Below are 57,671 nucleotides of genomic sequence, written 5' to 3' on the forward strand. Positions count from 1 at the left end.
CAACACCGCACTGCGCGGCATCCAGCTCAGCCATATCCTGCGAAACTCCACGCCGACGCTGCTGGTGATCGAGTCGTGCTTTATGCCCGCCATCGACACGCTGGAAGAGGATGTATCATCGCCGGAAATTGTCTGGACGATCGGGCAAGCCACCGCAGCTCCACTTGCGCCGGGATCGATCTCGCCGCTGCCGGCGCTCGGCGACGGAGCGCCGCCCGCGCCGGTGCAGCCGGGCGACACGGTCGCGATCCTCTACACGTCGGGCACCACAGGCCCCTCCAAGGGAGTTTGCTGCCCACAGGCGCAGATGTTCTGGTGGGGCATCTACTCCGCACGCGCGCTCGACATTCGCGAAGGCGACATCCTGTTCACGACGCTGCCGCTGTTCCACACCAACGCGCTGAACGCGTTCTATCAGGCGCTCCTCAACGGCTGCACCTACGTGCTCGAGCCGAAATTCTCCGCCTCCGGCTTCTGGGCCGCGGCGCGCCGACATCAGGCAACGGTCGGTTATCTCCTCGGCGCGATGGCCGTGATGCTGCTGGCACAGCCCCCGTCAGCGAACGACACCGCGCATTTCGTGCGTGTAGCGCTCGGTGGCGGCGTGCCCGGTCAATTTCACGGCCCCTTCCTCGAGCGTTTTGGTGTGCCGCTGCTCGACGGTTACGGTTCGACTGAGACGAATTTCGTATTCGCGGGCACGATCCCGTCCGATCGCCCCGGCACCATGGGCTATCTCGTCGAAGGCGTGGAGGCTTGTATCGTCAACTCCGAGGACGAACCCCTGCCTGACGGCGAGGCCGGCGAGCTGGTGCTGCGCGCGTGCGAGCCGCTCGCGTTTGCGACGGGATATTTCGCAATGCCGGACAAGACGGCCGAAGCCTGGCGGAATCGGTGGTTTCACACCGGAGACCGTGTCGTGCGCGATGCGGACGGCCACTACCGCTTCGTCGACCGAATGAAGGATTCGATCCGCCGGCGCGGCGAGAATGTTTCGTCCTGGGAGGTGGAGCAGGTGCTGCTCAGGCATCAGGCGATCGCTGCCTGCGCGATCTATCCGCTGCCGTCCGAACTCGGCGAAGACGAGGTTGCGGCTGCCGTCCAGCTCGAACCCGGCCAAGCGCTTGATCCTGTCGAGATCATCAGCCATTGCGAGGGCAAGATGGCCTATTTCGCGATTCCGCGCTTTATCCGGATCGTCACCGAGATGCCGTTGACCGAGAACGGCAAGATACGCAAGGTCGCGCTGCGCGAGGCTGGGAAGACTCCGGACACCTGGGACCGCGATACCGCCGGATACAAATTGCGTCGTTAAGATCGCGGGCTTGGTCCATACTTTGCGCAAGGCGTCAGGAAACCGCCCCGGCAGCGCGGCGTTTACTAGAGGTGGCATCGGCTTGCGTCGTAGACGTAACGCCCGACTTTGCCCAGGCCAACGCTTGCACCTATAATCCGGCGAAACCACCATTCTGTGAGGTCATGTGACTGCCCCCAATCCTGCTGCCGGCAAACCGGTCGATCCCGCTTCCCTCGTCAACGTACCGCGGTTGATAACGGCCTTTTTTGCGTCGAAGCCGGATCCGTCCGATCCCACCCAGCGCGTTGCGTTCGGCACATCAGGGCATCGCGGGACATCGCTGAAGAACTCGTTCAATGAAAATCATATCCTGGCAACGACGCAGGCGATCTGCGACTACCGCCGCGAGACGGGGCTGACCGGTCCGCTATTCATCGGCATCGATACCCATGCGCTGGCCGAGCCGGCGCTGGCGAGCGCGGTAGAGGTGTTTGCCGCCAACGGCGTCGACATCATGATTGACGAGCGCGGCGGCTATACGCCGACGCCCGTCATCTCGCATGCAATCCTGAGCTACAACAAGGGGCGAACGAGCGGACTTGCCGATGGCGTCGTCATCACGCCCTCGCACAATCCGCCCGAGGATGGCGGGTACAAATATAATCCGCCGCATGGCGGCCCGGCTGATACCGACGTAACGGCCAGGGTTGAGAAGGCGGCCAATACCTACATCGAAGCCGACATGAAGGGCGTTGCGCGGATGCCGTATGAGCGCGCCCGCAAGGCGCCATCGACGCATCTGCACGACTACATCCGTCCCTATGTCGCCGATCTCGGCAATGCCGTAGACATGGCGCTGATCAAATCATCCGGCGTAAGAATCGGGATTGATCCGCTGGGCGGCGCCGCCGTTCACTACTGGCAGCCGCTGATCGAGCATTACGGAATTAACGCAACTGTCGTGAACGACGCCGTCGACCCGACGTTTCGTTTCATGACGGCGGACTGGGATGGAAAGATCCGGATGGATTGTTCCTCTCCGTTCGCGATGGCAAGCCTGATCCAGATGCGCGACAGGTTTGACGTCGCCTTCGCCAACGACACCGACGCCGATCGGCACGGCATCGTGACCCGCACCGGCGGGCTGATGAATCCGAACCATTTTCTCGCGGCGGCGATCGCGTACCTGTTCGCGCATCGGCCGCAATGGGGCAGCAAGGCCGCGATCGGCAAGACCGTCGTCTCCAGTTCGATCATCGACCGTGTCGCGAAAAAGCTGAACCGCAAGCTGGTCGAAACCCCGGTCGGTTTCAAATGGTTCGTCGAAGGCCTTGGCACCGGCGGCTTCGGATTCGCGGGCGAGGAAAGCGCCGGCGCATCGTTCCTCAAGCGCGACGGCTCGGTCTGGACGACCGACAAGGACGGCATGGTGATGGGCCTGCTCGCCGCCGAAATCCTCGGTCGCACCGGCCGTGATCCGAGCCAGCAGTTTGCGGCCCTGACCGCCGAACTCGGCGTGCCCTTCTATGAGCGGATCGACGTGCCGGCGACGCCCAAACAGAAGAGCGCGCTAAAGGCACTCGGGCCGGAGCAGCTCAACATGCACCAGCTTGCCGGTGAACCGGTCAGCGCGATTCGGACCCGGGCTCCGGGTAACGATCAATCGTTCGGTGGTATCAAGGTGGAGTCCGAGGCGGGATGGTTCGCCGCGCGGCCATCGGGCACCGAAGATGTCTACAAGATCTATGCCGAGAGTTTTCGGGACCAGAATCACCTGAAGACGATTCAGCAGGATGCCCAGCGGGCCATCGCAAAGGCTTTCTGACTGCCGCACCGTGAGGCGGTTGGGAGATGTGTAACGGCCAAATGACGGACCGCCGCCGAACGGCGGCAGAATATTGCATATTGCGCCCGGCTGCCCAAGGCTGCACCAGTTCGGCACAGCCTGGAACCTGGCAATGGAATTCACCGTTGCGCTTGCGATCACGCTGAAATCACGAGAGCCCACGCAGTGTTAAGCTCGGGAGTTAGCTGCCAGAAAGCCGTACCGAACGGGCGGCCTGTAAGCTATCGCGAGGTACCGGGGGATGAAATGAGTGCGGAATCGGTTGTCTACTATCTGAATCGCGTGCCGGAGAGCGATCCGAACGACCAAACCGAATGGCTTGTAACGGCGTTGGGCCAGTATACCGGCGCGGAATTGCGCGAACTGCTCTATGTAGCGGAAGAACCTGGCTTCTTTGAATTGATGCGCGGGCTATTTGCGCTCTCGGATGAGAGCCGTGCCGCCCTGCAGCATTTCCTCGAAACCGGTCACCCGTCGGCCATGAAGGCGGCGATCGACCCGAAGGGCCGGTTGACCATCGAGCACGTCACCGAGGAGAAGCGGATAAAATTGCTTCCCAGGATCGCAAATTAGCACCTGCGTCTCCCTGAGGTTGTGCTAGAATCTCCCAGTGTGAATAGCTGGGGAGCCTGCCGATGGCGACGAGGAAGTCTGGCCCGCTCGATGCGATGGTGGGCGCCAGGATTCGCCTGTTTCGCGTCAACCGCGGCATCAGCCAAACCATGCTTGCGGAACGCATCGGCGTGACTTTTCAACAGATGCAGAAATACGAGCGGGGCGCCACCCGGGTTGGTGCCAGCCGGTTGGCGCAAATCGCTTCCGTGCTCGGCGTTTCGGTCGGTGAGTTGTTCGAATCTTCCCGGCCCGGATCTCCCGGCTTGAATTCACCGGTTCATTTGCTCGCAGAGCCAGGCGCGCTTTCCGCGTTCTCAAGGCCTATGCGCGAATGACCAGCCCGCGCGTCCGGCGTTGCGTCGCCAGGCTGGTTGAAAGCATCGGCGATCGAACGGCGGGGGCGAAGGCCACGGTTGCGCGGCTGAATACTGTCGATCGCGGTGATCGGCGGAGGTTTCCCTCGCAGGGATAGTCTTCCGTAGAAGACGTGCGGCAACCTCGTGCCGTCCCGGTCTGCCGCTAGTCCGATCGCGGCTTCAGCCGGTCGCGCGAATCGCAAACCGCTCCGGCGGTCTGCTGCCGGGAATGAACTCGCCGATCCAGTCACGGCGCGTTGCTTCGATATGCCAGGACATCGCCTCAGCCGAATAGGGTGCCGGATCGGGAATGTCCTTACGGATCTCCTTGCCGTCGAGCCAGCCGCAGCTATGCGAATAGCGCGTCTTGCAGACGAGATGGACATCGCCGTGATCCTGCAGCAGCACGTATCCGTCGGCCGGAAAAAACGTGCCGGCAAGCTCAATCGCAGCAGGCAACTGGCGCACCAGCAGGAATGTGCTGGTGGATTGCGTCTCCGATTCGGAAACCAGCACGCCGACCAGACTGTGGATTGGCGCGATCGCCTGCGGTGCAACCAGTGCGAGAGGCTCCGTGATCGGGCCGGCTGTCGCAATCGAAAGATATTCACCCTCCGGTCCCCAACGGCAGGCGATCAGCCACTCGCGGCTGCGGCTACGAATCAAGGTCGGCTTGGCGTAATCCGATCGAGCAATATCTGCTGCCATGGCTATGACGAAGGCTTTCGCGAGCATAAGTTCCTCCAGGGTGAGGGCGGACTGGCCTCACGTCCGGAGTCTGCACGTCAAGTCGTGAGGTCACCGTGAGCGGCACCGAAAATTCGATGCAGGAATTGTTTGTGCGCGCTGCATCGTTGCTTCTTGGCAACGATGTGGACGCGGCCGGCGATCACGATGCCAGACTCATCCTTCAGGCGCTGGAATATGCCGAAGAATCCAGCAACGGGATTGATTCGCAGCTCGCGAATCGCGCTCATTTGCTGATCGCTGCTTCCCGATTTGCGCGCGTGTTCGAACTGGCCTCGCCCGACGCGCCCGGCCTGATCAGCTTTGGCGCGCAATTCGATCCAGCGCTTGCCGATCCCTTGCACGAGGAAAGCCCGATGGTCGGCGTTTCCGGCGTCGGTCTGACGTTGCGGGAAGCGTTTCAGGGCTGCATCGGCGAGGGCATCGAGTACCTCTCTCAATTGCAGACCGGAACCGACCTGTTGCTCAAACCCGGCGTCGACGATTGGGCCGGAAAACTCGGTCCGAAGGCGCTGGAGTTGGTCGCTGCCCTTTCGGAACGCCGCATGCAACCGGAGCGAGCGCTTTCCTGGTGCCGCGCAACGCGACTGACCGACGGCGGCGAGGTGTTGCTTCCGGCGGACATCTGCCTGCGGCGGCCGCCAGCGCAACGCGAGTTTGTGCCGCCGTTCCCGCTGAGCATCGGATCGGCCGCTGGTCCGTCACGAGACGCCGCAGCGCTGCATGGTCTCTTGGAACTGATCGAGCGCGATGCAGCCAGCCTGTGGTGGAGAGGCGGTCAGTTGCCGCGATCGATTCCGGTGCAGCATGCAGCGGGTATCGCAGCGGAGGGCTTGTTGCGGCAGCTTCGGCATGGCGCACCGGTGCTGCGCCGGACTTGGCTGCTCGATATTACGACGGATATCGGCGTGCCCTGCGTCGTGGCGGTCTCCTGCCGGGCGGACGGTACCGGTTTCGCCTTCGGCCTCGCCGCGCGGCCATCCCTCGAGGCCGCGGTCCGCTCGGCGATTCTGGAAATGTGCCAGCTCGAACTGGCCGACAGCGTCGTCGCAACCAAACGCCGCGAACGCGGCGATGCCGCGCTCAACGCACAGGATCGCATCCACCTGCGGCGCGCAGCGATCAACACCGACGAGTGCAAATTGCTGCAGCCGGTCGCAGAGTGCGCGGCCCATCTGCCCTTTCCCGCAACTGAAGCGAGCGTCATATTTGGATTGATCGTACAGCGTTTGGAAAAGCTCGGAATCGAGGCGTTCTACCTCGAACTCACACGCCCGCGTTTCGCCATTCCAGTGGTCCGCGTGATCGCCCCAGGCCTGCAACTCGAGCCATCCGAAATCGTCACGGCCAGGCTGCAGGATGCGATGGCGCGGAGTGGAGGTGGCGCAACCTATACCGGGGGTGTTCCTTTGATGTAGAGTGGCAGAATTAACCAACCGGTTCCGGAAACCGTTTCATGCCGGCCAGTGCCAAGGCCATGACATCAGACAATGCCGCGGCGGCGCCCGAAAGCGCTCCGCGCCTGTCGGTATCGCTGGTCGGGCGGCTCGGCGTGCGGTTCAACGGCCGGCCGATAGAACTGCGAACCCGCAAGGCCGGCGCCGTCCTGAGTTATCTCGCGCTGTCGGAGACCAAGCAGGAGAGCCGCGAGCGGCTGGTCGGCCTGCTGTGGAGCCGTTCCGACGAGGAAAAGGCGCGTGCCTCGTTGCGGCAGGTCGTGCGCGAACTGCGGGCGATGTTCGAGGAGGCCGGCTATGACGGCTTTGTCGCGGAGCGGCTCCTGATCGGCCTCGACGTTGGACGAATCGAAGTCGATATCGAAAGCGTGATTCAACTCGCCGAAGGCGGACGCGTTCACCCGCTGCTGCTCGATACCCCGCAGCTCGACGGGCGTTTGCTCGAAGGAATGGACGATCTCGACCCGTCGTTCCGGGTCTGGGTGCTGGCGAAACGGCAGACCATCCATGAACGGCTGATGCGCAATCTCGACGAAGGCTTGACCTCCGCAAGCGTAGCTGCCGAGTCCAAAAAGAGGATTGCGGCCGCGATCGTCAATCTCGATCCGACCCACGAATACGCCTGCCGCTATCTGATGCGGGCGCATGCGGAAGAAGGCGATACTGCCGGCGCGCTGCGCATCTACAAGGCGCTGTGGGACCTGCTCGATCGCGACTACGCCATGGAGCCGTCGTCGGCCACCGAAGAACTCGTCGCGAACATCAAGCTCGGCATTCTGGAGCGCGCGCCGGCCGATCGGGCCGCCTCGGCAGCGAATGACGAATTCGCTGTCAGGATGGTCAGAGGGACCACTCTCCAGCCGGTAGTCCCGATGTCGCCACCGGTCAATGCGCCCGTCAAGACGCGCCTGGTGCTGCGGCCCTTTGCGATGCACGGAGTCGACGAGGACCACAGCCATCTGGTGCAGGGGTTCTCCCAGCATCTTGCGGCCTGTCTCGTGCGCTTCCGGGAATGGAGCGTCGTCGATCGTCCTCCGGCGGCCCTCGTGCTTCCGGCGGGTACGTCTCCGCAATACTGCATCGAGACCACCGCCTATCAGGCGGGTGCCGAAATCAACATCGTGATGGTGCTTCGGGACGATACCACCGGGATTTACGTCTGGAGCGAAAGCTTCCGACTTGGTCTCGGCAACTGGTTCGAAACACAGCAGCGCATCATCCGCCGGATCGCCACCTCGCTGAACGTGCAGCTCTCGACCGAACGGTTGATGCGGTTGGCCGGCGAGCCTGACGTATCGCTTGACCTGCATGACCGCTGGCTGCGCGGACAGAACCTCATGTCGAAGTTCGATCCTGAAAGCTGGCGGCGGGCGGTCGCCATCTTTCGCGATGCGATCCGCGACAATCCGGGTTTCTCGCCCTGCTACAGCAGCCTCGTGCAGATGAACAACATCGAGCATCTGGTGCACCCCGGGATCTTTCGCGATCTCGAAAAGGCCAGGGCCACTCTTGAACTGGCGAAGACCGCCGTTCAACTGGACCCGGTCGATTCAAGGGCGCATCTGTGCTGCGGCTGGTCCTATGTGATGGCGCTTCGGGAAGCCGAAGCTGCGCCGCACATGGCGCTTGCCTGCGAGCTCAATGACAACGACCCGTGGACGTTGTTGTCGAGCGCTCACTATGAGGTCTTTTGCGGATCAATCGAGCAGGCCCGGCTCAGGGCCGACCAAGCACTGACGCTCTCGCCTGCGCCTTCCTATCTTGAATGGGCTTATCATTGCACCATTCGCTTTCTGTGCGGCGACTACGCAGGCGCCGTCGAGGCCTGCGATCGCGCCAATGGCGTCGGGCGGACATTGCCCGCATGGCGGACCGCTGCGCTGTTCTATCTTGGGGAGTTGGGGAAGGCGCGCGAAGAAGCTCAGCGCTTCGTGAATGGACTACGTTCGTTTTGGGTCGGTACATTGACCCCGACCGACGAGGCTGTCGTGCGGTGGGTCATGCAGGCTCACCCGATTAGCGTGAGCGAGCGACAGGAAACCCTTCGTCGAGGTTTGCTCGGCGCAGGGCTTCCTGTCGGGGATATCGTCCAGCTCTGACTAGGCGCAGAAGCTGATCGTGTAATCGCCGATACGCTCGGCATGCACCTTGAACTTGTCGGCTTCCGGAATCACCGGATCCATCCCGTTGAACAGCCGCTTGTAGAACGGCGGAAGCGGGTAGGTTGCGCCTGGCTTGCTGAGCTTCTCTTCGGAATCCGCGATCGCCACGGCAGGCGGCAAGCGCACCACGATCGTGTCCATCTGCTGCTCAACGAACTTCACCTTCGTATAGCGATCCGGCACCGTCATGAACACCTGCGCCTTGGCGAGTTGCTCCTTGAATTCCTCGACGGTGGTCGGGATCGGATACTCGTTGTCGTCGTCAAGATAGTTCTTGCCCGTCGACCAGGTCTTTACGAGGTTGCCCCAGCGCTCATGGTTGGTCACTTGCATTCTTTCGAGGGCCATAATTTCTACTCCTCCGGGTTGCGCGAGACGGAACAATTCCGCTCACAGAAATGCAGGCACGGCCTGCTGCAGTTCGGCAATTTCGGTGGTGAATTTCACCAACCGCGCCATGTTTGAAATCTCTCGAATGTCCTGAAATACGTTCGTCAGGTAAAATTCGCGGGAAACGAGGTCCAGTTGATCGGTGAGCGAGCCGCCGCCGGCCGGTTGCGGGACGCTCGCGAGCGCCCCGAATATCACTTCCGATACGATGATCGAACCGAGCAGCCCGAGTTGCAGGCCCTCCGTCTGCTGCATCGCCTCGAACAGGATGAAAAACGGCAGCGGCGGATCGTTCGAAAGGGTTTCAATGTCCTCGTCCGTCAGCGAGCCGTAGGCTGGTGTCGAGACGAGCCATTCGCGAAGCTGATTGACACGGTAGGCGCGGTCGGCAAGCAGGCGCGACGTGGCAATGAAATGCGGGCGCCTGCAGCCGATCTCGGCAATCAGTGCATCTACCGACCACATGCCGGCGAGGCCGGCGCCGAGCAGGTCGCGATAGAGCAGGCCGACCCGTTCCGTTTCGTCGAACGCCGGAAAGATCTGGTCATTGCCGAGCCCATCGCTGAGATGTGGTCCGATGCGGCGGCTGAAATTCGGCGTCGAGCCGTTGATCTCGAAAAAGCGCGACCATTGCACCATCCAGGTCTCGTCGAGCGGCATGTTTGCCGGGTCGTTTGCCGAGCTCTTTTCAAGCGTATTGTTGAGGTCATGGAGCGACAGGTCGTTGATCTGGTATTCGGGTCGCACCATGGCGTGACCGAAGCGGAATGCGCCGTGCGAAAACTCGAACGGAATTTCCCAATCTCCGATCGCAGGACCGTCGGCTGATGCGGGACGGTCGATGAAGTGCGGGGCAGGTCCGCAGTAGCTCGCGTAGATCGCCGGATGAATCACCCTTCGCATCAGGTCGTTGCGGATGATGTTGTGATAGATGGCCGTCAATGCGCCGCGGGCGCACAGGAAGCGCTTGTAGGCGGCGCCGAACTGGCCGTTTGGCCCCGCATTGCCTTCGCGGCGGCGAATGATATCGACGAGGCCGTTGTGCAGCAGCGCAAACAGCGCGGTGAGCTGGGACATCACGGCGTGATCGTCATTGCGTGGATCGGCAACCAGCGCTTCGGTGAGGGCAACGCGGACACCCGCAATGCTGCGATCGATGCCCGTCACGTTCTCGGCGGGGGTCCGTGCGATGTCGCGAAATGGGCAGCCCGTCGCCGACTGCTTTTCCTTCCAGCGCATTCGCCCGAGCCGCAGCTTGGTGCGCCGGTCGTCGCTCGGTGCGTCGAGCGCATAGATGTGCGGCGATCCGACCGGGCCGCTGCCGTACAGCGTTTCCAGTCGAAGCGGAGTACGGCGGGCGTTGGTCGTCCCTCGGCCGAGCCCTCCCGCAACCGAAAGCGGAATGGCCGAGTGAACCAGATCATGCGCAATGAACTGCAGCAGATAGGTGTAGCCCGAGGGGATGAAGGGATTTTCCCAGTATTCCGCCGATCGAGCCTGGTGTGGCGGCCATTTTATGGCGGCATCCATTCGCCGTGACAGGCGATGCATCAATCCGCGAAGCTTTGCATGGTGCGACGTCGACTCGAGCGGATCGATACCGAAGGCGCGGAAGCGCTGCGAAGGAGCCGGTGTGCCGAGGAAGTGACGAAAGCCGGGAACTGTCGCCGGCGGTATAGGGCCGCGCGTATTGAGTTCGGAAGTTCGGAATGAGGATGCGTCAGCGACCTTCTGCACAGCCATCAAGACTATTCTCGCGATTGGTCAAGGCGGCGAGAGTGCGGAGAAAGTCGTGAAATTATCGTGAGTTAAATCGTTAGAACCTGTGAACATCTGTGGACATCTTTTAGCCATGTGGTGCAGCGCGCATACTGCGTGGCGCGGCCCCTCTCGGGCCTGCTTTCCGGCAGGCGGTGCGACGGTATGATACGGAACCTGCAGGGGCTTATTGGCGCGTGTGAAGCACATCGAGGCGGCATCCTTGGCACGATATTTCGGCGCAATGCTCGCGATGATGATTGTTGTTTCAGGCGCTGCGCAAGCCGAGCCGGCCGCCGACGACGGTCGGTCCGATCGACTGTTCAATCGAGCTGAGATGCCGATCTCGGAGTCGGCAGCCACGCGCGCGGCTGCCGCTCAACGCAGCCAACATAGCATTGCTTCGGTGTATGGGATCAGGTCATCACGTTTGCGAAATGTTGTCTTGCAGCGGTATTCCGGATAGCCATGGCGGTCCGGACTCTCCTGCCAAAGGCAAATTCCTTCCATGGCTGATTTTCACGGCGTCTTTCCCTACCTGGTCTCACCAGTCGATGGATCAGGCCAAATTCGCACCGAAGTGCTGGGCCGGCTCTGCGACGACCTCATCAAGGCAGGCGTGCATGGGCTGACGCCGCTGGGATCAACCGGCGAGTTCGCCTATCTCAACCAGGCGCAGCGTGCCAGCGTCGTGCAGACCACGATCGAAGCCGCTGATGGCCGCGTGCCGGTGATCGCCGGCGTTGCCTCGACATCGACGGCGGATGCGGTGGCGCAGGCGAAGGCGTATCAGAAGCTCGGCGCCGACGGCATTCTCGCGATCATGGAGGCTTACTTCCCGGTCGCCGACGCGCAGGTCGAATCCTATTTCCGCGCCATTGCCGACGCGGTCGACATTCCAGTCGTGATCTACACCAATCCGCAATTCCAGCGCTCCGATCTCACGCTCGACGTGATCGCGCGGCTCGCGACCCATCCGCGCATCGGCCACATCAAGGACGCCTCCACCAACACCGGCCGGCTGCTGTCGATCATGAATCGCTGTGGGGAAGCGATCCGCGTGTTCTCCGCATCTGCCCACATCCCGGCGGCGGTGATGCTGATCGGTGGGGTGGGCTGGATGGCCGGTCCTGCCTGCATCATCCCGCGGCAGAGCGTCGAGCTCTACAATCTCTGCAAGGCGGCGCGCTGGGATGAGGCGATGGCGCTGCAGCGCAAGCTGTGGCGCATCAACGAGGCTTTTGCGCGGTTCAACCTGGCCGCCTGCATCAAGGCCGGGCTCGAGATCCAGGGTTACGCGGTCGGCGATCCCATCCCGCCGCAGGTTGCGCTGACGGCCGAGCAGCGCAGGGTGGTCGAGGCGGCGCTGCGCGACCTCGGATGAACGCAGCTTGCGAGATTCCGTAGGGTGGGCAAAGGCGCATCGCGCCGTGCCCACCATCAAGCGTTCCGTTGGAAATGGTGGGCACGCTTGCGCTTTGCCCACCCTACGATTTCTCGGATAAGGCTAGATCGCGCGCAGCGCCTCCTTCGGCGTTTCGCGCATCAGCGCTTCGAGGTCGCTCTGCTCCAGGGTTTCCTTCTCCAGCAATTTTTTCGCTGCGCGATCCAGGATCGCACGGCGCGCCTTCAGGATGCCCTGCGCGCGGTCGAACACCCGATCGACGATCGCGCGAACCTCCTCGTCGACTGCTGCAGCAGTTTCGTCGGCATAATCGCGCTCGCGCATGGGGAAGGGCCGATCGGCGCCGGCCAGGAAATTGCCGGGATCGCGCTCGTAGGCGACGCCGCCGAGTTTTTCGGACATGCCGTAGCGCGTCACCATGCTGCGGGCGATGTCGGTGACGCGGCGAAGATCGTCGGCGGCGCCGGTGGACAGGTGGCTGAACACGATCAACTCCGCCGCCCGGCCGCCGAGCAGCACCGCCATCTTGTTCTCCAGTTCCTCCTTGGTCATCAGGAAGCGATCCTCGATGGGGCGCTGGATGGTATAGCCGAGCGCGCCGACGCCGCGCGGGATGATCGACACCTTGTGCACGGGATCGACGCCGGGTAGCGACAGCGCGATCAAGGCGTGACCCATCTCGTGATAGGCAACGATCTCGCGCTCCTTCGGATTGAGCAGCCGGTTTCGCTTCTCCAGCCCGGCGACCATGCGCTCGACCGCATTGTTGAAATCGGTCATTGCGACGGCAGTGGCGCCGCGCCGTGTCGCCAGCAGCGCGGCTTCGTTGACCAGATTGGCAAGGTCGGCGCCGGTGAAACCGGGCGTCAGCGCAGCGACCGCCTCGGCATCAACGCCGGAGTCGAGCTGCACCTTCTTCATATGAACTTTGAGAATTTCGGTGCGGCCCTTCTTGTCGGGGCGATCGACCAGCACCTGGCGGTCGAAGCGACCGGCGCGCAGAAGTGCCGGATCGAGGATTTCCGGTCGGTTGGTGGCGGCGAGGATGACAAGGCCGGAGCGCGAGTCAAAACCGTCGAGTTCGACCAGAAGCTGATTGAGCGTTTGCTCCTTCTCGTCGTGACCGCCCGCAAACGGCCCGATGCCGCGGGCGCGGCCGAGCGCATCGAGTTCGTCGATGAAGATGATGGCAGGCGCTTTCTGATGTGCCTGCTGAAACAGGTCGCGCACCCGCGCCGCGCCGACGCCGACGAACATCTCGACGAATTCCGAACCTGAGATCGAGAAGAACGGCACCTTGGCCTCGCCGGCCACTGCCTTGGCCAGCAGCGTCTTGCCGGTGCCGGGCGGACCGACCAGCAGCACGCCCTTGGGCATACGTCCCCCGAGCCGTCCGTAGTCGGTCGGATTTTTCAGGAAGTCGACGACTTCGCGCAGTTCGTCCTTGGCTTCGTCGACACCGGCGACATCGGAAAAATTCACGCCGGTATTGGACTCGACATAGATCTTGGCCTTGCTCTTGCCGATCGCCATCAGCCCGCCGCCAAGACCGCCGCCTTCAGCAGCGCGTCTGGCGATGTACCACCACAGGCCGAAGAACAGGAGTACCGGCATGACCCAAGACAGCAGGTCACGCAGGAAAGTGCTCTCGATCTGGCCGGTGAATTTTACGTTGTATTTCTCGAGCTCTTGTGCGGTCTCCTGATCGACGCGCGTGGTGACGAACTGCTTTTGCCCGCCGGACAGCGGCTCCTTCAAGGTGCCCTGCACGGTGCGGTCGGAGATGCCGACGGTCGCGACCTTTCCCTGCTTCAGCAATTGCTGATATTCGCTGTAGGGAATGATGGCGATCTGGCTCGCCGTGGAAACGAAATATTGGATGATGAAGACAGCAAAGATCGCGGCGATCGCATATCCAATATTGAAACGCGTCTTGTTGTTCATCTCGCAACTCCGGACGCCTTGTCGCAGGAAGCCGCATCGGGACCTTTGCCTGATGGCCATGCCAGGCGCCCGATCAGGACCGGCGGCGCAATGACGGACTGCGGCTTTAGAACAATTAGAATGGCAGGATTTGGTTTCAAGCGCAGGCCGCACTGCTTGCGCGACAAACCGCCATGCATAAATCACGTCAACCGGTCGATCTTGCCGGATGATTAAGTCTCTGAAAGTTCAGAAACTTTAGTCCGGCCAGGACGTTTGGTTGGTGATGATGCCCGGCCTGCTTACCTTCCGCATCGCGCTTTTGCGCGATATCCAGTGAGTGATCGATGAATCGTCGCTTCGCGCTTTCATTAGCCGCCATCGCAGCCGTACTGGTGGCGTTAACCCTCTCCAATATCCGCTACAGCCCGTGGACCAATACCACCGCCCGAACCGTCGACCAGCGGGGCCCACTGTCCGACGCCGAGCGCGCAAACATCGAGCTTTTCGAGCGGGTCTCGCCGTCTGTCGTCCAGGTTGCAGCACGATCCTCCATGGCCAATCCCTTCGCCGAAGACGAAAGCCCGGCAACCTCGGGCCCGGCAGCCTCCGGCACCGGCTTTGTCTGGGACAGTAGCGGTCATGTGGTCACCAACAATCACGTCGTGCAAAATGGCCGTGAGGTAGCCGTTCGCTTCGCCTCAGGCGAGGTGGCCCAAGCTTCAATCGTCGGCGTTGCACCGAACTACGATCTGGCGGTGCTGCGGATCAGGAATCCGCGCCAACTGCCGCCGCCGGTGGCGCTTGGCAGTTCCAACGACCTCAAGGTAGGCCAAATTGCATTTGCGATCGGCAACCCGTTCGGACTAGATCAATCGCTGACGAGCGGAATCATCAGCGCGCTCAAGCGGCGGCTGCCGACCAGCAGCGGTCGCGAGATCGCCAATGTGATCCAGACCGATACCGCGATCAATCCCGGCAATTCCGGTGGCCCCCTTTTGGACTCGGCGGGACGGTTGATCGGCGTCAACACGGCCATCATCTCGCCCTCCGGCTCCAGCGCCGGCATCGGCTTCGCCATTCCGGCCGATATCGTCAATCGTATCGTGCCCGAACTCATCAAGAATGGTCGGGTGCCGACCCCGGGAATCGGGATCGTCGCCGCCGGCGAAGCCGTTGCGACGCGCATGGGCGTTGAAGGGGTGATCGTCGTGCGCACCGCGCCCGGAAGTCCGGCCGACCGGGCTGGCATCCGTGGCGTCGATTTCAACTCGGGCGCGCTCGGCGACGTGATCGTTCAAGCCGATGGTAAGCCGGTTCACCGGCTCTCCGACCTGACCGACCAGATCGAGCAGGTCGGTGCAGGCAAAAGCGTCCGCATCACATTGAAACGCGGTTCGGAAACGCGCGATGTCAACGTCGATATCGTGGATATCAGCCGCGGCTAATAGTCCCCCTGAAGGCAGAATCGTGCCCCGCTGCGGTGCTTGCGTCTGCAGCGCTGGCGCTTTTGTTGCAGCGGGCTGAATGAGTTGTCTCGCGGTGAAAAATCGCTAAAACCCCGCCCAATCCGAACAAGCTAAGGACAAACTGATGAACATTCTTCCCGGCAATATGCGTTTCGGTGCGGGCCAGCCGGTCAAGCGTTTGGAAGACCAGCGACTGCTCACCGGGAAGGGGCAGTTCATCGACGACAAGCCCGACGAGGGCGCGCTGTGGCTTTACGTGCTGCGCTCGCCCCATGCCCACGCCAAAATCGTCTCGATCGATACGACTGATGCCGCCGGGATGCCGGGCGTCCACGCGATCTATACCGGCGCCGAGCTGATCAAGGACGATATCGGCACCATCCCGACGCTTGCGATCTTCAAGCGGCCGGATGGATCGCCGATGACGGTGCCGCCGCGGCGGCTGCTTGCGCATGAAGTCGTCCGTTATGCCGGTGAGGCGGTGGCGGCGGTGGTGGCGACATCGCGCGTGCTGGCCCAGACCGCGGCCGAAGCGATCGTTGTCGATTACGAGGTGCTGCCCTCGGTGGTCGACCCCGTCGAGGCGGCGAAGCCCGGCGCACCCGTAGTATGGCCCGAGGCGCCCGACAACATCGTCGCTGCCATGAGCTACGGCGATGCCGCCAAGGTCGAGGAAGCCTTTGCCAAGGCTGCGCATGTGGTCTCGCTCGACCTGGTCAGCCAGCGGCTGGTGCCCTCCGCCATGGAGCCTCGCTCGACGATTGCCGAGATCGAGAAGAAGACCGGCCGTTTAATCCTGCACGTGCAGTCGCAAACGCCCGGCTCGACCCGGGACCTGCTCGCGGAATCCATTCTGAAGCGGCCGAAGGACAGCGTCCGCGTGCTGGTCGGCGACATCGGCGGCGGCTTCGGCCAGAAGACCAGCCTTTATCCCGAGGACGGCATCGTTGCTTACGCCGCGACCAAGCTGAACAAGAAGATCCGCTGGCGCGGCGACCGCACCGACGAGTTCGTCGGCGGCACCCATGGCCGCGATCTTACCTCGACCGGCGAATTCGCGCTCGACGCCAAGGGCCGCGTGCTCGCTTACCGCGTGCGTTCGATCGGAGGCACCGGCGCGTACTCGTCGGGGACCGCGAATATCATTCCGCTGGTGCTCGGGCCCTTCGTGCAGACCGGCGTCTACGATCTGCCGCTGGTGCATTTCGAGGTGAAATCGGTGATGACCCACACCGCGCCGGTTGGCGCCTATCGCGGCGCCGGGCGGCCCGAAGCCGTGTTCATCGTCGAGCGGCTGATGGATGCTGCCGCGCGTCAGATCGGAATCGATCCGCGTACCATCCGCAAGCTGAACTACATCAAGCCGGCGCAACTGCCTTACACCAATGCGGTCGGGCAGGTGTACGACTCCGGCGCCTTCGCGCACATGCTGTCGCGCGCCTCCGAGCTTTCGGACTGGGATGGTTTTAACGCGCGCAAGAAGGCGGCGAAGAAGAAGGGCCTGCTCTACGGTCGCGGCCTCACCAGCTATATCGAATGGACCGGCGGGCGCGCGCATACCGAAAAGGTCAGCCTGCACGCGACCGCGGAAGGCCGCATTATCCTGCATTCCGGCACCATGGCGATGGGGCAGGGTCTGCAGACCACTTACACGCAAATGGTGTCCGATACGCTCGGAATTCCCATGGACAAGATCGACGTCGTGCAGGGCGATACCGATCTCGCGACCGGCTTTGGCAGTGTCGGTTCGCGCTCGCTGTTTGTCGGCGGCACGGCAGTTGCGGTTTCGAGCAACGACATGATCCAGAAGGCGCGCGAGAAGGCCTCGAACGTGCTGGAAACGTCCATCGAGGATATCGAATACCGCGACGGCTGGCTGACGGTGGTCGGCACCGACAAGCGCATCAGCCTGTTCGAGATCGCGAAGAACGAAGATGGCGCGCGGCTCTCCGTCGATTCCGAAGGCGAAGTCGACGGCCCGAGCTGGCCGAACGGCACGCATATCTGCGAGGTCGAAATCGATCCGGAAACCGGGGTGAGCAAGGTGGTGCGTTACACCACGGTCGACGACGTCGGCATTGCCGTCAACCCGATGCTGGTGACCGGCCAGGTGCACGGCGGCGTCGCCCAAGGCATTGGGCAGGCGCTCTATGAGGGCGTCGCCTACAGCGAGGAAGGGCAGCTATTGACCGCGAGCTACCAGGACTACTGCGTGCCGCGCGCCGACGACATTCCGCCGATCGCGGTGACGCTGGACGATTCCGCGCCGTGCCGCACCAATCCGCTCGGCGCCAAAGGCTGCGGCGAATCCGGCGCCATCGGCGGCCCGCCCTGCGTCACCAACGGCGTGATGGATGCGTTGAGCGAGCTCGGCATCAAGCAGCTCAACACGCCGCTGACGCCGGCGAAGGTCTGGCAGGCGATAAGGGATGCGAGGGCGGCTGGGCTCTAAAACGTCCGACGTCGTTCCTTCACCCTCCCCTGGAGGGGGAGGGTCGACGCTCATGAAATGAGCGGCGGGATGGGGTGACGGTCTCTCCACATCCAACAGTGCCCGAGTGGAGAGATCACCCCACCCCGTCACGCATCTCGCTTCGCTCGATCCGTGCCGACCCACGAGCGAGCTTCGCTCGTCTCGGACCCCTCCAGGGGAGGGTAATTGCTACGCGCGGTAACTCTACAGCCCCAACACCATCTTCGCGACGATATCGCGCTGGATCTCCGACGAGCCGCCGAAAATCGTATAGGCCCGGCCGTTGAGATATTCCGGCACGACCGGAAGCAACTCCTCGGGGATTCCCGGCGCCTCGTTGAGCCGGTAGAGCGGCCGCATTGGCTCGACATAGAGCCCGTCATTGCCGATTACGTCGACGCCGAGCCGCGTCACCGCCTGGCGGATTTCGCTGACGCGCAGTTTTAGGAGCGACGACACCGCGCCGGGATTTTGCCCGGTCTGCAGCGCCGATAGCACGCGCAGCTCGGTCATCTCGAGCGCGTCAATATCGACCTCGATCTCCGACATCCGTACCGCGATATCGGGATCGCCGATGGCGCGGCCGGTCGCGTCAGATTCGGCAAGCTCCGAAATCGCCTTCAGCGCATCGCGCAGTTTGGCCGAGGCGATGCCGGAGCCGCGCTCGAATTCGAGCAGATATTTGCCGTAGGTCCAGCCCTTGCCTTCCTCGCCGACGCGGTTGGCGACGGAGACGCGTACGTCGTCGAAGAACACCTGGTTGACCTCATGATCGCCGCCGATGGTCAGGATCGGCCGCGTCGTAATGCCCGGGGTCTTCATGTCGATCAGGATGAAGGAGATGCCGTCCTGCTGCCGCTCGGTCTCGTTGGTGCGCACCAGCGCGAACATACGGTTGGCGTGATGGGCGTGCGTGGTCCATATCTTGGTGCCGTTGATGATGTAGTCGTCGCCGTCACGCACCGCGCGGGTCTTCAGCGAGGCGAGGTCGGAGCCGGAGCCCGGCTCGGAATAGCCCTGGCACCAATAGTCCTCGCCGGAGAGAATCCGCGGCAGATAAAAGTTCTTCTGCTCGGGCGAGCCGAAGCCGATGATGACCGGGCCGACCATCTTGACGCCCATCACGTTCACATTGGGCACGCCGGCGCGGGCGCATTCGGCCTCAAAAATCCAGCGCTGCGCCGGCGTCCAGTCGGGGCCGCCATATTCCACCGGCCAGCCCGGCGCGCCCCAGCCCTTCCTGTGCAGCGCGCGCTGCCAGGCCATGCCGATATCAGGATCGGAGAACACCGACGGCGTCAGCGCGGTGGCACGCTTCATCTCCGGCGTGAGGTTGGCCGCGATGAAGTCGCGCACTTCCTTTTCGAAGGCGCGCTCCTCGGCGTTGAAGGCGAGATCCATGGGTATCCTCCCTTTTCAGGCCTGAACGGCACGTCCGCCTAGGGCGGCGTGACGGCGATAATGATGGGCGCTGCCGCCGAACAGCGTCTCGAAGGCGAGCAGTCGCTTGAAGTAGGAGCCGATATCCAGCTCTTCGGTAACGCCCATCGCGCCGTGAAGCTGCACCGATTGTTCGGCGACGAAGCGCGCGCATCTACCGATCTTGGCTTTGGCGCCCGAGGCGGCGCGGCTGCGCGCGACCGGTTCGGCATCGGCCATCAGTGCCGCGCGCAGAGCCATCGAACGAGCCTCGTCGCATTGCATGGCCATGTCGGCCAGGCGATGACGGATCACCTGGTTGGCAGAGAGCGGCCGGCCGAACTGCTTTCGGATTTTGGTATATTCCAGCGTCTGGTCGAGCAGCGTTTGCATGATGCCGACGGCTTCGGCACCGAGCGCAGCTATGGCGCGGTCGACCGCGACTTCGATCGCCGGCAGCGCGTCGCTTCCGTCGCCGAGCAGGGCATCGGCGGGCAGTTGCACGCCGTTGAGTTCGAGATTGCAGGCGCGACCGCCGCCAAGCCGCAGGTAATCGCGTAACGTGAGACCGCGCGTGCCTTGCGCCACCAGGAACAGGCCGAGCCTGCCGTCGCTATCGTTGACGCGGGCCGAGACGATGATATGTCCCGCAGCGTTGCCATCAAGCACTGTGGTCTTCTGGCCATCGAGGCGCCAGCCGTCGGACGTCTTCTTGGCGATCGTCCGAACGTTGGCGAGATCGAAGCGCGCCTGACGTTCCGAATGCGCGAAGGCCAAGTACAGCGAGCCATCGGTGATCTTTGGCAACAGCGCCTGCTTCTGCGCTTCCGTGCCGCACTCCGCGATCAGCGACGCGCCGATCACGACGGTGGAGAGATAGGGCTCAGCGACGAGGCCGCGCCCGAACGCTTCCATCAGGATGCCGATCTCGATGGCGCCGCCGCCGAGTCCGCCGTGAGCCTCGGGAATCGGCAGCGCCAGCCAGCCGAGATCGGCGAACTGCTTCCAGATGTCGGCGCTGAAGCCGAGCGGGTCGTTCGCAACCCGGCGGCGGTGGTCGGCGGTATAGGTCTCGCTGACGAAGCGGTCGGCACTTTCGCGCAGCAATCGCTGCTCGTCGCTCAAGGTGAGGTCCATTTGATCTTCTTTGCTTGTTCTATTTTGCTTGTGCCGGCTTCCGAACCGAGGGATGCAAGCCTGCAGGATCCACGATCATTCCGAATTCCTGAAGATTATGCGCGTGGCAGAGCTGATGCAGCGCGAATGCCTGCTCGATTGCCGCGGGCTGTCCCATCACGTCGACTGAACGGTTGACGGCCTCCTTGGTCAGTTTCAGCGCGAAGGAAGGTTTTGCCGCGATCCGTTCGGCGAGCTTCATCACGAAGGGGGAAAGCTCGTCCCGCGGCACCACGTGGTTGACCATGCCGAGCCGGTGCGCTTCCTGCGCACTCCACACGTCGGCGGTGAACAGTAATTCCTTGGCCTTGCGCGGGCCCAGCTCCCAGGGATGCACGAACCATTCGACGCCGCAGACGCCCATGGTGACCACGGGATCGCAGAACTCGGCATCATCGCTTGCGACAATGAGGTCGCAGGCCCAGGCCAGCATCAATCCGCCGGCGATGCATTTGCCATGCACTTCGGCAATCGTCGGCTTTGCGAGGTTGCGCCAGCGCCTTGTGATCTGCAGATAGATTTCCTGCTCGCGCGCAAAGCGGCCGTGGGCGTTGGGTTCGGCGAACCCGCCCCAATTTCCGACCGGCGGAAAATCCGCGCCGGCAGTGTTCTTAGCCCCGGGACGCAGGTCATGCCCTGACGAAAAATGCGGGCCGTTGCCGGCGAGAATGATGACCTTGACCGCGTCGTCCTGCACCGCCTGATCGAAGGCGGCGTTGAGGTCGTAGGTCATCTGCAGGTTCTGCGCGTTGCGCGCCTCGGGCCGGTTCATCACGATCCGCGCGATGCGCGGCTCCGGCCGCTCCACGACGATGGTTTCGAAAGCGGTCAATCGGCCCTCCCTTTATTATTATCGGGCCATGTTGTTATTTCGGCGAATGATAGGCAAGGGCCATCGGGCTGCAAAATGAACCTGAAGCAGGCTCGCGCCTTGCATGCCAGACGCAACCAATCAGACAGGTTGGCGTTGAACTTTCCTTTAGGAGAGTTCGATGCGCGGAGTTTGGACCGTACTGGCGGCGCTGGCGACGCTGAGTCTGACCAATTGCGGCTACAACGCCATCCAGACCAATGACGAGCGGGTCAAGTCGGGGTGGTCAGAAGTGGTCAACCAGTACCAGCGCCGCGCCGATCTGGTGCCCAACCTCGTCAATTCCGTAAAAGGCTTTGCGCAGCAGGAAAAGGACGTGCTGCTCGGCGTCACCAATGCCCGCGCCAAGGTCGGCAGCGTCCAGGCGACGCCAGAGGTGCTGAACGATCCCGCCGCGTTCCAGAAATTCCAGTCCGCCCAAAGTGAACTCACGAGCGCGCTGTCTCGGCTGTTGGTCGTCACCGAAAATTATCCGCAGCTCAAATCGGATGCGCTGTTTCGCGATCTGATGGCGCAGCTCGAAGGCACCGAGAACCGCATCACGGTGGCGCGCAACCGCTACATCAAGGCAGTGCAGGACTACAACGTCGGCATCCGCACCTTCCCGAACAATCTGACGGCGATGGCGTTCGGCTACAAGGAAAAGCCGGCTTTCGCGGTCGAGAACGAGAAGGCGATCTCGACGGCGCCGAAGGTGGACTTCAACCCGACGCCGGCGCCCGCCAAGTAGCGGCTGAAAAGGCCACTGCGATGAACGCTGCGAGAGCGTCCCTTCTTGCGCTACTGCTGTGCTGGGCTGCTTTAGCCTTGGCGCTCGTCGCGGCGCCGCCCTTGAGCGGGCGGGTCGTTGACCAGACCAGCACGCTCGCTGCCGGCGACATTGCCGCGCTGACGCAGCAGCTTGGGGATCTCGAGGCGCGCAAGGGCAGCCAGATCGCGGTGCTGATCGTGCCGACGACGGACGGCGAGGCCATCGAGCAATTCGCGCTCCGCGTCGCGGAAGCCTGGAAGATCGGCCGCAAGAAGATCGACGACGGCGCGCTTCTCGTGATCGCCAAGAACGATCGCCGCTTGCGGATCGAGGTCGGCTACGGCCTCGAAGGCGCGTTGACCGACGCCACCACCAAGCGCATCATCGACGAGGACATCACGCCAAAATTCAGGAGCGGCGATTTCGCCGGCGGTGTTTCGGCAGGCGTCAACCGGATGATCGCAGTCGCCAATGGCGAGAAACTGCCGGAGCCGGAGCCGCCACACTGGCAAAGCCCCGGCGTGTCCAACTATGTCGACCCGTTCAATCCATTTATCCTCGTCCTCGTCTTCATTGTCGGCGCGGTGCTGAGGGCGGTGCTCGGCCGCTTCATCGGCGCGGCGGCAACCGGCGGCATCGTAGGCGTCTTCGGCTGGTTCGTTGTGGGATCGCTCGCAGCGGCGGTCCTCATCGGTTTTATCGCGTTCGTCGCGAGTTTCCTCGTCCAGAACATGGGCTCGATGGGCCCAAGCGTGGGACGCCGCGGCAGAGACAGTGGATGGGTCGGTGGGAGCGGCGGCTCCTGGTCCGGCGGTAGCAACTCCAGCGACAGCGGGTTCCGCGGCGGCGGTGGCAGCTTTGGTGGCGGCGGTGCATCGGGGAGCTGGTAGACATGAGCATCGGACGTATCACGAGGCATCTTCTCCAGCACCACTGGCGCCGCCGCCGCGATTTCCCGCCAGCCGTCTTGGCGAGGATCGAACGGGCGATCAAAGCGGGCGAGGCAACTCATTCCGGGCAGGTCCGTTTCGTGGTCGAAGGCGCGCTCGACGGCGCGCCGCTGTTTCGCAACCAGCCCGCGCGTGAGCGCGCGCTGGATGTCTTCTCGCATTTGCGGATATGGGACACCGCCGACAATAACGGCGTGCTGATCTATCTCTTGCTCGCCGATCACGACGTCGAGATCGTCGCCGACCGCGGTATCAACGCCAAGGTCGGCGCGGCTGGCTGGGAGAATATCTGCAAGGAGATGGAAGCGGATTTCAGGGCAGGGGATTTCGAACGCGGTGTGATCAAGGGCGTCGCGGCGGTGTCGCGCGAATTGGCGACGCATTTTCCGAAGGCGGGCGGCGGGCCGAATGAACTGCCGGATACGCCGGTGGTGATTTGACTCTTACCCTCCCCTAGAGGGCCCTAGAGGGGGAGGGTCGACGCGCGTGTAACGCGCGGCGGGGTGGGGTGACGGTCTCTCAACATCCAACAGTGCCCGAGTGGAGAGATCACCCCACCCCGTCTCGCATTTCGCTTCGCTCAATACGAGCCGACCCTCCCCCTCCAGGGGAGGGTGAACGGGCGCTCATTGCGCTTGAGACTCTACGCCTTCACCGAAGGCCGCTCGGCCGCCCGCGCCATTTATCCCTGAATGTGGAGGGATGGATAGCTTCGCGGAGCCTATCATCCGGCGGCGCTTCGCGCCGACCGGATGGCTCGCAACGACGGCGGTCAATCGTCGAGCTTGTTGAGGTCGCGCACCGACTGCATGATCGGCTCGAAATTCGCTCGCGCATCCAGCGCGTCGAATAATTGCGCGGTATCCGACAACAATCCATGCGAGCGCTGGATCGCGATCCGCACATCCTCCTGCGGCGTGTCGGACAACCGTCCGTGGCCCGACAGCAGGATCTTTGAGTTCAGGCCCTTCAGCCGCTCCAGCGACTGGATGTAGTCGGCAATGCTGCCGGAGCCGAACACGCCTCCCATCACGCCGCCGGGCATCAGCGTATCGGAGGCGAACAACAGTCCCTTGTCGTGGTCGAACAGCGTGATGCAGGCCGAGGTGTGGCCTGGCGTATGCATCACGTTGAGGCGGAAATTGCCGAGGTCGATCAAATTGCCTTCTTCAAGCCAGAGATCGATGTTGATCGGCACGTTCGGCTCGTTGAACATCTTGCGCAGCATTGAGAAGTCGTCACGCAGCATGATCTTGTTGGCGGCGAGCCTGTGTGCGGCGATGAAGGCGCGGCCGTGGAAATGATAGGCCGCGCCGATGTGGTCGAGATGCTCGTGGCTCAGTACCACCATATCGATATCGTCGGGCTTCACCCCGATGTGATTGAGAGACGTCAGCAGGTGCGGATAGTTCGAGGACAGCCCGACATCGATCAGGATGGTGCGCGAGCTCCCGCGCACCAGATAGGCGTTCGCCCCACGGTTCTTGAAGCGGACCTGATAGACGTCTTCGGCGGCCTGGATCAGCGTACAGACGTCGCTCTCGAGCAGCGTCTTGAACGGGCTTGGTCTGCGCTCGCTCATGAACCGCCCGCGGCTCTGAAGGCGACCGTGTTGGAGGCCCGCAAGCGCTTGCTGAGCGCATCCATGATCATCAGCGCAAAGGCAGGCTGCTGGCTCACCAGGTAGACGAAGCGGGCGTGATTGATGCGCATCACGCGGGTGTGTGGGGTGGCCGCAATGGCCGTTGCCGAACGCGACGAACCGTCGATGACCGCCATCTCGCCGAAGAATTCACCTTTGCCGAGCGTGACGATCACGGTCTTGCTGGCGCCGTTCATCTTGGCGATCTCGACCTTGCCGTCGAGCACAACGAACAGTTCCCGCCCGGTCGAGCCTTCCTCAAAAATGACGTCATCTACATCAAACTCGTTGATGCATTTCTCGATGGTCATCGTGGCCCCCTGCCTTTCTGGCTGGTCGGTTGCGTCCATGTTAGTCGGGAAAAGAGCCTGCGCAAACGGAACCACGGATGCCGCAGGGCAGCATAGGAGACTGGGCCGGGATGGCTGACGTGTATCAGGCCAAAACCGGACCGGATGAGTTCCTAAAATTTCGGTAAGGCCCGGGCCGGTAACGATTTGGCAAGCAATAAAAGTTACCAAATGGTCAATCAATTCTGGAGAATCCAACTGTGAGCGATCAGCAATCCCAGCCCGCCAGCGGTGAAACCGGAACCCTTGGTGCCGGGCCGGCCGCACCGGACAAGCCGGCGCCCGGCGATCCGGTAACCGCCGCGGCTGAGGTCGAGCCCGTTAGACTGGCGCCCGAGCAGGAAGAGACCGCCCCGAAGCCAGACGCGCCCAAGGTGGACGCCGTCAACATGGAAGCGCCAAAGGTCGAGACGCCAAAGGTCGAGGCGCCAAAGCTTGAGGCTCCCAAGGTCGACGCCGTAAGGCCGGAAGCGCCGCGCTTCCCCGGCAATGTGACGATCATGTCGCCCGGCGACCGCGTCGGCACTGAGGCGAAGGCCGCGCCGACGGAGGCATCGTCCGGCAAGCGCAGGATCGGGGCCATGGCCGCCGTTGTGGCGCTGGCGACCGTGGCCGGTGCTCTCGGTGGCGCGTTGGCGACCACAGGCATTGGAAAGTTGATGGCCGGAGATTCGACCCAGGTGTCGGCGAAGGACAGCGCGCTCGAAGCTTCGGTGGCGCGGCTCGATGCCGAGATCGGTGCGCTGAAAGCCAGCCTGGAGCAGACGTCCAAGACGACGACAGGCCAGCTCAACAAGGCCAGCGATCGCCTCGACAAGGTCGAAAAGGCCCAAGCCGAGCCCGCGGCGAAACTCGCCAAGCTCAGCGAGACCGTTGACAAGCTCCGCGCTGCCCAGGCCTCCGCAACGACCGCTGCCGCTGCGCCGGCCCCTGCTAAGGAAGTGACCGGCTCGGTGCAGCAGGTTGCTGCCGCACCGCCCGCGCCGGCACCCGCGGCTCCGTCCAAGCCTGAAGTCGCCCGGCTGCCGACCGTCGAAGGCTGGGTATTGCGCGATGTCGGCAATGGCAGCGCGCTGATCGAGAGCCGCCGCGGCATGTATGAGGTCTATGCCGGCGATCCCGTGCCCGGTCTCGGTCGCGTCGATGCCATTCGCAAGCAGGACGGCCGTTGGGTGGTCGTGACCAGCAAGGGCCTGATCGTCGCGCGATAACGGCACAACAAACCAACAGGAAGGCGCTTCACGGCCATGTGAAGCGCCTTTTTTCTTGAATAGACCTCCTTGCGCGGTGTTAGTTGCGACATGAGCCGCGCGCCACGATTTCTCGCCATTTTGTTTGCTCTGCTGTGCAGTGCTTTGCCGGCGCTTGCGGCACAAGATGCGGCGCTTGAGCGCGGTGCCGCCATCACCGATCCTGCGACGTTGCGCGAACTCGACGCCGGAAAATTTCGCCTCGACCGCATGCTGGTGCCTGGGCGGTCGGCGGACATCCCGCTTGCCAACAGCGAGCTATTCGCCTTGCCATCGATGGCAACGGTCCGGCAGGCGATCGACGGTGAGTTCGATCGCTATATGGCGCGGCATCACGCGAGCCTTTCAAAGGAAACGATCGGCGTCGGCGAGGGCTTTGATTTCCAACTGTTCGACCGCACGCCGCTCTATTCGGCAGAGACGCGGTTCGTGCTGGCCGGCATCGTCAATCGCATGGACCGCACTTTCGTTTCCGAAGCAAGCTGCGGCGAGATCCGCCTGATTTACCGCCTGACGCGGATCAACAAGGCGGCGGGTGACGATGCGGCGCCGCCGCGGCTGCCGATGACGCTGAACCTCGTGCTGAAGGCGAAAGGCGAGGGGGCGGCGATCGCATGTTCCGAAATTGCCAGGCGCTGGCTCGGCGGAGAGCCGTCGGCGAGCGGCGGCCCGCTCGATCTGATCGACTATCAGAATATCGATCGCATCGAGACCAATCTCCAGATCGCGCACGCGCCGAAATCCTCGGTTCGCGACTTCCGTACCGACTACCTGTTGAAGGTGTTTCGCTACGACCGGCAAGCGCGGGCGTTCGTGGAATCGCCGATGGAGAACCAGATCGACCGTGCGCGCCTTCTGGCGGACGATGGCCTCAAGCGCGAGTTCAGGGCATGGCTGCTCGATCCCGCCAATCTCATTGCATTCGATCGCGGCACCGTGCTGATCCCGGAGAAATTCCTCGCGAGCGGCGCGATTGCGCCGACACCGGTCGGGTTCGATCCGTCGGATCTGGAGCCGGAATTCGGGCTGGTGCAAGGAGAGGGCGCCGTGTTCAGCGAGGCTGACGTGGTGGCGGCGCTAAGGAGGGCCACGGAAGGCGGCGCGAAGCTGCAGAATATCCGCTCGCTTGCCGGGTTCGAACGGCGCCTCAACGACGTGACCTGTTCCGGCTGCCATCAGACGCGCGGCATCGGCGGCTTCCACTTTCCCGGCGTCGACTGGATGGCTGACAAGCCTTCTAATTCAACCGTGGTGTCGGCATCGCCGCATTTCTTCGGCGACCAGATCCGGCGCCGCGACATTCTCGTGGCACTTCGCGACGGCAAGCCGCCGGATTACTCGCGCGGGTTCGCCAGCCGTCCGCAGTTGCGGGGCAGCACCGAACTCGCCGGCAGCAACTATTACGACGGCTGGGGCGCCCATTGCTATGTTCAGGGCAAGCCAGCCGCCAAAAATGACACGAGTTTCCGCGACTGGACCTGCGCCGAGGGCCTGACCTGTCAAGCCGCCGGCAAGATCTCGCGCATCGGCATGTGCTTCGTCAAAATCCGGTAGCGATACGCCAGGTCACTTGACGCACGACTATTTGGCGTAATGCGTCAAGCGCTTGCCGGGCAACAGATCATAGGCCGATTTCCAGCCCGGCAGTTGCGCCATCCGCCCGAGCCACGCGTTGATCGCGGGATGGCTCACCGTCCAATCATACCCAGTCTCGTCTGCGGGATAATGCAGATAGGCCATCATCGATATGTCGGCCACCGTCGGCCTTTCGCCGATGGCGAATGCATTCTTCTGCATGTGCTGTTCGAGAATCGACAGGAAATCGTCGAGGCGCCTGCGGAAATGTTTCAGCACGTGCTCGTCCGGCGACGGCGTGAAGGTGCGGAAATAGCGGTAGGTCGCCATGTAGCCGGTGAGCTTGTGGTTGTCCCAGAACAGCCAGCGCAGCAATTCGAACTGTTCCTGCTCGGTCTCGCCGTCGAACCGGCCGAATTGCTTTGCCAGCTTGAGCAGGATCGGCGCTGTCTGGGTGAGACGCTCGCCGTCGACCTCGAGCACGGGAATTTCGCCCATCGGATTGACGTCGCGCCGCCATTCCGGCGTGCGCGTGATGCCGCCGCCGAAATCGGTCCATATCGGCTCGAATTTCTGCCCACATAGAGTGAGCATCAGCGCGAGCTTGTAGCTGTTTCCCGACTCCGGGAAGTAATGCAGTCGATATCTGGGCATGGCTTTTTGACCTACGCCACTGCGCCGGTCGAGCGCAGAGCTTTGATTGCTGCCTCATCATAGCCGGCGTTACGTAAAATTTCATCGCTGTGTTCGCCGATGGCTGGCGGCTTGCGCGGCTGAACCTTGCGGCTGCCGTCGACCCAGATCGGGCTAGAGATCGTCAGCATGGTGTCGTTCTCGAACGGCACCAGCACCTCGTTTTCGATCATCTGCTTGTCGTTCGGAATATCGTCGAGAATGCCGACGACGCCGAATACGAGACCATTGCCGTCGAGAATCTTGCGCCATTCGGCAAGGTCCTTGGTCGCAAAGGTTTCGTCGAAAATCTTGATCAATTCGACCGACCGCGCATGACGGTCTTTCTTGGTCTCGAAACGGGGATCGGTGATGAGATCCTCGCGGCCAAGGCAGCGTGCCAGCGTCGGCCATTGCCGGTCCTCGTTGAGCAGAGAGAGGATCAGCCAGCGTCCGTCCTTGCACTGGTAGTGGTTGGTCACCGCGTTCAACGCGCGCTCGCGCGGGCGGCGTTCGCCGAATTTCGCACCGATCAGTTTTGCTTGCGCCAGCACCGAAGCGGCCCAGACACCGTTGGCCATCAGGTTGGAGCTGACATGCGATCCCTTGCCGGTGCGCTCGCGCTTGTAGAGCGCGGTGACGATCGCGCCGTAGAATGCCATCGCGCAGGGGTGATCGCCCATGCCGGCGATCGAGCGTGCCGGCGTCGTATGTTCGTCCGCCCGCACCAGGTCCATCAGGCCGGAGCGCGCCCAGTAGGCGTTGGAGTCGAAGCCGGGCTTGTTGGCTTCCTCGCCCTTCTCGCCGTAGCCAGTGAACGAAGCGTAGATCAGGCGCTCGTTGTGGGGCGCCAGATGCTCATGGGTGATGCCGAGCCGCTGGCGCACCTGCGGCGGATAGTTGGTGATGAAGACGTCAGCCTGGGCGGCGAGGCGATGCAGCACCGCCTGTCCCTCGGGCTTGGAGAGATCGAGCGCAAGGCTCCGCTTGTTGCGCGCCTCCAGCATCCACGCAAAATTGTGCTCGCTATGCGGGTAACCCGGCAAATTCGGCAGGTTGCGATAGGGATCGCCGGCGCCGGGCGGCTCGATCTTGATCACGTCGGCGCCGAAATCCGATAGCACGGTGGCGGCCGCGGGCGCGGCGATGAAGCTCGCGCAATCCAGAACCTTGAGGCCGTCGAAGATACCCTTTTCCATAGTGCCGCCGCTCCGTGTGGCTTGTTGATTTTTTCGTGGGTCGGAATTACCGCCAGCGAATGCTGAAATTCGGATGCCATTTGGCCCATGTGGGGTGGGCCATGCAACTACTCGCCGCCGGACATCAGTGCTGCATTTCCGCCGGCAGCCGCCGTATTGATGGTCACCGTCTGCTCGGTTGCAAAACGCGCCAGATAGTGCGGCCCGCCGGCCTTGGGTCCGGTGCCGGATAGCCCGTGGCCGCCGAACGGCTGCACGCCGACGACGGCTCCGATCATGTTGCGGTTGACATAGATGTTGCCGACCTGCAGGCGCTCGATCGTGTCTTCCACCGTATCGTCGATCCGGGAATGGATGCCGAGCGTCAGTCCGTAGCCGGAGCGCTCGACCGATTGCAGCACCTCGTCGAGCCGGTCGGCGCGATAGCGCACCACGTGCAGCACCGGGCCGAACACTTCTTCCGTGAGCTCTCCGGCATCGGGCAGTTCAAAAATATGCGGCGCGACGTAATTGCCTTGTGGCGCGTGACCCGCAAAGTGCACCCGGGCTTCCTTCTTCATCCTTTCGATATGCGCGTCCAGCCGTTGCTTGGCCTCGGCATCGATCACCGGTCCGATATGCGTGGCCGGATCGCAGGGGTCGCCGATGACGAGCTCGCGCGCCGCGCCCGCAATCATCTCGATCACGCGGTCGGCGACGTCGTCCTGCAGGAACAACAGCCGCAGTGCCGAGCAGCGCTGGCCGGCGGAGCGGAAGGCCGAGGTCACGACGTCGTCGGCGACCTGTTCGGGCAGCGCGGTGGCATCGACAATCATCGCATTGATGCCGCCGGTCTCGGCGATCAGCGGCACAATCGGTCCATCTTTGGCAGCGAGCGCGCGGTTGATCGTGCGCGCCACTTCTGTCGAGCCGGTGAAGACGACACCGGCGATCTCCGGATGCGCCACCAACGCGCCGCCGATCCGGCCGTCGCCGGCGATCAGATACAGCGCTGATGCCGGCACGCCGGCTTCGTGCAGCAGCCTGATGGCTTCAGCCGCAATCAGCGGCGTCTGCTCGGCCGGCTTCGCAACGACCGCGTTGCCCGCCATCAATGCCGCCGTGACCTGCCCGAGGAAGATCGCGAGCGGAAAATTCCACGGCGAGATCGCGACGAAGACGCCGCGGCCGCGCAGGCGAAGTACATTGCTCTCGCCGGTCGGCCCCGGCAGCGGCCTGCCTTCGCCAAACAGCTCGCGTCCCTGCGCCGCATAGTAGCGGCAGAAGTCCGCGGCTTCGCGGACTTCTGATACCGAATCGTCCAGCGTCTTGCGGCCCTCTCGTTGCAGCAGTGCGATGAAATGCGCCGCGCGGGCTTCCAGCAGGTCAGCGGCCTTTTTCAGCACGGCTGCGCGTGTCTTGGCCGGCGTTCTGCTCCAATTCGTGAAGCCGGCGCGTGCGGCCGATACTGCCGCATTCGTCTCCATCTCCGTCGCATCCGCAATGCTTCCGGATGCGGGCAGTCGTTCCGCCGCGATGGCCGAGACGAGTTTGCTCAACGCCGCACGTTCACCGAATTCGATTCCGCGGGAGTTTTTTCGCTGCGGCCCATAGAGATCGCGCGGCAGCGGGATATTCGGATGTCTGGCATGGTCGGCGTTGCCGACGATATCAGCGGGGCGCCGCAGCAATTGCGAGACCGGCACCGCCTCGTCGGCGGCGAGCGCGACAAAGGATGAATTGGCGCCGTTCTCCAGCAATCGCCGCACCAGATAGGCGAGGAGGTCGCGGTGGCTGCCGACCGGCGCGTAGGTGCGATGAGCAATATCGGGACGGTCTTCGCCTAGCTTTGCATAGAGCGCCTCGCCCATGCCGTGCAGTCGCTGGAATTCGAATCCGCTCTGCTCCGTTGCCAGTTCGAGGATGGTTGCGACCGTGAGCGCGTTGTGGGTCGCGAACTGCGGAAATATCCGTGGCCGCAGCGCCAGCAATTGTTTTGCGCAGGCAACGTAGTTCAGGTCCGTCATCGCCTTGCGGGTGAATACGGGATAGCCGTCGAGCCCGCGCTCCTGCGCGCGCTTGATCTCGGTGTCCCAATAGGCGCCCTTGACCAGCCGCACCATCATGTTGCGGTCGAGGCTGCGTGCGAGGCGATCGACGTAATCGATCACGTCACTGGCCCGTTTCTGATAGGCCTGGATCGCGAGGCCAAATCCGTCCCAGCCCGCAAGTGAGGGATCAGCGAAGGCTGCCGCGATCACGTCGAGTGACAATTCCAGCCGGTCCGCTTCCTCGGCATCAACCGTGAAATTGAGATCATAGGCTTTGGCTTGCCTGGCGAGGTCGATCAGCCGCGGGACCAGTTCGTCCATCACCCGCGCTTGGCTCACCGCCTCGAAGCGGGGATGTAGTGCCGAGAGCTTGACCGAGATGCCGGGCCGGTCGGGCAGGGGACGGTCATCGGCGGTGCGGCCGATCGCCTCGATGGCGCTGGCATAGGAAGTGAAATAGCGCGCGGCGTCGTCGGCGGTGCGGGCGCCTTCGCCGAGCATGTCGAAGGAGTAGCGTTGCTGGCGCGCCGAATGCGGTTGCGCCCGCGACAGCGCCGCCTCGATGGTCTCGCCGAGCACGAAATGATTGCCCATCAGCCGCATCGCCTGCCGCGTTGCCGCCCGCACCGCGGGTGCACCCAGCCGCTTGGTCAGCCGTCCGATGGTGCCCTGCGGGGTCTCGCCGGGCTGGATCACGCGGGCCGACATGCCGAGCGCCCACGCCGAGGCGTTGACCAGGAAGGCGCTCGACCTGGTTTCATGATGGACGAAATCGCCCTGGCCGAGCTTGTCCTCGATGAACTGGTCGGCGGTGCGAGCGTCCGGGACCCGCAACAGTGCTTCCGCAAGCACCATCAGCGCCAGCCCTTCCTTGGTCGACAGCGCGAACTCGCGCAGCATGTCCTCGACCCCGCCCAGCGGATCGTCATTGGCCCTGATGGCCTTGATCAGCGCAGTCGCTGCGCGATCGATGCGCCGCTCCTGCGCCGCGTCCAGCCGCGAGGCCTGGAGCAGGCGGGTGGCCATCGCGCGGTCATCGGGCGCGTAGGGCGCGCTGAAGGGTGGAAGCGGCGAGCGAGGAATCAGCATGGGATTTCTAGCATGGGATTTCTCTTGGCTTCGGCCAGTCTAACGGGGCCGGGATGGGCGGAACAGGCCCGCAAGTCCCGTCAATTGCGCCAGCGATGGCGGCGCCGGCGGAACCAACTGGCGCATGGAAAACACAGCGGCCGGAATTTCCGCGGCCTGATCCACAGATCGCGGGCTTGCTGGTTGGCAGCGTGCAGGAGCCGCGCTAATCGTCAGGCACGCCGTCGCTTGGGAACAGCAGGGATCATGAGAGGCGCCGCTCTGCCGATACAGGGAAGCCGAACGCGGACCAGCTTCGCGGCCGTGCTTGGCGTGCTTCTGGCTGCACTGTTCGGCGCGCTGCCGGCGAGAGCGATCGAGATGAGTGCCGAGGTCGCCAATCTCTACAGCTCGGTTTCGATCTATCCGCCTTCAGCCAAATCCATGACGGTGTGCTACGGCTTCGTCTGCCGGCGTCGCGAGATCCTCGATTTCACGGCCGGCGACCGCAGCGCGTTGACACAGATCATGCAAGCGGGCCGCGCCTCGGCCGCGGCCGAACGTGCCGCGGTGCAGAAGGCGGTGGTGTGGTTCGACCGCCGCATGGGGCCGATCATCGGCACTAGCAAGCGCGTTGCGAAAGCTGACTTCCGCCACTTCGACGACAAGCACAATTACGATTGCTGGGACACGACGCGCAACACCACCAGCCTTTTACTGGTGCTGCAGGAGTGGGGCCTGTTGAAGCATCACGCGATCGGCGATCCGCGCTATCGCGGCAATACGCTGGTATTGCAGACGCCGCACAACACTGCGGTGTTGGTCGATCGCGCCACCAAGGTCGAATGGGTCGTCGATCTCTGGCCGCGCGGCTACCTGCAGCCACCCGACGTGATGACGGTTCAGAAGTGGGTCACGGAAGATTGAGCGGCCGGTTTTTCGCGCAACGATCTAGCCATCGTGCGTGCAGAAGCGGTGCCCGCTCCGCCGAACGCTCACAGTTTTCGAGAAGTTTCTTAAGCCCTACTCCCGGATTTAACTCCGAGAGTGCACCGTTGCCGATTGCGTGGTCGCGCTAAACCTTGAGGTTCTCGGCCGAAGTCTTGCCGCGGTTGGCGATCTCTTCGTACTCGACGGTCTGCCCTTCATTGAGCGTCGAAAGCCCAGCTTTCTCAACTGCCGAAATATGAACGAACACGTCCTTGCCGCCGCTTGAGGGCTGGATGAATCCGTAACCCTTGGTCGGATTGAACCACTTCACCGTACCTTTAGCCATTCACGTCGTCTCCGCGGAATCAAAAAAATAAACGAGCCGCCGGTCCCCGCACTAACCGGCATGCCCGTACCATCAGGATACGCGGGTTGGGGCAGGCTGGGTAGCGTAAACGGATCGGCCGTTTCGGCCAAAATGCCCCGATTCCCAGCCGATTCCCGCCGTTTTGCCGGTTTTGCGCCCATTTGACCCGGCCGGGCGGCCGGCAACTCCGATTTTTGGCGAGTGGATCGATCCGCTGGATTGACGCCATTCTTCCGCCTGGAGGGAGGCGGTGGCGAGCCTTCCGCATGGCGGCGCCGCGCTTGGGCATGGCTGCGCCGCGTTCGCCGACAATTTTCTGAACGATTATTCATGCGCCTCGAACCACCATTGCCGGCGCGATTTCACGCCGCGGCGCTTTGCTCTTCGTTAACCAGCGCCGGCAGCATCCGCGCATCTGTCACGCTGCGTACGATCATCGGCTCGTTGCGTCCGCGGATCTCGACTTCATGCTGCGGCAATGCATCGGCGGCGAGGCCTGCGGTCGCGCGAACTTCGTCGGAGATGACGACTTCGCATGCAAGGCTCTTGGTCATGTCCTGCAGGCGCGCCGCGACGTTGACGGCGTCGCCGAGCGCGGTGAACACCATGTGATCACGGTAGCCGATATCGCCGACGATCACTTCGCCGCCATTGATGCCGATGCCGAAGCGGATCGGTTCGCGCAAATCATGTTCGAGAAACTTGTTCAATTCGTCGATGTTGGCGGCGATCATCGCAGCCGCCAGCAATGCCTGGCGGCAGGCTTCCTGCCGGCTGGTCGATAGCCCGAACAGCGCCAGCATGCCGTCGCCGACGAACTGGTTCGGCATGCCGCCGCTCGCGAGCACCGCCTGCGATACCGCACCGAGGAATCGGTTGACGATGAAGACGGTGTCGAACGGCAGGCGCTTTTCCGCAAGCTTGGTCGAGCCGCGCATGTCCACGAACAGGCTGACAAGATAGCGCTCCTGACCGATCCGCGTCGGATTCGACTCGTGACCGTCGGCGGAGGTGTGCGGCAGGAAGAGTTGAAAGAATGAAAGATCGATCGGCGGCCGCAACTGACAGGCGAGGCGGATGGATGGATCCGACGTGCCGACCCGGCTAAGCACGAACGCCTCGCGCTGCGAAGGCTCTGGCAGCGCAGAGCAGTCGCCGATGATGCGGATGCGGCAGGTCGAGCAGCGGGCGCGGCCGCCGCAGACGCTGGCATGCGGCACGTTGTTGCGCAGGCTCGCCTCGAGTACGCTGAGGCCCTTGGGAACGCGCACCGTGCGCCCGTTGCCGTAGGACAGGCTGATCATGCCGCGGCGGCGCTCGTTGATGGCGCGCACGCCTCTCGCCACCAGCGCGATGCCGATCAGGCCGAAATAGCCGAACAGGAAATAGTCGGTGATGCGTTCGAGCGCTTGCGCCTCGGCCTGCGTGCCGAGCTGGCGCGGCGACTGGGTTTCCGCCCGCCATTCGGCGCTGTCATTGTCAATCACCATGCGCCCGCTCTGATAGAAGCCGAGCATTGAAAGCGTCGGAATAAGTACCGCTGCGGCGAGCAGGAAAGGCGCGGCGCGCTTGTAGAACGCCCGCATCCGCAGCCACAGATACAGTCCGATGCAGCCATGCACCCAGGCGATGGTCATCACCGCGAGCATCATCCAGATCCGCCACGGCGCCCAGATCCAATACAGGAACAGCACCTGCGGATAGAGTTTTTCATGCCCATAAAGCGTCTGGCCGAGCCGGACGCCGATGATGTGGGCGATGATCAGCATCGGCACGCTGAGGCCGAGCGCAAGCTGCAGCGGCTCGATCGCCTTCCAGCGGAATTGCCGGCGTTCATACAATGCCCAGATGCCGAGCCCGGTGTGCACCAGGCATGCCGCGTAGAACAGGATCGTGACCGGCAGGAACTGCCAGAACAACGTGTGGAGATAGACGCCGGTCGCCAGCGCCTCGAGCGAGATGTTGCCAAGCGCGTGGTTGAGGAAATGGCTGACCAGATAGGCGAACAGGGTCACGCCGGTGATAAGGCGGACCTGCCGCAGGCTGATGCCGCGTAGGAAGGTCGTGATCTGGTCTCGGGAGAGGGCGGCCATGCGATCCATAGGGTCAATATCGGGCGATACTAATGCGTAATTCGGGCGGTGAATACTCCGGCCGTCCCGGCCTTACCACTCTGTCATTCCGGGATGCGCTCCCCTTGGGCGCAGCCCCGGAATCCATTGGGCAGCATTACCCGGCGTCACGATGGATTCCGGGTTCTCGCCTCGCGAGCCCCGGAATGACGAGGCGGGCGTGCGGGACAGTTTTTGCTTAGGGCGCGTTGACACTCCGGGCGCAGTCGAAGAGAAAGCGCCGTGACCATAACCCCACCCAATAACAGCCAAGCCAAATCGGACAGTTCCGCCACGCCGCCGTGGCTTGCTGTGGCGCTGCTGATCGCCGCAATGACGGCGATGCGGCTGGTCTATGCCAGCGTGCTCGATCTGCGTACCGACGAGGCCTATTACTGGACCTGGTCGAAGGAGAGCGCGCTCGCTTTTCTCGATCACCCGCCCGGCATCGCCTGGCTGATCCGGTTCGGCACCGCGATCTTCGGCGACACCCATCTTGGCGTGCGTTTCGGCGGCATCGTCGCGATGCTGATCACGCAGCTCCTGCTCGCCGACATCGTCCGGCGCGTGACGCATGATGTTCGTGCGGTGATCTTCGCCATGCTGTTGCCGGAAGCGGCGCTGTATTACGGGCTGTTGATGGCGAAGGTCGCGCCCGACACCGCGATGATCCCGTTTGCGGTCGCGATGCTGTGGTCGCTGGTGCGGCTCAACCAGAGCGGCAACCCGCGCTGGTGGCTTGCCGCGGGGCTGTTCGCAGGTCTCGCGCTGCTGTCGAAATTCACCGCGATCATGCTGCTGCCAGCGGTTGCGGCATTCGCGCTGGTGCCGGACTGGCGCCGCCGCTGGCTGCTCAGCCCGTATCCCTGGGCAGCGGCATTGATCGCGGTGGTGATCTTCATGCCGGTCCTGATCTGGAATGCGCAGCACGATTGGGCCTCGTTCCGTTTCCAGTTCGTGCGCGCAGTGGCGACCCATCAATTGTCGCTCCGCACCGTCGGCGAATTCATCGGGCTTCAATTCGGTCTTGTCGGCTTCGTGCTGCTGCCGGTGGCGCTGTCCGGCGTCGCGCTGACGGCCTGGCGCGGCTACCGCACGCGCGAGCCGGTCGCGATCCTGCTGTCGACCGCCGTGCTGGTGCCGTTCCTCTATTTCCTCTGGAAGTCGCTGACGCTCCGCGTCGGCGACACCTGGCCGATGTTCCTGTGGCCCGCCGCCTTTGCCGCGACCGCCATCAATCTCGTCATGCTGCCGCGCGAAGGTTTTTCGGAATGGATGGTCCAATCGACGTTCCGGTGGGCGAGGGTGGCCGTCATCTCCGGCATCGCCTTTGTGGTCGGCGTGTTCTTCTATTACGTTGCGGCGCCCTGGAATTTTATCGGCAGGACCGATCCGGTCGGCGGCGAGGCCGGCTATGAGCAGGTCGCGGCCCGCGCGCGGGAGCAGTTGCGAGAGACCGGCGCGACCTGGATCGCGACGTCGGATTACCGCACCTATGCAATGCTGCGCTGGCATTTCAAAGGGCAGGTGCCGGTCATCCAAATCAACGAGCGCGGACGGTTTCAAGGTTTTCGCGATCCCGGCATGAACCTGATCAAGGATCATCCCGGCCTCTACGTCGCCCGCGAGCCGGACCATCGCCTGCCGTTGTGGGACCTCACCACCGCAGAACGCGAGCCGCTGGAGCGGGTCGAGCGCGTCTGGCGCGGGACGGTGATGGATACCTACGCGCTGGAAAAATTGACGGGCTGGACACCGGAACTTTCCCCGCCACCAGATTCGCCGCTGTTCCGCTGGCGCGTGCTGGCCGAGCGCGAAGCGCATGACAATCGCCTTTCGTGAGGTCGTCATCCCCGCGAAGGCGGGGATCCAGTACGCCGCGGCTTATCGGTTCAATCACTGCTGTCTCTGGGATACTGGGTCGCCCGGTCAAGCCGGGCGATGACAAGTGAGTGTGGGTCGGCGATCTCGCGACATGAACTGCCCGAGGTTTGCTCTCAACTTCCCGCCCTCTCATTCAGAGGGCGCAGGGAAGACCGGGTGCTGGCTGCACCCGCGGTCTCGTGTGCAGTTGCGCATAGCAAAAGCGCACACGAGCATACAGGTACAGCGGGAGCATCCCGGCCTTCCCTGCGCAATGGCTTTACGGCTTACTTCGTGCTCTCCCCGGAGAACGGCTCTTTTGCCTCCGTCGCCCGCAAGGCGCTTTCGCACCTTGAGGACTTAACGCCAGCACCGCGGCGCCCGAACCACACGACTTCGCCGTACGCCTCCAGCACGCAACGTCTATCGCGCATTCAGCGTCCATCGCATCCCACCGCACGTTCGTGACGTTCGCGAGCGCCCCTCAATGGGTGAGACGGGCGAAGTTATGCGGCTGATTTGCCCCTCGTGTTAAGCGGAATATTTTTGATTCCGGGGCTTGACGCGACTTCTGAAAATCAGAAGTGATTTGCCCGTCAGAGGCCGTCACAGACAAAGTCACAGAAATCATAGGGTGAGCAAAGCGCCCACCCTACAACTGCGACAGCCGCGGCTTGCTCACCCTCCCCTGGAGGGGTCCGAGACGAGCGAAGCTCGCTCGTGGGTCGCCGCGAAGCGGCGGGGTGACGGTCTCACCTCACGATCAGTGCCCGGGTGGAGAGATCACCCCACCCCGTTTCGCATTTCGCTACGCTCATGCGATGAGCAACCGACAACATCGGTGACAGTTCAAACCGGCGACATCGATGACACAATTCTCGTTTCGTTCAGGTCTGTTGTTGTTGGCTGTGGACCCTGTGGGCAACGCGCAGCGTTGTCCACAAGTCCACAGCCTTTGCGTTTGGGTTTGCGTAGCCGGTCGCCGCGATAGGCGATGGTGCCAAGGACCACCGGTCCATAGCAGACGCTCCAGCCATCCTCGGTTTCGGCAAGAGCAACCGGTTCGCCGACCAAGGCTTCGCTGATGTAGATCATGTTGCCGTCCAGCTTGATCTCCCCGTTGTGACGGACCCGACGCACTTCCTGGTCATCGTCGTAGTTCGGCTCGCGCAGGATGCCGTCGAAGCGGCGCGCGGAGATCTGGTAGCGGTCGGCCGGCGTCGCATTGTCGAGCGCCTGGTGCGGGCGCTCTTCGTTGTAAAAATGCTGGAACTTGCGCAAGCGCTTGAGCTGTTCCCGCATGCTGTCTGCCGGCGGGTCGGCGACCTCCTGCAACAGGGTGAGATGCATGCGCTCATGGCGGCCGTTCTGCTGCGGCTTGCCAGGCGCGATGCGTTCCGGCGTCACGCCCGCCTTGATCAGCTTCACAGACAGCCTTGATAGACCACCGGCGCCGCGCGAGGCAAAGGGCGAGCCATTGTCCGAGCGCATGTAGCGCGGCAGGCCGAACTCGCGGAACGCCGCATCGAGCACCGGCCAGACATGCTCGGTATCCGTGCGCGGCAGGGCCTGGCAGCGCAGCAGATAGCGGCTGTGGGCATCGGTGATCGTCAGCGGTTCGCACCGCTTGCCGTCCCCGGTCAAAAACCAGCCCTTGAAGTCGATGCACCAGACGTCGTTGGCGGCCTCGCAATGGGCAAAGGGGGCGCTCGATGGCGGGCTGCGCCGGCGCAGCTTGCGCTTGACCGTCAGCCCTTCGCGGTCGAACAGCGCACCGATCGTGCTCGCCGCCGGCCACTCGGTCGCAGGTGCGCGGCGCTCCAGATAGGCCCGTACCTTCAACGGACCCCAGGTCGGATGCGCCCGCCGCACCGCAAGGCAGCGTTCGGCAATGTCCTCCGCAATCGCTTGCGGATGATGCAGCGGAGCTCGCGAGTGCTCCTGCAGACCTTCCAAACCTGCCTCCCGGTACCGGGCAAGCCATTTGTAGCCGTTCTGCCGGCTCACCCCGAACCGTCGGCAGATGGCCGCAAACGAATCTTCTCCCTTCTCCGCCGCAAATACAAAACGCATCCGTTCTTCCACCGCACAGGTCTCCTTCCACCCCATCAGCAAGGTCCTCCCTTGCTGACCAGTTGACCTGTCATCGATGTCGTCGGTCTACTCTGTCACCGATGTAGCCGGTTAGGACCGCGAACCGACCCTCCCCCTCCAGGGGAGGGTGAGCAAGTGCCGCAGGGAGGCAAAACGCAAGCGTGCCCACATCACGAAGCGTGCTCGACGACAGATGGTGGGCACGGCGCTATCGCGCCTTCGCCCCTACGGACCACGCAACCCTGTGGCTACGGGCCCTGCTTTCGCAGGGACGACCATGAAGGTGGGCCAACAGGCGACCCACCGGCAAGGAAATGATTTGAGCGGATGTAAACTAGCTCACACACCGCAAAGCGTCACTGCAGTATTCTTTGATGCGATATCGCGTCGGTTCCGCAGCCGCTTTGAAGCAGCGCGCTGTTCTCAACATAGTCGTTCGAGAACTCAGTGAGACCCAAACGCTTCGCTTTTGCATAACAAGCTTGCCCCGCTGCGAACCACTTCGCGCGGACGATACTGAAGGAATTGTTAGATTGCATTGCCGCGCATAATAGCATGCGCAAGTAGGTCGCTATGGACCGAACTGCTGGCAAGGAAAGCAGTTACTACGCCACACAAAGTGGCGGTATCCTCATTATTGCTATGCTTTGCACCGCGTGCATCGTCCTCTTCGCGAGCAAAGCCAGTGCCCGATGTACGGCGCGAGACGTCCTGCAAAACCGCTTGACGCTCAAGCCAACTCCCTCAGCTAAAACTCCGCCAGTTCTAGTCAAATCCGCCTTCGCCGTTCCTGTGTGGAAAACGATCACAATAGGGACGTTTGCAAATTCGTTTGCCCTCCTTAACGCATTGGATGCAGCAGGCTGTGGCATCGGAGGCTTGGCTGGGGAAATTCTCGCTCGACCGGCCTTTACCGTCGGCACTACGAAAACAAACGTGGAGCTTTTTGCGGTGTCGGCGGCCGAACTCGGCTTTCAGACCGATACTGCACCGCTGGCAGACATTTATGCGCGCGCTCGGCAATTAGGTTTCGGACTTGCGGCGGCAGAGGTCGCTCCGCAACTAAGGCTCCAATATTTTGACCAGCCGATGGGGGAGTTTGTCATCGGAATGGAGCCGATCAAAACGTGGACGGGCGAACCTGTCATTCTAACCGTGGCTAATGGCGGAGCGGGATTAATCCTCATCGGCCGAGATGGTAGCGCCGACGCAGAAATACCTGTGGCGTCCCGCTTTCTGTTCGTGCGGTCCAATGAAGCTGCGTTGGCGAAGGCGGTCCATAGGAGCCAATGAGGCCGCAGCGTTCGCCACCACTCAGTTCCTGAAACCGAACGCGTCGGGCGAATAGTTTCTAACTCGAGGCGTCAAATACAAAAATGTGCGACCGAGCGCCAGCCGACATGGGAAAAGGATAGCGATCATGGAATCATTTCTGCGTAAGCCACTCAGAGCGGCTCATCATTGCAGCTTAGCGCTTTTGGGTCTGACGTGTTTGCTTAGCACGGCCGACGCTCGTCCGTTGTTGGTATCGGAGGAATTTCCCGGTCCTTGGCTAGAGGTTACGCAAGAGATCCGGGATGTTCTCGCACTAAACAAAGTCTCTGCCTGCAGTCAGGCCGCGGGACGCGAATCGTCGCGAAATCCCGGCGAGTATCTCTTGTACTGCACATCGGACGAGAAGCTTTGGACAAGCTGGCGCGTGCAATCCGCGGCGCGCACGGTTCGAGGTCCGGGCAGGCTCTTCCCAGGTATCACGCTGCCGGACGGATACTAGGCCTAATCAGGCGGTCGCTGTGTCGAGCGCGGCTTGCACCTGCTCAGCATTGAGATTCGAAGTCCGCTCCGGCCTTTCAGTGAACTGGCCGCTAGCTACCGGACCGATGCAAAACGGATCCACGGACTCAGCTAGCCAGGTCGCCAATTGGGTGGCAGGCTGGACCGCAAGTCCAATACCTGCGCGGCAGAACGCGCGCACTCGCAATTATACCAGTCGGACGACATTCGCACGTTGAAATGGTTGGCGCCGCGTGCTACCCTGCGGTTGTATTAAGCGTTACTCTGGGAGGGGCCCATGCGGTGTCTCCGGGTTTTGCTGGTCATATTTTGGTTTTTTGATCCTTTGCAGCCAGCGGCGGCTCAGCTTTCTTGTAGCGACGTCACCCCAATTGTTGGCTCTATAGGTTATCAACGGCGGCTGAATGCCGACAGATGCGAGGGTTTCTATCAGCAGCAAGTTTCTGGCAGTCTCGAATTCCTTTCATTGGTAAAGGGAACGATCAATTACGATCTTGCGTCGGATAGGACTCTCATTGTTTCGACACCAAGTCTGAGCCAGTTTGGCGGTTCTCAGGTCTTCCTGACAGCGAGAGCGCTCCGCCCTGGCACATATTACCGGATGGATGCGGCCGTAGCATCCGGGGGAACGTTCAGGTGGCCGATCAATGCCGTTCTGGCTCCCGCAAACCTGCCGTCAAATGCCATCGGCGTTGTTGCTTGGATCAATCGAGACCTCGGAAAATACTATGTGCCGGTTTCGGTCGTTCCCGAAAATGTCGCAACGCCCGCGAGCCGTCCGCCCGTGATGATTCTACGGTCCTCCCTTGACATCGAGCTCTTAAAATGGCGGAGCCGGCAAGAGAGCGGTCAGAAGAAAATAAGAGATTGGATCACGGTTGGTGGCCCGCAACCGACGATAATACGGGCCGGCCAACCAATCTCACTTGATCTTTCAGAACAACCGAGCGGTTCACTAGTCGTCGAAATCGCGGTGAAGTACGCAAATCAAGGTAGGCTGCAAACAGAACCATTTCGAATAATTGTGCCATGACCGGCCGCCAACACCTTTGGAGCAAATTGGAAGCCCTTCGTGCCGCCGAAAGTGCGGCGGCAGCCAAAAAACTGCTGCTGAACGCCCCCGTAGACGAGGAGCTGAAACGGATCGAGCAAGTCGAAAAGCTCTTAAAATTCATTCCGCAATCAAACAAGGTAACGATCTACGCAGCTTGCGCAGTGGGAGCGATATGTCTGATCGTTGCTTGTGTGCTCTGGACGACTCGATTGCCAACGAGCCATTTGCAATTGGATGTCACGAGTGAGAGCGTCACAATAAGACTAGCCAAGCAGACAAGCTGGAACGGCAATTGGGACCTTAGTGGTGGTTTGCTGCGTCTGGAGGACATGTCACGTATCGAAATTCCCCCCGAGTTGGCCGACGAGAATATGCTTGCCGGGAGATCCTGGTTTGAGGGAAGCAATGGCGATTTCGCGTTGAGGAGCCTTGAAATTCAGGCTCAAGGGGAATTTCTGGTGAAGAAGGCGGAGTTGCAGACCCTGAACATTAACTCCTGGAATTCCCCGTTGCTCGGGCAATTGCAAGTATACGGCACACCAAAGATTCAGGCCGGCCAATCACCCGAAAAGGGTGAAAAGCTTTCGGAAACTCGCTTCGATATACCTGGGACGATTACCTTCTTCCATAACGCCTCACAAGCTCCTGCGATTCTCCGTGTGACGCCACGAGGTTCACTAACCCTTGAAAACTTGGCGGTAGAAAAGATCTCTTTCGCGCGAGAGAAAGCCGCTTCCGAAACCTCGTTCCAATCGGGGATTATCAAGGGCAACCTAACCATGTTAAGCACCGGCGAAAAACCTCTTCCGCTAGAGGCGGGAAGCCGACTTCGACTGGAAGGTGTCAAGGGTGTAATCTCCGCACTTACTATTGGCGGCGACGGCGTTCGTCTCGTGTTCGAGGGCAGAGTCCGAAGCGCCACTATTGGACCGCCTGGATTTGAACGAGAGCTTAAACCGTCGCTGCTCGAGTATATGTACGATCAACAAAGGCTCGGCTTTTTCTGGGCCGTGGCCAGTTTCCTGTGGGGTCTTCTTTGGAGCGCGCGCACGCTAATCTTCAGGTGAAATTGTCGCTGCTGCTTGCGCTTATGCTTGTCGGACCAAGTGTCTCGGAAGCACTAGCACAGGCCACCGGAGGTGCGCTTGCGTCCGATTTGCGAAACAATGTTGTTCGTGTCATCGCGCGATGGCCCAATGGTGGGTCGAAAGACGGTTTCGGATTCTTGGTCGGCGACAGAGGTGGACAGCTTTACATTGTGACCGCCGACCACGTGGTTCGCGACAGCAATGGGCTTGCCGGGGCGCCGGGGATAACTTTCTACTTCGATCGAGGAAAGGAGTATCCAGGAGACGTTTTGGATACGCGCCTTATAAAATCCTCAGGTGATGTGGCGGTAATTCGACTCCCACCTCCACCCGGCCTTCCTCCTTGGCGGCGCGATGTCCTCGCCCGTACTGGTGCCGCTCGGCCTGACGACGTCTGGTTCGTGGGCCTTCAGGGCGATTGGTACGTTCCTGTAAGGCCCGGCGCGATCAGCAGTATCCAATCTGATAGGGAAATCCGTTTCGAAGGTCTTGCCATTCGACCCGGAACATCGGGGGGGCCCTTGATCGGCAACTCCGGCATTTTGGGTATGATAGTCGACGACGTTGACGCCGTTATTGGAATAGCGACGTCCATCGAAGCCATTGCGCGAGCATTTCGGGAATGGGGTTATCCATGGGGACTCACTTCTTACTCAGGCCCAACTCCGACACCAACTGCAACTGCAACTGCAACTCCGACACCAACTGCAACTCCTACACCAACTCCGACACCAACTTCGTCTTGGAATGCTCTGTATAGCACGCGCGACAACAGAGACATCTGGCAACAGGACATTAAGCTACCCGACGGGAGCATAGGCTTGCACAGAGTGGACATAGTTGAGTGTGCGAAACAATGCACCAGCAACCCGAGATGTGTGGCGTTTGCATACGATCGTTGGAATCGGAGTTGCTACCCGAAAAGTGCGTTCTCCGGCTCAATCTTGGATCCACGTTCGATGATTGCGGTGAAGAAACCCGGCGAAATTCCGAGGGTCTCACAAAAGGAAAGTCAGATCGATACCTTGCGCAACAAGCGAATGCATGGCGCGCCTAACAGAACCTTGAGAGTGGATAGTTTCGACGCCTGCAAGAAGACCTGCAATGAGGAACTCTTGTGCGTTGCCTTCAACTTTTTAAAGCGGACCAGTGGGATTAACTGTGAGATGTACAAGATCTCGGAGGGCTATGACGGCGATTCATCGGTGGATGCTGGATACAAGTATCAGGCCCCTTAGAGGTTGAATGTTCTGCCTCGGGTCACTTTCGGGCATCGACGCGCGCAGCAATATGGCCTGCTTTGCCCCTAAGTACGGACTCGCTAAGCTAACAAGCCATGTCCGATAGGTACCAAATCCGGAACGGTAATGCATGCCGGCATGGGCGGAAGCCCAGGGCCTGGAAAGCCGACGGGAAACCTTCACCTGACCGTCTTGTGGCGTTGGGAGAACGATAGTGATTTAGAGATGACTCAACGCAACTGACTCGCTAGGATTTCGCGGCGACAATCTCGCCCATACCAAAGCACCGGAGTAGCATTTTGGCGTCGTGAGGAGCAGTGCAAATGAGTTTCATCCGTTCGGACGAACATTCCCCGGCCCCTAGTCCAGACGATCCTCTGTACTACGCGCCGCGCGCGGTGCGCAGTGAAGCGGCCCATCGATCTAACGCGACACAGACGAGATCGGAACATTTGCCTCCCACTTCCTCTCGGTCTCGTTTTGATGAGATGCGCGAGGAAGCCTTCGCCAAATCCAACCGGCATCCGCTGGAGTTGCAGTTCGTTCAGGAACGCCGTCCACGACGCGCGCTGTTTGCCATTGCGGGTGGAGTTGCCGCAGCAATCGGTGTCGCTGTGGTCGTGGCGCTCATCTTTGTTAACGTAGTTCCAAAGTCAGAGCGCGATCCATCGGAGCTCGCTGTTTCCATTTCCACTCCCGCATTGGCCACACCGGCTCAAACGACACCCAAGGACTCCCAAGAGCTGCTGCACGGATTCATGCAGTTTCAACAATCACAAGAAAGCAATAGCCCGGAACGTATTGTTTCCGAACCCGCCTCCGCTGGAACGGCTAAGGCGCCCGAAAAATCCGAAGCTCTGCTTGAGAAATTCATCCAGTGGGAGCAAAGAAAATAGCGTCAAGGAAAAGACGCACGACCAAACCAATTCCGAAAATTGCGCCGCTCGATAGTTCGTAGGGCGGGCAAAGCGCAAGCGTGCCCACCATCACGAAGCGTACTCGACGATCGATGGTGGGCACGGCGCTATCGCGCCTTTGCCCACCCTACGAGCTCACGCCTCATCGTCCCGCTTGCTCAGCAAATCCTTCGCGAGATCACCGAGCGCCGGCCGCGGCAGTGCCGTGAACGGCAAGGGGCGCGTCACGTCGATGGCGGCGAGGCCGAGCCTTGCGGTGAGCAGGCCGTTGAGCACGCCTTCGCCGAGCCGTTGCGAGAGTTTTGCCGCGATGCCGTGGCCGAGCATCTGCTGCACCAGGCTGTCGCCGACGGCCATGCCGCCGGTGATGGCGAGATGGCCGATGATTTGGCGCAACAGGCTGATCATGCCGAGCGTGCCCGGACGGCCGCCATAGAGCCGCGCCAGTTGACGGATCAAGCGCATCGCGGCGACGAAAACGAACAGCACGTCGATCAGCGCGCGTGGGCTTACCGCGGTCACGACCGAGACGCGCTGCGCGGCCGTTGAAACCAGCCGGCGCGCCTCTTCATCGAGCGGCGCCATCAGTTCACGCTCGGCGAGCTTGATCATGTCGGCGCCATCGATGATGTCGTGGGCATGGCCTTTCAGCGTGGCGCGGGCGCGCGCGAGTTGGGGGTTTTGATGCGCGAGCTTGAGGAGTTCGTTGACGACGGCGCGGCTCTCGGCGCGGTCGTCGCTGCGCAGCACTTCAGCGGCGCGCTGGTGCAGCTTTTCGATCGCCGCCAGCCGCGCCAGCCCGAACGCTTCGCGCCCGATGACGACGGTCAGCGCCAGTCCGGCTGCCACCGCAAATGCCAGCGCGACATAGCCGAATGTCTGGCTGCGCGCGAACAGGTCCTCGATCAAATTGACGACGCCGAGCCCTGTGCCGAGCAGCACCAGCCCGCCGACCGCCGACCAGAACAGCGCGCCCCAGCGAAAGCCGCGGCGTAGCGGGACCCTCGGTGCATCGAGCGGAACGGGCAGCAGCGCGGGATCCGCCTCCGGCGTGATCTGCACCGTGCCGCGGGCAGGGCGGCCGGTCTCCTCCGGGTCTATCACGATGACGCCGGGGTCGCCGAGCTTGAACGTCGCCGGCCGCCGATGCGGCGTTTTCTCGCTCATTGCAGTCGGTCTCCAATCAGGAACTGAAGGGCGCGGTCGAGGCGGATGTGAGGCAGCGCGGGCTCGTCCTTGCCGGTGCGCTCCAGCAGCGGCGGCCGGAAGCGCAGGAAGCGGAAATCGGCGCTGTCGGACGGCAGGCTGGAAAGGCCGCGAAAGCCGCCCTTGAACAGCTCTTCGGGATCGGCGGGGAGATCACCCGGAAAAGTCGCCACTTCGGTCTCGCCATCGAAGGCTTCACCATTGGCGGTCTCGCCCGGCGCGGGCGTGCCGAGGATCGACGGCAGCTTCTCCCGGCCGCGCGCAACCATCGCCTCGCGTGTGGCGCGTACCGCGGCGAGCGCGACCACATCAATCGCAGCGCCGGCATATTCGGCACGGTCGGCCGCCTTGGCGGCGGCTCTCCGTAGCACGGCTTCGAGCCGGTCGTGGCTGGAATGGTGCAGGTGATCGGCCTTGGTGGCGGCAAACAGAATCCGGTCGATCCGCGGACGAAAAAGGCTGCTCAGGATGGTGCTGCGGCCGATCCGAAAACAATCGAGAATGCCGGCAAGCGCGGCTTCAAGGTCGTGCAGCGCCTCGGGCCCGGCATTGAAGGCCGCGAGCGCATCGACCAGCACGATCTGGCGGTCGAGCCGCGCAAAATGATCGCGGAAGAACGGACGCACCACGACGTCCTTATAGGCCTCATAGCGCCGCCGCATCATCGCCCACAGCGAACCGTCGGGCGCGGCGCCATCAATGGGCACGTCGAGCGGGGCGAAGGTCAGCGCCGGCGAGCCTGCGAGGTTGCCCGGCATCAGGAAACGCCCGGGCGGCAGCAGGCTCATGGCAAAACGTTCGTCGCGGCAGGCGCGCAGATAATCGGTGAACAGTTTTGCCGCGGCGAGCGTCGCCTGCTCGTTCTCGCGGCTCTCCGGATGAAGCGTCTTCAGATGCTCGTGCCAGGGCGCGGCGAGCGTTGCGCGCGGGCCTTCGCGCGACAGCGCAAGACTCTCGGCCGACCATTGCTCGAAACTCCTGTTGAGCAGCGGCAGGTCGAGCAGCCATTCGCCGGGGTAATCGACGATGTCGATGGTGAGCGTGCGGTCCGCGCCATTCTGCCGCTGGTAATCGATGACGAGGCGCAATTCAGAGATGTCAGTGGTCGAGTTCGGCCAACGCCGTTGCTCGATCAGGGTGCGGACATGGTTTTCATAATCGAAGCGCGGCACCGCGTCGTCCGGCTGCGGCTCGAGCCGGGCGGCCGCGATCCGGCCCGAGGCGTAGGGTTCGAACACCGGAAACCGGCCGCCGCGGGTCAGGCCGTGGATCAGCGCCGTGATGAACACGGTCTTGCCGGCGCGCGACAGGCCGGTGACGCCGAGCCGCACGGTGGGATTGAAAAAGCTGTCGCCGTAGTCCAGCAGCGCTCGCGCCGACAGGCGCGCTTCCTCGACGATATCTGAAAAACTGGGGGCCATGCGGGGCGGAAAGCTCGAGAGAGGCGTTGGTGTGCAATTACCGGAGAAGTGGCGATTGGCGGGCCGAAATCAAGCGCTTGTGATCGCCTGACGAGGGAATCCCCTCGGGATATCCGGCGGTTACCGGCTGCACGAAAATGCCACGGCGACGGGATACTGGCATCCTTCGCGAACCGCATGGCGACGGCATTGGAGCCGGCGGCGTGAACGGTTCGTTGACCTCGGAAGACCCATATATCCTAATCGCTCCCTCACCACTTTCTGCGGACCTGCATGACCATCTTCAGACTGAAACAAATCGCCTCGACATCCATCCATGCAGCGGCTGGCGCCATGCACTGGAATTACGACCGCGCCGAGCTGATCGCCGATGGCGTCGTGCATATCGTCGGCGTCTGTTTCGGGCTCATCGCCGCCACCGCCCTGATCGTGCTGACGGCGGTATATGCCGGTGCGTTCGAGATTACCGTGGTGTCCGTCTACGTCACAGGCCTGCTCGCGATGCTGACATTGTCGGCGGTCTATAATCTCTGGCCGGTGTCGCACGCCAAATGGGTGCTGCGCCGCTTCGATCATTCGGCGATCTATCTCTTGATCGCCGCGACCTATACCCCGTTCATCGTGGAGCTGAGGGACAGCTATCTCGCGATCGCGCTGCTGACCGGCGTGTGGTGCATCGCGATCGCCGGTGTGGTGTTGAAGCTGGCGCTGCCGGGGCGATACGATCGTTTGGCGGTCGGCCTTTATCTCGCCTTGGGCTGGAGCGGCGTCACGCTTTACGACGCCGTGGTGAAGGCGGTGCCGCCGCTGGCGCTGGGCTTTTTGGTGGCGGGCGGCGTGCTCTATAGCCTTGGGGTGATCTTCCATTCCTGGCAGCGGTTGCGCTTCCAGAACGCGATCTGGCACGGCTTCGTCTTGCTCGGCGCGGCCTGCCATTATACGGCTATTCTCGATATGATGATCCTGACGTAGGATCATCATAAACGGGAGAGCGGCCATGCAGGTGACGGGCAAAGTCGTGGTTGTCACCGGCGGCGGCAACGGCATCGGGAAGGCGATGTGCGAGGCCTTTCATCGTGCAGGCGCCGCCAAGGTCGTTGTCGCCGATATCGATCCCGATGGCGCGCGAGCTGTCGCCACTCCGATCGGTGGGGCGGCCTTCAAATGCGATGTCGGAAAAGAGAAGGACGTTCATCACGTCATCGAGGAGACCGAGCATCAATTCGGCCCGATTGCGCTGTTCTGCTCCAATGCCGGCATCGGCGGCGGTTTCGATCCCTTGTCGGTGAACGCCGGCGGAAACTCGGATGAGCCGTGGCAGCGAAGCTGGGCCGTTCATGTGATGGCCCATGTCTATGCGGCGCGCCATTTGATTCCGCGCATGAAAGCGCGCGGCGGCGGCTATTTCCTCAACACGATCTCGGCGGCGGGACTATTGTCGCAGGTCGGCAGCCCGGCCTATTCGACCACCAAGCATGCCGCCGTCGGCTTTGCCGAGAATCTCGCGATCTCGCACAAGGCCGACAACATCAAGGTTTCGATCCTGTGCCCGCAGGGCGTCGACACCAACATGCTGCGCTCGATTCCGAAGGGCCCGCAATCCGGCGACGGCGATCTCTCGCCGGAGCAGGTAGCGCAGGACGTGTTGAAAGGACTGGAAGAGGAAACCTTCGTGATCCTGCCGCACCCGCAGGTGCTCGGCTACATGCGCAAGAAGACCGAAAACTACGACCGCTGGATCGCGGGCATGGCGAAGATCCAGGCGAAGATGCGGGAAGCTTACGGGAAATGAGCTGAGGGGCACACGGACCTCTTCCCCGTCATTGCGAGCGAAGCGAAGCAATCCATGGCTCAACACGCGGAGGCATGGATTGCTTCGTCGCGTTGCTCCTCGCAATGACGGAGGAGAGAATTTCGCATTACTCCTCTGCTACTGGCACCTGTGCATCCGGCCGTCCTCCAGGCGGACCATTGTTCCGGGCTGGCAGATTATGCCGTTGCGCGCCGCGTAGTCCTGGCTCCATACGCCCGGCCCACCGTAATAGCCGTAGGGACTGCCGCCGCCTTGGTAGGCATAGGAATCGTTACCGCCGTAGTAGGCATAGGGGCCGCCGCTACCGTAATAGGCGGCAGTCGCTCCGGCTGCAGCAGCGCCGGCGCCCACGGCAGCCGCGCCGGCCGCGGCCCGCCGCGCCTGCCGCCGGGTAACGCCCGGCGCCGGGGTCAACGGATCAACTGTCTGTGCCTGCGCGCGCTCGATCGATAGCGAAGCGCCCCTTTGCTCGCTCCAATCAAACGAGAGCATGGTCGCGCATGTGAAGACGGAGACCGCGAGGGCAGCTTTTCTGAGGCTTGGTTGTTTCATGGCGTTCACTCCATGGTTGCCCCATGCCGAACCCTCGTGCGAACGTAGAACAACGTCAAGTAAACGTCGCGTGTGGAACTCGCGGGCGAATTGTCGAGCCTTATGAGGGGATGAGCTGGTATGCCAGGCTAGAGAGGCTCAGCGAGCGTTTGCTTCACCTCTCCCGCTTGCGGGGGAGGTCGCATCGCATCGAAAGATGCGATGCGGGTGGGGGCTCTCTCCACACGAACAGTTTGACTCGCGGAGACACCCCCACCCCGACCCTCCCCCGCAAGCGGGAGAGGGAGCCCAGCCTTGCCTCACCGCTTCTGCGCGTAGAGCAGGGGAACGGCGGAATCGACCATCACTTCGATCAGGCTGGGGCCGGCATGCGAGAGGCCGTAGCTGAGCGCGCCCGCGAGTTCGGATGATTTCGTCACTCGCACGGCGTGGCAGCCCATGCCTTCCGCGAGTTTCACGAAATCGATGCCGGGCAGCTCGAGCCCCGGCACATTGCGCACCTGCATGACCTGGCTGAACGAGCGCATCGCGCCGTAGCCGGCGTTGTTGATGACCACGACGGTGAGCGGCAACCTGCGCTGCGCCGCGGTCCACAACGCCTGGATCGAATACATCGCCGAGCCGTCGCCGATCAGGCAGACGGTACGGACGCCGGGGCGTCCGAGCGCGATGCCGACCGCGGCAGGCAGGCTGTAGCCGAGGCCGCCGCTCGCCATGGTGTAAAAACTGTCCTGGCCGCGCATCGGCATGAACTTTTGCATCGCCGGGCGGTGCGAGGGCGCTTCCTCCACCAGTGCTGCATTGTCGGGCATGGCTTGCGAGAGCTGATACAGCAGGAATTCCACCGGAAGCGGGTCGGCCGCCGCTGGCGCCGGCGGCAACACGCGGCCCGCCGGCATCGCGCGCGCAGTTTCGGGCAGCAGGTCGAGCAACATCGAAAGCGCCGGCTTCATGGTCGCGACGATGCTGGCGCCCGCCGGCGTGACCGCGGCGGCATCCGGATCGTCGGTGATCTGGACGATCGTGGTGGCGCCATCGAAGATCGGGGCATGGCCCTCGACATGGAAGGTGAACACCGGCGCGCCGATCACGACCACGAGGTCATGCTCGCGCAGCGCGTCCGATAGCTGTCCCGGCGAGGCGTGCAGGAAGCCGGCGAACTGCGGATGACGTTCCGGAAAGGAGCAGCGCGCCGAGAACGGGCTGACCCAGACGGCAGCCTTCGCCTTCTCCGCGACCTTCACCATGAGATCGACGGCTTCGGCGCGGTCGACGGCGGGGCCGACCACGAGGGCAGGGCGCTTGCTGGCTGCGAGCGCTGTGGCCAGCGCTCTCATCGCTTGCGGATCGGGCCCGAGCTCGCGGCTGACGTGGCGGGCCTCGACCGGTTGGGTCGGGCGTGTCCAGTCGTCGATCGGGATCGAAACGAAGGTCGGTCCGCAGGGCGGTTGCATCGCGACGTAATAGGCGCGCGCGATCGCGGCCGGCACATCTTCGGCGCGCGCCGGCTCGACGCTGTATTTGACGTAGGGGCGCGGAAATTCCGAGGCGCGCTCGGCATAGAGGAAAGCCTGCAGCGGCAGGATCGAGCGCGCCTGCTGGCCGGCGGTGATGACGAGCGGCGTCTGGTTGCGATGGGCGGTGTAGATATTGCCGAGCGCATTGCCGACGCCGGCGCCGGAATGCAGATTGACGAAGCCGGCATTGCGGGTCGCCTGCGCATAACCATCGGCCATGCCGACGACGGAGGCCTCCTGCAGGCCGAGCACGTAGTCGATGTCGTCTGGCCAGTCGCTGAGGAAGGGCAGTTCGGTGGAGCCGGGATTGCCGAACACGCGCTTGATGCCGAACGCGCGCAGCAGGCCGAAGGTGGCATCCTTGACGGTGACGGCAGCAGTGGCGGGTTTGGCTGGTTTACGGAACGACATCACGCGACTCCGAGAGCTAACTGCTTACTCCGTCATTCCGGGGCGATGCGAAGCATCGAACCCGGAATCTCGAGATTCCGGGTCTGGTGCTAGCGCACCAGCCCGGAATGACGGTGAATTATCACCACACAGCCGTGCCCTTCATCGTCGGCTGTCCCTCCGCGTTCGCGATCCACAGCTCCATGCCGGCGCTGGTTTCGTTGGCGTTGATGGAGAACTCGCCGCCTTCGAACAGCGGCTGCACGCCGCGATAGCTGAACTTCTTCGGCGCGCTGTCGCCGTGAAGTTTTGCCGCGAATTCGATGATCAGCCCAGCCTGCAAGGGGCCGTGGAAGATCAGGCCCGGATAGCCCTCGACCTTGGTGACGTAGTCGCGATCGTAATGAATGCGGTGGCCGTTGAAGGTCAGCGCCGAATAGCGAAACAGCAGCACGGGATCGCTGACATGGGTTTCGCGATGCCGTGCGACCGGTGGCGGAGGGGCTTTCGGCGGCGAAGCGGGGGCAGCGCTCCCCATGTCGCGATAGACGATGTCCTGCCGTTCGCGGATGGCAACTCCGCGCGGCGTCGTGATGGTGTGTTCGACGGAAACGAAGCACAGCACGCCCGTCGAGCCCGTCTTCATCGTCACGTCTGAAATGCGCGACGTGCGCGTCGATTCATCGCCGACGCGCAAGGGCTCGAGAAATTCGATTTCGCCGCCGGCCCACATCCGGCGCGGCAGCGGCACCGGCGGCAGGAAGCCGCCGCGGGTCGGATGGCCGTCGGGGCCGAGCTGCGACATCGGAAATACCGGCTGCGCCAGGCACCAATGCGTGGTCCACGGCGCGGCATCGCCGGGCTTCGGGTCGCCGATGTCCTGGAACAGGGTTGCGCGCAGGCCCTTCACGAGTTGTGCGGTGACGATGTCTGACGCTTCCGCGCTGCGGCCGATCCATTGGCGCAAATGATCGAGGTTGAGAGCGTCTGTCATGACTGGCGGCTCCTGATACGGGGAGCTTTGGGAAGCTCGACGTGGTCGCCGATGGCCGGCACCGCGCCATAGTGCCTGGGCTCGTCGACGAAGATCGCTGCGGGGGCGGCGTAACTCACCTTGCCGTTCGGCGTGTCGACCTCGATGCGGCGCAGATGCGGATGCACCGAGAGGTCGGCCATGGTGTTGACCTCGGCGAAGGCGATGTCGGCGGCGTCGAGGCGCTTCAGCAGATCGAGGCGCATCATCGTCGCAAAACTGTCGGCGACCACCTTGTCGGTGAGCTGGCGGTTACGCACGCGCTCGACCATGTTGGCAAAGCGCGGATCATCGGGCAGGTCGGGCTGATCCAGGACTTCCGCGCAGAGCTTCTTCCATTCGCGCTCGCTCTGGATCGAAATCAGAATGCCCTTGCCGTCCCTGGAATTGAACACGCCATAGGGCGCGATCGAGGGATGGGCCAGCGCCATCCGCTTCGGCGGATTGCCGGCTTCCGAATTGATCAGCGGCACCGCCATCCAGTCCGCCATCACGTCGAACATCGAGATCCGGATATCGGCGCCCCGGCCCGTGCGTCCCCGCGCGATCAGCGCCTCGAGGATCGCGGCATGCGCGGTGGCGCCGGTCGCGATATCGACGACGGAAATGCCGACGCGCGACGGGCCCTCGGGGCCGCCGGTGATCGAGGCAAGTCCGCTCTCGGCCTGGATCAGGAGATCGTAGGCCTTGCGGTCGGCATAGGGGCCCTCGTCGCCATAGCCGGAGATGGTGCAGCAGATCAGCGCCGGATAATCCTTCTTGAGGCGATCCAGCGAGAAGCCGAGCTTGTCCATCGATCCAGGCTTGAGGTTCTGCAGCAGCACGTCGGCGCTCGCGATCAGCTCCTCGAGTTGAGCGCGGCCTTCCTTGGTGGCGAGGTCGATCACTTGCGAATTCTTGCCGCGGTTGAGCCAGACGAAATAGCTGCTCTGTCCCTTGGCGGCGGCGTCATAGCCGCGGGCGAAATCGCCCTCGGGCCGTTCGACCTTGACGACATGCGCGCCGGCGTCCGCAAGCCGCGAGCTGCAGAACGGGGCTGCAACCGCCTGTTCGACGGAGACGACGATCAATCCTTCCAATGGCAGCATCTGACGTTCTCAGTAGGAGCGGGGCATGCCGAGCACGTGCTCGGCGACGTAGGACAGGATCAGATTGGTCGAGATCGGCGCGACTTGATAGAGCCGCGTTTCGCGGAACTTGCGCTCGACGTCGTATTCTTCCGCAAAGCCGAAGCCGCCATGGGTCTGCACGCAGGCGTTCGCTGCTTCCCACGACGCATCCGCCGCCAGCATCTTGGCCATGTTGGCCTCGGCGCCGCAGTCGAGCCCGGCCTCATATTTGCGGGTGGCTTCCTTCACCATCAGCTCGGCCGCGCGCATCGCGGCGTAGGCTTTTGCAATCGGAAACTGAATGCCCTGGTTCTGCCCAATCGGACGGCCGAATACGGCGCGCTCCTTGGCATAGGCGGTGGCTTTTGCAATGAACCATTTGGCGTCACCGATGCATTCGGCGGCGATCAAAATGCGCTCGGCGTTCATGCCGGAGAGGATGTAGCGAAAACCCTTGCCCTCGTCGCCGATCAGGTTTTCGGCCGGCACCCGCATATCCGTGAAGAACACTTCGGTCGTGGCGTGGTTCATCATGGTGCGGATCGGGCGGATCTCCAGCCCCTTGCCCTTGACCTCGCGCATGTCGACGATGAACACCGAAAGACCATCGGTGCGCTTCTTCGCCTGCTCCTTCGGCGTGGTGCGCGCGAGCAGGATCATCAGGTCGGAATGTTCGGCGCGGCTGGTCCAGATCTTCTGGCCGTTGACGATGTAGTGGTCGCCGTCACGCTTGGCGACGGTCTTCAGCGAGGAGGTGTCGGTGCCGCTGGTCGGCTCGGTGACGCCGAACGCCTGCAACCGCAATTTGCCGCTGGCGATCCCGGGCAGGTATTTCGCCTTCTGCGCGTCGTTGCCGTGCCGCAGCACGGTTCCCATCGTGTACATCTGGGCGTGGCAGCCGCCGCCGTTGCAGCCGGCGCGCTGGATCTCTTCCAGGATCGCGGCCGCGGCCGACAGTTTTAGCCCGGAGCCGCCATATTCCTCGGGGATCAGCACCGAGAGGTAGCCGGCCTCGGTCAGCGCATCGACGAACTCCTTCGGATACGCCATCTGACGGTCGAGCTTGCGCCAGTATTCTCCGGGGAACTGGGCGCAGAGCTTGGCGACGGCGTCGCGGATGTCGTGGAATTCGTCTTGTTGTTCTTGTGCGGTCATTGGGTTTTCTGGCGATGGATGCGGGTTGATGTCAATTGCTTAAGGGTGCGGATCGTTGTGAAACGACGGCTGGGCACCTATGCTGAATCGTTATAGCCTATGAACCTGCCTTCGAAGATTGGCAAGCAATGGATATCCGGCAGCTCAGGACCTTCAGTTGCGTGGCGGAGCTCGGCAGCCTCAGCAAGGCCTCCGATACGCTGCGGGTCGCCCAGCCGGCGCTGAGCCGCCAGATCAAGCTGCTCGAGCATGAATTGCGGGCCGAGCTGTTCACGCGGAACGGCCGCGGCATGGTGCTGACCGACGCCGGCCGGCTGCTGCTGGCGCGCACCGCCGGCATCGTCCGGCAGATCGACCAGGTGCGCGACGAGATCCAGTCCGCCGGCGGCCCGCCGTCGGGCCGCGTGGTGCTCGGGCTGGTGCCGACCGTGAGCTGCGTGATTTCGGCGCGGCTCGCGCGGCGCACCGTCGACAAATATCCGGGCATCTCGCTCTGCATCGTCGAAAGCTACAGCGGCCATCTGACGGAATGGCTGCACCGCGGCGAGATGGACCTGGCGCTGATCTACGGGCCGTCGAGCGACCTGCATCTTTCCGTGCGAAGCCTCGGCCGCGATCCCATCGTCGCCGTCGGGCCGCGCGGCAGCGGGTTGTCCGAGAAGAAGCTGGTCGATCTCGGCTGGCTGCTGAAGCAGCGCCTCGTGCTGCCCAGTCATTCGCACGGGCTCCGCGCGCTGATCGAGCAGGCGGCGGCGAAGAAGAAGCTGAAGCTCGAGGTCAAGCTTGAAGCGGACTCGTTCCGCGTGCTGACCAGCCTTGTCGAGGAAGGGCTGGGGTACACGCTGCTGCCGCCGTCCTCGGTGCGCCAGGAAGTAGCCGGCGGCCGGCTGGAAACCGCGGCGATAGCAAAACCGTCGCCGATGCGCGAACTGACGCTTGCCTCTCCCATCGATCATCCCGGCTCGACTGCGATTGCGCTAGTCACCGAATTGCTCCGCGACGAACTGATCGCCTGCCGCGAAGAGGGCCGCTGGGACATCAAGCTCGCCTGAGCCGATGCGAGGGCCTTAAGCACTGGCTTAGAACAAAACGGCCGGCTGCGGCATTCTCATCTGGCTACTTCTGTCATGCCGCAATTGTATAGGGCAGGCAGCCTGCTGGCACT

46 protein-coding genes and 2 pseudogenes (1 of these 48 cut by a window edge) are annotated in these 57,671 nt (G+C 62.7%); 25 read left to right on the forward strand and 23 right to left on the reverse strand.

Annotation, left to right across the window (positions count from 1 at the left end; all coding sequences use genetic code 11):
- From V1292_RS13420 to V1292_RS13435, 4 genes are all read left to right on the forward strand, one after another.
- Positions 1 to 1,315 carry the 3' portion of an ATP-dependent acyl-CoA ligase gene (locus V1292_RS13420; protein WP_334373098.1) on the forward strand. It extends 329 nt beyond the left edge of the window, so the window shows 1,315 of its 1,644 coding nt (coding positions 330–1,644); its start codon lies off the left edge, out of view; the stop codon is at positions 1,313 to 1,315.
- Positions 1,316 to 1,481: 166 nt separating this feature from the next.
- Positions 1,482 to 3,122: a phosphoglucomutase (alpha-D-glucose-1,6-bisphosphate-dependent) gene (gene pgm, locus V1292_RS13425; RefSeq protein ID WP_334373100.1), complete on the forward strand. Its 1,641-nt coding sequence runs from the start codon at positions 1,482 to 1,484 to the stop codon at positions 3,120 to 3,122.
- Positions 3,123 to 3,389: 267 nt separating this feature from the next.
- On the forward strand, positions 3,390 to 3,716 hold the full coding sequence (locus V1292_RS13430) for a hypothetical protein (RefSeq protein WP_334373102.1): 327 nt from the start codon (positions 3,390 to 3,392) through the stop codon (positions 3,714 to 3,716).
- A gap of 62 nt (positions 3,717 to 3,778) precedes the next feature.
- Complete coding sequence (locus V1292_RS13435; protein WP_334373104.1) at positions 3,779 to 4,093, forward strand: helix-turn-helix domain-containing protein; 315 nt, start codon at positions 3,779 to 3,781, stop codon at positions 4,091 to 4,093.
- 201 nt (positions 4,094 to 4,294) lie between these two features.
- Here the strand turns inward: V1292_RS13435 and V1292_RS13440 are convergent, their stop codons facing one another.
- Both V1292_RS13440 and V1292_RS13445 read right to left on the reverse strand, forming a co-directional pair.
- Entirely contained in the window at positions 4,295 to 4,849 is a 555-nt protein-coding gene (locus tag V1292_RS13440) for a hypothetical protein (RefSeq protein WP_028351060.1), read from the reverse strand.
- A 50-nt stretch (positions 4,850 to 4,899) separates the two neighbouring features.
- A complete protein-coding gene (locus tag V1292_RS13445; protein WP_334373107.1) occupies positions 4,900 to 5,205 on the reverse strand; it encodes a hypothetical protein in 306 nt (101 codons plus the stop codon).
- 12 nt (positions 5,206 to 5,217) lie between these two features.
- On the opposite strand from V1292_RS13445, the gene V1292_RS13450 reads away from it, so the two are divergent.
- Positions 5,218 to 6,279 (forward strand): YcaO-like family protein, encoded by a 1,062-nt coding sequence (locus tag V1292_RS13450; protein ID WP_334373109.1) that lies wholly within the window; start codon positions 5,218 to 5,220, stop codon positions 6,277 to 6,279.
- 38 nt (positions 6,280 to 6,317) lie between these two features.
- Positions 6,318 to 8,417, forward strand: a complete 2,100-nt coding sequence (locus V1292_RS13455) for a BTAD domain-containing putative transcriptional regulator (protein WP_334373111.1) — start codon at positions 6,318 to 6,320, stop codon at positions 8,415 to 8,417.
- On the opposite strand, the gene V1292_RS13460 is transcribed toward V1292_RS13455, so the two are convergent.
- Positions 8,418 to 8,828, reverse strand: a complete 411-nt coding sequence (locus V1292_RS13460) for a hypothetical protein (protein ID WP_171583683.1) — start codon at positions 8,826 to 8,828, stop codon at positions 8,418 to 8,420.
- Positions 8,829 to 8,870: 42 nt separating this feature from the next.
- Positions 8,871 to 10,613, reverse strand: a complete 1,743-nt coding sequence (locus V1292_RS13465; RefSeq protein ID WP_334373113.1) for a hypothetical protein — start codon at positions 10,611 to 10,613, stop codon at positions 8,871 to 8,873.
- A 523-nt stretch (positions 10,614 to 11,136) separates the two neighbouring features.
- On the opposite strand from V1292_RS13465, the gene V1292_RS13470 reads away from it, so the two are divergent.
- Positions 11,137 to 12,012 (forward strand): dihydrodipicolinate synthase family protein, encoded by an 876-nt coding sequence (locus V1292_RS13470; protein WP_334373114.1) that lies wholly within the window; start codon positions 11,137 to 11,139, stop codon positions 12,010 to 12,012.
- A gap of 123 nt (positions 12,013 to 12,135) precedes the next feature.
- Here the strand turns inward: V1292_RS13470 and ftsH are convergent, their stop codons facing one another.
- A complete protein-coding gene (ftsH, locus tag V1292_RS13475; protein WP_334373115.1) occupies positions 12,136 to 13,977 on the reverse strand; it encodes an ATP-dependent zinc metalloprotease FtsH in 1,842 nt (613 codons plus the stop codon).
- 326 nt (positions 13,978 to 14,303) lie between these two features.
- Here ftsH and V1292_RS13480 point away from each other — a divergent pair, with 326 nt between their 5' ends.
- Both V1292_RS13480 and V1292_RS13485 read left to right on the forward strand, forming a co-directional pair.
- A complete protein-coding gene (locus tag V1292_RS13480; protein ID WP_334373117.1) occupies positions 14,304 to 15,404 on the forward strand; it encodes a S1C family serine protease in 1,101 nt (366 codons plus the stop codon).
- A gap of 145 nt (positions 15,405 to 15,549) precedes the next feature.
- Positions 15,550 to 17,877, forward strand: a complete 2,328-nt coding sequence (locus tag V1292_RS13485) for a xanthine dehydrogenase family protein molybdopterin-binding subunit (RefSeq protein WP_334373119.1) — start codon at positions 15,550 to 15,552, stop codon at positions 17,875 to 17,877.
- A gap of 225 nt (positions 17,878 to 18,102) precedes the next feature.
- On the opposite strand, the gene V1292_RS13490 is transcribed toward V1292_RS13485, so the two are convergent.
- From V1292_RS13490 to V1292_RS13500, 3 genes are read right to left on the reverse strand one after another with little or no spacing between them, the layout of a single operon-like run.
- The gene (locus tag V1292_RS13490; RefSeq protein ID WP_334373121.1) at positions 18,103 to 19,299 is read right to left on the reverse strand and encodes an acyl-CoA dehydrogenase family protein; all 1,197 of its coding nucleotides are present in this window, start codon (positions 19,297 to 19,299) and stop codon (positions 18,103 to 18,105) included.
- Between the two features lie 15 nt (positions 19,300 to 19,314).
- The gene (locus V1292_RS13495; protein WP_334373123.1) at positions 19,315 to 20,454 is read right to left on the reverse strand and encodes an acyl-CoA dehydrogenase family protein; all 1,140 of its coding nucleotides are present in this window, start codon (positions 20,452 to 20,454) and stop codon (positions 19,315 to 19,317) included.
- Between the two features lie 19 nt (positions 20,455 to 20,473).
- Positions 20,474 to 21,325 carry an enoyl-CoA hydratase gene (locus tag V1292_RS13500; protein WP_334373124.1) on the reverse strand — a complete coding sequence of 284 codons (852 nt, stop codon included), beginning with the start codon at positions 21,323 to 21,325 and terminating at the stop codon, positions 20,474 to 20,476.
- 160 nt (positions 21,326 to 21,485) lie between these two features.
- Here V1292_RS13500 and V1292_RS13505 point away from each other — a divergent pair, with 160 nt between their 5' ends.
- Genes V1292_RS13505 through V1292_RS13515 form a run of 3 tightly spaced genes read left to right on the forward strand, consistent with a single transcriptional unit; the run spans position 21,486 to position 23,505 of the window.
- The gene (locus tag V1292_RS13505; RefSeq protein ID WP_334373125.1) at positions 21,486 to 22,094 is read left to right on the forward strand and encodes a LemA family protein; all 609 of its coding nucleotides are present in this window, start codon (positions 21,486 to 21,488) and stop codon (positions 22,092 to 22,094) included.
- Positions 22,095 to 22,114: 20 nt separating this feature from the next.
- Positions 22,115 to 23,005 carry a TPM domain-containing protein gene (locus tag V1292_RS13510; RefSeq protein WP_334373126.1) on the forward strand — a complete coding sequence of 297 codons (891 nt, stop codon included), beginning with the start codon at positions 22,115 to 22,117 and terminating at the stop codon, positions 23,003 to 23,005.
- A 2-nt stretch (positions 23,006 to 23,007) separates the two neighbouring features.
- Positions 23,008 to 23,505, forward strand: a complete 498-nt coding sequence (locus tag V1292_RS13515) for a TPM domain-containing protein (protein WP_334373127.1) — start codon at positions 23,008 to 23,010, stop codon at positions 23,503 to 23,505.
- A 332-nt stretch (positions 23,506 to 23,837) separates the two neighbouring features.
- On the opposite strand, the gene V1292_RS13520 is transcribed toward V1292_RS13515, so the two are convergent.
- Positions 23,838 to 24,647 (reverse strand): MBL fold metallo-hydrolase, encoded by an 810-nt coding sequence (locus tag V1292_RS13520; protein ID WP_334373129.1) that lies wholly within the window; start codon positions 24,645 to 24,647, stop codon positions 23,838 to 23,840.
- Positions 24,644 to 25,093: a Crp/Fnr family transcriptional regulator gene (locus tag V1292_RS13525; protein ID WP_334373131.1), complete on the reverse strand. Its 450-nt coding sequence runs from the start codon at positions 25,091 to 25,093 to the stop codon at positions 24,644 to 24,646. Before V1292_RS13525 ends, V1292_RS13520 begins: the two co-directional genes overlap by 4 nt.
- A gap of 164 nt (positions 25,094 to 25,257) precedes the next feature.
- Between V1292_RS13525 and V1292_RS13530 the strand changes: the two genes are divergently transcribed.
- Together V1292_RS13530 and V1292_RS13535 are read left to right on the forward strand one after the other, a co-directional pair.
- Entirely contained in the window at positions 25,258 to 26,268 is a 1,011-nt protein-coding gene (locus tag V1292_RS13530) for a hypothetical protein (protein ID WP_334373133.1), read from the forward strand.
- 90 nt (positions 26,269 to 26,358) lie between these two features.
- Positions 26,359 to 27,861 carry a hypothetical protein gene (locus V1292_RS13535; protein ID WP_334373134.1) on the forward strand — a complete coding sequence of 501 codons (1,503 nt, stop codon included), beginning with the start codon at positions 26,359 to 26,361 and terminating at the stop codon, positions 27,859 to 27,861.
- 27 nt (positions 27,862 to 27,888) lie between these two features.
- Here V1292_RS13535 and V1292_RS13540 read toward each other — a convergent pair whose 3' ends face one another.
- The 3 genes from V1292_RS13540 to putA form a co-directional block, all read right to left on the reverse strand.
- The gene (locus V1292_RS13540; RefSeq protein WP_334373135.1) at positions 27,889 to 28,536 is read right to left on the reverse strand and encodes a glutathione S-transferase family protein; all 648 of its coding nucleotides are present in this window, start codon (positions 28,534 to 28,536) and stop codon (positions 27,889 to 27,891) included.
- An 11-nt stretch (positions 28,537 to 28,547) separates the two neighbouring features.
- Positions 28,548 to 29,753, reverse strand: a complete 1,206-nt coding sequence (locus tag V1292_RS13545; RefSeq protein WP_334373136.1) for a CaiB/BaiF CoA transferase family protein — start codon at positions 29,751 to 29,753, stop codon at positions 28,548 to 28,550.
- A gap of 107 nt (positions 29,754 to 29,860) precedes the next feature.
- Positions 29,861 to 32,866: a bifunctional proline dehydrogenase/L-glutamate gamma-semialdehyde dehydrogenase PutA gene (putA, locus tag V1292_RS13550; protein ID WP_334377037.1), complete on the reverse strand. Its 3,006-nt coding sequence runs from the start codon at positions 32,864 to 32,866 to the stop codon at positions 29,861 to 29,863.
- 252 nt (positions 32,867 to 33,118) lie between these two features.
- Here putA and V1292_RS13555 point away from each other — a divergent pair, with 252 nt between their 5' ends.
- Positions 33,119 to 33,778 carry a hypothetical protein gene (locus V1292_RS13555; protein WP_334373137.1) on the forward strand — a complete coding sequence of 220 codons (660 nt, stop codon included), beginning with the start codon at positions 33,119 to 33,121 and terminating at the stop codon, positions 33,776 to 33,778.
- A gap of 148 nt (positions 33,779 to 33,926) precedes the next feature.
- Here the strand turns inward: V1292_RS13555 and V1292_RS13560 are convergent, their stop codons facing one another.
- Positions 33,927 to 34,127, reverse strand: coding sequence for a cold-shock protein (locus tag V1292_RS13560; RefSeq protein WP_028351035.1), 201 nt, complete (start codon positions 34,125 to 34,127; stop codon positions 33,927 to 33,929).
- A gap of 383 nt (positions 34,128 to 34,510) precedes the next feature.
- Entirely contained in the window at positions 34,511 to 36,241 is a 1,731-nt protein-coding gene (locus V1292_RS13565) for an adenylate/guanylate cyclase domain-containing protein (RefSeq protein WP_334373139.1), read from the reverse strand.
- A gap of 351 nt (positions 36,242 to 36,592) precedes the next feature.
- Here V1292_RS13565 and V1292_RS13570 point away from each other — a divergent pair, with 351 nt between their 5' ends.
- On the forward strand, positions 36,593 to 38,101 hold the full coding sequence (locus V1292_RS13570) for a glycosyltransferase family 39 protein (protein WP_334377038.1): 1,509 nt from the start codon (positions 36,593 to 36,595) through the stop codon (positions 38,099 to 38,101).
- A 1,014-nt stretch (positions 38,102 to 39,115) separates the two neighbouring features.
- Here the strand turns inward: V1292_RS13570 and V1292_RS13575 are convergent.
- Positions 39,116 to 40,231 (reverse strand): annotated as a pseudogene (locus tag V1292_RS13575) (IS481 family transposase); the annotation flags it as partial.
- Positions 40,232 to 40,789: 558 nt separating this feature from the next.
- Here V1292_RS13575 and V1292_RS13580 point away from each other — a divergent pair.
- From V1292_RS13580 to V1292_RS13600, 6 genes and pseudogenes are all read left to right on the forward strand, one after another.
- Positions 40,790 to 41,509 (forward strand): hypothetical protein, encoded by a 720-nt coding sequence (locus V1292_RS13580; RefSeq protein ID WP_334373141.1) that lies wholly within the window; start codon positions 40,790 to 40,792, stop codon positions 41,507 to 41,509.
- 778 nt (positions 41,510 to 42,287) lie between these two features.
- Positions 42,288 to 43,043: a hypothetical protein gene (locus V1292_RS13585; RefSeq protein ID WP_334373142.1), complete on the forward strand. Its 756-nt coding sequence runs from the start codon at positions 42,288 to 42,290 to the stop codon at positions 43,041 to 43,043.
- The gene (locus V1292_RS13590; RefSeq protein WP_334373144.1) at positions 43,040 to 44,131 is read left to right on the forward strand and encodes a hypothetical protein; all 1,092 of its coding nucleotides are present in this window, start codon (positions 43,040 to 43,042) and stop codon (positions 44,129 to 44,131) included. Before V1292_RS13585 ends, V1292_RS13590 begins: the two co-directional genes overlap by 4 nt.
- A 23-nt stretch (positions 44,132 to 44,154) precedes the next feature.
- A pseudogene (locus V1292_RS33855) lies at positions 44,155 to 45,081 on the forward strand (trypsin-like peptidase domain-containing protein); the annotation flags it as partial.
- 30 nt (positions 45,082 to 45,111) lie between these two features.
- Complete coding sequence (locus tag V1292_RS13595; RefSeq protein WP_334373146.1) at positions 45,112 to 45,390, forward strand: PAN domain-containing protein; 279 nt, start codon at positions 45,112 to 45,114, stop codon at positions 45,388 to 45,390.
- 326 nt (positions 45,391 to 45,716) lie between these two features.
- Positions 45,717 to 46,289 (forward strand): hypothetical protein, encoded by a 573-nt coding sequence (locus V1292_RS13600; protein ID WP_334373148.1) that lies wholly within the window; start codon positions 45,717 to 45,719, stop codon positions 46,287 to 46,289.
- Between the two features lie 156 nt (positions 46,290 to 46,445).
- Here the strand turns inward: V1292_RS13600 and V1292_RS13605 are convergent, their stop codons facing one another.
- Together V1292_RS13605 and V1292_RS13610 are read right to left on the reverse strand one after the other, a co-directional pair.
- Positions 46,446 to 47,477, reverse strand: coding sequence for a YcjF family protein (locus V1292_RS13605; protein WP_334373149.1), 1,032 nt, complete (start codon positions 47,475 to 47,477; stop codon positions 46,446 to 46,448).
- Positions 47,474 to 48,937, reverse strand: coding sequence for a YcjX family protein (locus V1292_RS13610; RefSeq protein ID WP_334373150.1), 1,464 nt, complete (start codon positions 48,935 to 48,937; stop codon positions 47,474 to 47,476). The genes V1292_RS13605 and V1292_RS13610 overlap by 4 nt, the downstream gene beginning before the upstream one ends.
- Before the next feature lie 273 nt (positions 48,938 to 49,210).
- On the opposite strand from V1292_RS13610, the gene trhA reads away from it, so the two are divergent.
- Both trhA and V1292_RS13620 read left to right on the forward strand, forming a co-directional pair.
- Positions 49,211 to 49,909: a PAQR family membrane homeostasis protein TrhA gene (gene trhA / locus V1292_RS13615; RefSeq protein ID WP_334373152.1), complete on the forward strand. Its 699-nt coding sequence runs from the start codon at positions 49,211 to 49,213 to the stop codon at positions 49,907 to 49,909.
- Positions 49,910 to 49,934: 25 nt separating this feature from the next.
- Positions 49,935 to 50,729, forward strand: a complete 795-nt coding sequence (locus V1292_RS13620; protein ID WP_334373154.1) for an SDR family oxidoreductase — start codon at positions 49,935 to 49,937, stop codon at positions 50,727 to 50,729.
- A gap of 138 nt (positions 50,730 to 50,867) precedes the next feature.
- On the opposite strand, the gene V1292_RS13625 is transcribed toward V1292_RS13620, so the two are convergent.
- The 5 genes from V1292_RS13625 to V1292_RS13645 form a co-directional block, all read right to left on the reverse strand.
- Entirely contained in the window at positions 50,868 to 51,302 is a 435-nt protein-coding gene (locus V1292_RS13625) for a hypothetical protein (protein ID WP_334373155.1), read from the reverse strand.
- A 299-nt stretch (positions 51,303 to 51,601) separates the two neighbouring features.
- Positions 51,602 to 53,230 (reverse strand): benzoylformate decarboxylase, encoded by a 1,629-nt coding sequence (mdlC, locus tag V1292_RS13630; RefSeq protein WP_334373156.1) that lies wholly within the window; start codon positions 53,228 to 53,230, stop codon positions 51,602 to 51,604.
- A gap of 121 nt (positions 53,231 to 53,351) precedes the next feature.
- The gene (locus V1292_RS13635) at positions 53,352 to 54,203 is read right to left on the reverse strand and encodes an FAS1-like dehydratase domain-containing protein (protein WP_334373157.1); all 852 of its coding nucleotides are present in this window, start codon (positions 54,201 to 54,203) and stop codon (positions 53,352 to 53,354) included.
- Complete coding sequence (locus V1292_RS13640; protein ID WP_334373159.1) at positions 54,200 to 55,330, reverse strand: CaiB/BaiF CoA transferase family protein; 1,131 nt, start codon at positions 55,328 to 55,330, stop codon at positions 54,200 to 54,202. The genes V1292_RS13635 and V1292_RS13640 overlap by 4 nt, the downstream gene beginning before the upstream one ends.
- A gap of 9 nt (positions 55,331 to 55,339) precedes the next feature.
- Positions 55,340 to 56,506 carry an acyl-CoA dehydrogenase family protein gene (locus tag V1292_RS13645; RefSeq protein WP_334373161.1) on the reverse strand — a complete coding sequence of 389 codons (1,167 nt, stop codon included), beginning with the start codon at positions 56,504 to 56,506 and terminating at the stop codon, positions 55,340 to 55,342.
- A 128-nt stretch (positions 56,507 to 56,634) separates the two neighbouring features.
- On the opposite strand from V1292_RS13645, the gene V1292_RS13650 reads away from it, so the two are divergent.
- Entirely contained in the window at positions 56,635 to 57,558 is a 924-nt protein-coding gene (locus V1292_RS13650; RefSeq protein ID WP_334373163.1) for a LysR substrate-binding domain-containing protein, read from the forward strand.
- Positions 57,559 to 57,671 lie beyond the last annotated feature (113 nt).

The organism is Bradyrhizobium sp. AZCC 1719, assembly GCF_036924525.1.
Lineage (GTDB): Bacteria > Pseudomonadota > Alphaproteobacteria > Rhizobiales > Xanthobacteraceae > Bradyrhizobium.

Coding starts and splice junctions, on each gene's coding strand:
- V1292_RS13545 (WP_334373136.1), bottom strand. CDS start 29,753: ATGGAAAAGGGTATCTTCGACGGCCTCAAGGTTCTGGATTGCGCGAGC.
- V1292_RS13520 (WP_334373129.1), bottom strand. CDS start 24,647: ATGAGCGAGCGCAGACCAAGCCCGTTCAAGACGCTGCTCGAGAGCGAC.
- V1292_RS13470 (WP_334373114.1), top strand. CDS start 11,137: ATGGCTGATTTTCACGGCGTCTTTCCCTACCTGGTCTCACCAGTCGAT.
- V1292_RS13605 (WP_334373149.1), bottom strand. CDS start 47,477: ATGAGCGAGAAAACGCCGCATCGGCGGCCGGCGACGTTCAAGCTCGGC.
- V1292_RS13620 (WP_334373154.1), top strand. CDS start 49,935: ATGCAGGTGACGGGCAAAGTCGTGGTTGTCACCGGCGGCGGCAACGGC.
- V1292_RS13505 (WP_334373125.1), top strand. CDS start 21,486: ATGCGCGGAGTTTGGACCGTACTGGCGGCGCTGGCGACGCTGAGTCTG.
- V1292_RS13450 (WP_334373109.1), top strand. CDS start 5,218: ATGGTCGGCGTTTCCGGCGTCGGTCTGACGTTGCGGGAAGCGTTTCAG.
- V1292_RS13510 (WP_334373126.1), top strand. CDS start 22,115: ATGAACGCTGCGAGAGCGTCCCTTCTTGCGCTACTGCTGTGCTGGGCT.
- mdlC (WP_334373156.1), bottom strand. CDS start 53,230: ATGTCGTTCCGTAAACCAGCCAAACCCGCCACTGCTGCCGTCACCGTC.
- V1292_RS13465 (WP_334373113.1), bottom strand. CDS start 10,613: ATGGCTGTGCAGAAGGTCGCTGACGCATCCTCATTCCGAACTTCCGAA.
- V1292_RS13430 (WP_334373102.1), top strand. CDS start 3,390: ATGAGTGCGGAATCGGTTGTCTACTATCTGAATCGCGTGCCGGAGAGC.
- V1292_RS13600 (WP_334373148.1), top strand. CDS start 45,717: ATGAGTTTCATCCGTTCGGACGAACATTCCCCGGCCCCTAGTCCAGAC.
- trhA (WP_334373152.1), top strand. CDS start 49,211: ATGACCATCTTCAGACTGAAACAAATCGCCTCGACATCCATCCATGCA.
- V1292_RS13555 (WP_334373137.1), top strand. CDS start 33,119: ATGAGAGGCGCCGCTCTGCCGATACAGGGAAGCCGAACGCGGACCAGC.
- V1292_RS13590 (WP_334373144.1), top strand. CDS start 43,040: ATGACCGGCCGCCAACACCTTTGGAGCAAATTGGAAGCCCTTCGTGCC.
- V1292_RS13480 (WP_334373117.1), top strand. CDS start 14,304: ATGAATCGTCGCTTCGCGCTTTCATTAGCCGCCATCGCAGCCGTACTG.
- V1292_RS13440 (WP_028351060.1), bottom strand. CDS start 4,849: ATGCTCGCGAAAGCCTTCGTCATAGCCATGGCAGCAGATATTGCTCGA.
- V1292_RS13635 (WP_334373157.1), bottom strand. CDS start 54,203: ATGACAGACGCTCTCAACCTCGATCATTTGCGCCAATGGATCGGCCGC.
- V1292_RS13460 (WP_171583683.1), bottom strand. CDS start 8,828: ATGGCCCTCGAAAGAATGCAAGTGACCAACCATGAGCGCTGGGGCAAC.
- V1292_RS13585 (WP_334373142.1), top strand. CDS start 42,288: ATGCGGTGTCTCCGGGTTTTGCTGGTCATATTTTGGTTTTTTGATCCT.
- V1292_RS13625 (WP_334373155.1), bottom strand. CDS start 51,302: ATGAAACAACCAAGCCTCAGAAAAGCTGCCCTCGCGGTCTCCGTCTTC.
- V1292_RS13560 (WP_028351035.1), bottom strand. CDS start 34,127: ATGGCTAAAGGTACGGTGAAGTGGTTCAATCCGACCAAGGGTTACGGA.
- V1292_RS13645 (WP_334373161.1), bottom strand. CDS start 56,506: ATGACCGCACAAGAACAACAAGACGAATTCCACGACATCCGCGACGCC.
- V1292_RS13490 (WP_334373121.1), bottom strand. CDS start 19,299: ATGGATCTCGCCTTCAACGCCGAGGAGCGCGCCTTCGAAAAGGAAGTG.
- V1292_RS13540 (WP_334373135.1), bottom strand. CDS start 28,536: ATGCCCAGATATCGACTGCATTACTTCCCGGAGTCGGGAAACAGCTAC.
- V1292_RS13485 (WP_334373119.1), top strand. CDS start 15,550: ATGAACATTCTTCCCGGCAATATGCGTTTCGGTGCGGGCCAGCCGGTC.
- V1292_RS13650 (WP_334373163.1), top strand. CDS start 56,635: ATGGATATCCGGCAGCTCAGGACCTTCAGTTGCGTGGCGGAGCTCGGC.
- V1292_RS13595 (WP_334373146.1), top strand. CDS start 45,112: ATGATTGCGGTGAAGAAACCCGGCGAAATTCCGAGGGTCTCACAAAAG.
- V1292_RS13570 (WP_334377038.1), top strand. CDS start 36,593: ATGACGGCGATGCGGCTGGTCTATGCCAGCGTGCTCGATCTGCGTACC.
- V1292_RS13535 (WP_334373134.1), top strand. CDS start 26,359: ATGAGCCGCGCGCCACGATTTCTCGCCATTTTGTTTGCTCTGCTGTGC.
- V1292_RS13455 (WP_334373111.1), top strand. CDS start 6,318: ATGCCGGCCAGTGCCAAGGCCATGACATCAGACAATGCCGCGGCGGCG.
- V1292_RS13580 (WP_334373141.1), top strand. CDS start 40,790: ATGGACCGAACTGCTGGCAAGGAAAGCAGTTACTACGCCACACAAAGT.
- V1292_RS13515 (WP_334373127.1), top strand. CDS start 23,008: ATGAGCATCGGACGTATCACGAGGCATCTTCTCCAGCACCACTGGCGC.
- V1292_RS13495 (WP_334373123.1), bottom strand. CDS start 20,454: ATGGACCTCACCTTGAGCGACGAGCAGCGATTGCTGCGCGAAAGTGCC.
- V1292_RS13435 (WP_334373104.1), top strand. CDS start 3,779: ATGGCGACGAGGAAGTCTGGCCCGCTCGATGCGATGGTGGGCGCCAGG.
- V1292_RS13565 (WP_334373139.1), bottom strand. CDS start 36,241: ATGGCCGCCCTCTCCCGAGACCAGATCACGACCTTCCTACGCGGCATC.
- V1292_RS13610 (WP_334373150.1), bottom strand. CDS start 48,937: ATGGCCCCCAGTTTTTCAGATATCGTCGAGGAAGCGCGCCTGTCGGCG.
- V1292_RS13640 (WP_334373159.1), bottom strand. CDS start 55,330: ATGCTGCCATTGGAAGGATTGATCGTCGTCTCCGTCGAACAGGCGGTT.
- ftsH (WP_334373115.1), bottom strand. CDS start 13,977: ATGAACAACAAGACGCGTTTCAATATTGGATATGCGATCGCCGCGATC.